General features: G+C 67.2%; 55 protein-coding genes, 2 tRNA genes and 1 riboswitch (1 of these 58 running past the window's edge). Of the genes, 41 read left to right on the forward strand and 16 right to left on the reverse strand.

The features are described from left to right. A protein-coding gene (gene secA, locus IRG63_RS13045) for a preprotein translocase subunit SecA (protein WP_193510384.1) crosses the window boundary here: on the forward strand, positions 1-1,246 show its end. 1,577 nt of this gene lie to the left of the window's left edge; 1,246 of the gene's 2,823 nt are visible here — the last part of the coding sequence; its start codon lies beyond the left edge, outside the window; it ends in the stop codon at positions 1,244-1,246. Positions 1,247-1,368: 122 nt separating this feature from the next. Here secA and IRG63_RS13050 read toward each other — a convergent pair whose 3' ends face one another. Continuing rightward, positions 1,369-1,821 (reverse strand): Rv3235 family protein, encoded by a 453-nt coding sequence (locus tag IRG63_RS13050; protein WP_168626491.1) that lies wholly within the window; start codon positions 1,819-1,821, stop codon positions 1,369-1,371. Between the two features lie 157 nt (positions 1,822-1,978). On the opposite strand from IRG63_RS13050, the gene IRG63_RS13055 reads away from it, so the two are divergent. Next, on the forward strand, positions 1,979-2,572 hold the full coding sequence (locus IRG63_RS13055; protein ID WP_168626492.1) for a hypothetical protein: 594 nt from the start codon (positions 1,979-1,981) through the stop codon (positions 2,570-2,572). Here the strand turns inward: IRG63_RS13055 and IRG63_RS13060 are convergent. Next, positions 2,548-2,841 (reverse strand): helix-turn-helix domain-containing protein, encoded by a 294-nt coding sequence (locus tag IRG63_RS13060; protein WP_168626493.1) that lies wholly within the window; start codon positions 2,839-2,841, stop codon positions 2,548-2,550. The two genes, IRG63_RS13055 and IRG63_RS13060, sit on opposite strands and share 25 nt — an antisense overlap. A 120-nt stretch (positions 2,842-2,961) precedes the next feature. On the opposite strand from IRG63_RS13060, the gene IRG63_RS13065 reads away from it, so the two are divergent. The 4 genes from IRG63_RS13065 to IRG63_RS13080 all read left to right on the forward strand — a co-directional run bounded on the left by IRG63_RS13065 (position 2,962) and on the right by IRG63_RS13080 (position 6,970). After that, positions 2,962-3,600 (forward strand): SAF domain-containing protein, encoded by a 639-nt coding sequence (locus IRG63_RS13065; protein WP_168626494.1) that lies wholly within the window; start codon positions 2,962-2,964, stop codon positions 3,598-3,600. A gap of 1 nt (position 3,601) precedes the next feature. Beyond that, positions 3,602-4,819 carry a regulator gene (locus tag IRG63_RS13070; RefSeq protein ID WP_193510385.1) on the forward strand — a complete coding sequence of 406 codons (1,218 nt, stop codon included), beginning with the start codon at positions 3,602-3,604 and terminating at the stop codon, positions 4,817-4,819. 195 nt (positions 4,820-5,014) lie between these two features. After that, positions 5,015-5,416: a class I SAM-dependent methyltransferase gene (locus IRG63_RS13075; protein WP_370566273.1), complete on the forward strand. Its 402-nt coding sequence runs from the start codon at positions 5,015-5,017 to the stop codon at positions 5,414-5,416. A gap of 57 nt (positions 5,417-5,473) precedes the next feature. Further along, on the forward strand, positions 5,474-6,970 hold the full coding sequence (locus tag IRG63_RS13080) for a PAS domain-containing sensor histidine kinase (RefSeq protein ID WP_168626497.1): 1,497 nt from the start codon (positions 5,474-5,476) through the stop codon (positions 6,968-6,970). 186 nt (positions 6,971-7,156) lie between these two features. Here IRG63_RS13080 and IRG63_RS13085 read toward each other — a convergent pair whose 3' ends face one another. Then, positions 7,157-7,405: a WhiB family transcriptional regulator gene (locus IRG63_RS13085; protein WP_168626498.1), complete on the reverse strand. Its 249-nt coding sequence runs from the start codon at positions 7,403-7,405 to the stop codon at positions 7,157-7,159. 168 nt (positions 7,406-7,573) lie between these two features. Here IRG63_RS13085 and IRG63_RS13090 point away from each other — a divergent pair, with 168 nt between their 5' ends. After that, positions 7,574-8,002 (forward strand): hypothetical protein, encoded by a 429-nt coding sequence (locus IRG63_RS13090; RefSeq protein WP_168626499.1) that lies wholly within the window; start codon positions 7,574-7,576, stop codon positions 8,000-8,002. A gap of 3 nt (positions 8,003-8,005) precedes the next feature. On the opposite strand, the gene bcp is transcribed toward IRG63_RS13090, so the two are convergent. After that, the gene (bcp, locus tag IRG63_RS13095; protein ID WP_193510387.1) at positions 8,006-8,485 is read right to left on the reverse strand and encodes a thioredoxin-dependent thiol peroxidase; all 480 of its coding nucleotides are present in this window, start codon (positions 8,483-8,485) and stop codon (positions 8,006-8,008) included. Positions 8,486-8,572: 87 nt separating this feature from the next. Here bcp and IRG63_RS13100 point away from each other — a divergent pair. Continuing rightward, positions 8,573-8,648 (forward strand) — tRNA-Lys (locus IRG63_RS13100). A 99-nt stretch (positions 8,649-8,747) separates the two neighbouring features. After that, positions 8,748-9,755: an isopenicillin N synthase family dioxygenase gene (locus IRG63_RS13105; protein ID WP_370566269.1), complete on the forward strand. Its 1,008-nt coding sequence runs from the start codon at positions 8,748-8,750 to the stop codon at positions 9,753-9,755. Between the two features lie 8 nt (positions 9,756-9,763). Here the strand turns inward: IRG63_RS13105 and IRG63_RS13110 are convergent, their stop codons facing one another. Both IRG63_RS13110 and IRG63_RS13115 read right to left on the reverse strand, forming a co-directional pair. Beyond that, entirely contained in the window at positions 9,764-10,912 is a 1,149-nt protein-coding gene (locus IRG63_RS13110) for an AI-2E family transporter (protein WP_193510388.1), read from the reverse strand. 43 nt (positions 10,913-10,955) lie between these two features. Beyond that, entirely contained in the window at positions 10,956-11,804 is an 849-nt protein-coding gene (locus IRG63_RS13115; protein WP_210422617.1) for an EI24 domain-containing protein, read from the reverse strand. A 77-nt stretch (positions 11,805-11,881) separates the two neighbouring features. On the opposite strand from IRG63_RS13115, the gene IRG63_RS13120 reads away from it, so the two are divergent. Both IRG63_RS13120 and IRG63_RS13125 read left to right on the forward strand, forming a co-directional pair. After that, entirely contained in the window at positions 11,882-12,787 is a 906-nt protein-coding gene (locus IRG63_RS13120) for an LLM class flavin-dependent oxidoreductase (RefSeq protein ID WP_193510389.1), read from the forward strand. Positions 12,788-12,824: 37 nt separating this feature from the next. Then, the gene (locus IRG63_RS13125; RefSeq protein ID WP_193510390.1) at positions 12,825-13,457 is read left to right on the forward strand and encodes a LysE family translocator; all 633 of its coding nucleotides are present in this window, start codon (positions 12,825-12,827) and stop codon (positions 13,455-13,457) included. Positions 13,458-13,498: 41 nt separating this feature from the next. Here the strand turns inward: IRG63_RS13125 and IRG63_RS13130 are convergent, their stop codons facing one another. The 3 genes from IRG63_RS13130 to IRG63_RS13140 are packed head-to-tail and all read right to left on the reverse strand — an operon-like array spanning position 13,499 to position 14,242. Next, positions 13,499-13,678 carry a hypothetical protein gene (locus tag IRG63_RS13130; RefSeq protein ID WP_168626504.1) on the reverse strand — a complete coding sequence of 60 codons (180 nt, stop codon included), beginning with the start codon at positions 13,676-13,678 and terminating at the stop codon, positions 13,499-13,501. A 10-nt stretch (positions 13,679-13,688) separates the two neighbouring features. Then, positions 13,689-14,054, reverse strand: coding sequence for a hypothetical protein (locus IRG63_RS13135; protein ID WP_168626505.1), 366 nt, complete (start codon positions 14,052-14,054; stop codon positions 13,689-13,691). After that, complete coding sequence (locus IRG63_RS13140) at positions 14,054-14,242, reverse strand: hypothetical protein (protein WP_168626506.1); 189 nt, start codon at positions 14,240-14,242, stop codon at positions 14,054-14,056. Before IRG63_RS13140 ends, IRG63_RS13135 begins: the two co-directional genes overlap by 1 nt. Positions 14,243-14,370: 128 nt before the next feature. Here IRG63_RS13140 and IRG63_RS13145 point away from each other — a divergent pair, with 128 nt between their 5' ends. Continuing rightward, positions 14,371-15,024: a phosphoribosyltransferase gene (locus tag IRG63_RS13145; RefSeq protein WP_168626507.1), complete on the forward strand. Its 654-nt coding sequence runs from the start codon at positions 14,371-14,373 to the stop codon at positions 15,022-15,024. Between the two features lie 72 nt (positions 15,025-15,096). Here IRG63_RS13145 and IRG63_RS13150 read toward each other — a convergent pair whose 3' ends face one another. Beyond that, positions 15,097-15,993, reverse strand: a complete 897-nt coding sequence (locus IRG63_RS13150; RefSeq protein ID WP_193510391.1) for a sugar phosphate isomerase/epimerase — start codon at positions 15,991-15,993, stop codon at positions 15,097-15,099. A 190-nt stretch (positions 15,994-16,183) separates the two neighbouring features. Between IRG63_RS13150 and IRG63_RS13155 the strand changes: the two genes are divergently transcribed. The 16 genes from IRG63_RS13155 to IRG63_RS13230 all read left to right on the forward strand — a co-directional run bounded on the left by IRG63_RS13155 (position 16,184) and on the right by IRG63_RS13230 (position 33,099). Next, positions 16,184-17,665 (forward strand): trehalose-6-phosphate synthase, encoded by a 1,482-nt coding sequence (locus tag IRG63_RS13155; protein ID WP_370566270.1) that lies wholly within the window; start codon positions 16,184-16,186, stop codon positions 17,663-17,665. Continuing rightward, positions 17,658-18,434 carry a trehalose-phosphatase gene (gene otsB, locus IRG63_RS13160; protein ID WP_193510392.1) on the forward strand — a complete coding sequence of 259 codons (777 nt, stop codon included), beginning with the start codon at positions 17,658-17,660 and terminating at the stop codon, positions 18,432-18,434. The genes IRG63_RS13155 and otsB overlap by 8 nt, the downstream gene beginning before the upstream one ends. Before the next feature lie 99 nt (positions 18,435-18,533). Beyond that, positions 18,534-21,440: a Na+/H+ antiporter subunit A gene (locus IRG63_RS13165; protein WP_193510393.1), complete on the forward strand. Its 2,907-nt coding sequence runs from the start codon at positions 18,534-18,536 to the stop codon at positions 21,438-21,440. After that, complete coding sequence (locus IRG63_RS13170; RefSeq protein WP_168626511.1) at positions 21,437-22,006, forward strand: Na(+)/H(+) antiporter subunit C; 570 nt, start codon at positions 21,437-21,439, stop codon at positions 22,004-22,006. The genes IRG63_RS13165 and IRG63_RS13170 overlap by 4 nt, the downstream gene beginning before the upstream one ends. Beyond that, positions 22,003-23,565, forward strand: a complete 1,563-nt coding sequence (locus tag IRG63_RS13175; protein WP_168626512.1) for a Na+/H+ antiporter subunit D — start codon at positions 22,003-22,005, stop codon at positions 23,563-23,565. The genes IRG63_RS13170 and IRG63_RS13175 overlap by 4 nt, the downstream gene beginning before the upstream one ends. Continuing rightward, a complete protein-coding gene (locus tag IRG63_RS13180) occupies positions 23,562-24,125 on the forward strand; it encodes a Na+/H+ antiporter subunit E (protein WP_168626513.1) in 564 nt (187 codons plus the stop codon). The genes IRG63_RS13175 and IRG63_RS13180 overlap by 4 nt, the downstream gene beginning before the upstream one ends. Further along, positions 24,122-24,385, forward strand: coding sequence for a monovalent cation/H+ antiporter complex subunit F (locus tag IRG63_RS13185; RefSeq protein ID WP_168626514.1), 264 nt, complete (start codon positions 24,122-24,124; stop codon positions 24,383-24,385). The genes IRG63_RS13180 and IRG63_RS13185 overlap by 4 nt, the downstream gene beginning before the upstream one ends. Position 24,386: 1 nt before the next feature. Next, a complete protein-coding gene (mnhG, locus tag IRG63_RS13190; RefSeq protein ID WP_168626515.1) occupies positions 24,387-24,761 on the forward strand; it encodes a monovalent cation/H(+) antiporter subunit G in 375 nt (124 codons plus the stop codon). Positions 24,762-24,771: 10 nt separating this feature from the next. Next, positions 24,772-26,466 (forward strand): dihydroxy-acid dehydratase, encoded by a 1,695-nt coding sequence (gene ilvD / locus IRG63_RS13195; protein ID WP_193510394.1) that lies wholly within the window; start codon positions 24,772-24,774, stop codon positions 26,464-26,466. 37 nt (positions 26,467-26,503) lie between these two features. After that, positions 26,504-28,309 (forward strand): acetolactate synthase large subunit, encoded by a 1,806-nt coding sequence (locus IRG63_RS13200; protein WP_193510395.1) that lies wholly within the window; start codon positions 26,504-26,506, stop codon positions 28,307-28,309. Beyond that, a complete protein-coding gene (ilvN, locus tag IRG63_RS13205) occupies positions 28,309-28,815 on the forward strand; it encodes an acetolactate synthase small subunit (RefSeq protein ID WP_193510396.1) in 507 nt (168 codons plus the stop codon). The genes IRG63_RS13200 and ilvN overlap by 1 nt, the downstream gene beginning before the upstream one ends. A 30-nt stretch (positions 28,816-28,845) precedes the next feature. Further along, positions 28,846-29,898, forward strand: coding sequence for a ketol-acid reductoisomerase (gene ilvC / locus IRG63_RS13210; protein WP_370566274.1), 1,053 nt, complete (start codon positions 28,846-28,848; stop codon positions 29,896-29,898). Positions 29,899-30,048: 150 nt separating this feature from the next. After that, positions 30,049-30,429, forward strand: a complete 381-nt coding sequence (locus IRG63_RS13215) for a hypothetical protein (protein WP_193510398.1) — start codon at positions 30,049-30,051, stop codon at positions 30,427-30,429. Further along, complete coding sequence (locus IRG63_RS13220) at positions 30,426-30,794, forward strand: hypothetical protein (protein ID WP_193510399.1); 369 nt, start codon at positions 30,426-30,428, stop codon at positions 30,792-30,794. The genes IRG63_RS13215 and IRG63_RS13220 overlap by 4 nt, the downstream gene beginning before the upstream one ends. Before the next feature lie 105 nt (positions 30,795-30,899). Then, the gene (gene serA / locus IRG63_RS13225) at positions 30,900-32,489 is read left to right on the forward strand and encodes a phosphoglycerate dehydrogenase (protein ID WP_168626522.1); all 1,590 of its coding nucleotides are present in this window, start codon (positions 30,900-30,902) and stop codon (positions 32,487-32,489) included. A 34-nt stretch (positions 32,490-32,523) separates the two neighbouring features. Next, entirely contained in the window at positions 32,524-33,099 is a 576-nt protein-coding gene (locus IRG63_RS13230) for a hypothetical protein (RefSeq protein ID WP_193510400.1), read from the forward strand. Positions 33,100-33,169: 70 nt separating this feature from the next. Here IRG63_RS13230 and IRG63_RS13235 read toward each other — a convergent pair whose 3' ends face one another. Beyond that, positions 33,170-33,424 carry a DUF6458 family protein gene (locus IRG63_RS13235; RefSeq protein WP_168626524.1) on the reverse strand — a complete coding sequence of 85 codons (255 nt, stop codon included), beginning with the start codon at positions 33,422-33,424 and terminating at the stop codon, positions 33,170-33,172. 151 nt (positions 33,425-33,575) lie between these two features. Here IRG63_RS13235 and IRG63_RS13240 point away from each other — a divergent pair, with 151 nt between their 5' ends. The 3 genes from IRG63_RS13240 to IRG63_RS13250 are packed head-to-tail and all read left to right on the forward strand — an operon-like array spanning position 33,576 to position 36,598. Next, positions 33,576-34,637, forward strand: coding sequence for a 3-isopropylmalate dehydrogenase (locus IRG63_RS13240; protein WP_193510401.1), 1,062 nt, complete (start codon positions 33,576-33,578; stop codon positions 34,635-34,637). Positions 34,638-34,677: 40 nt separating this feature from the next. Beyond that, positions 34,678-35,784 (forward strand): branched-chain amino acid aminotransferase, encoded by a 1,107-nt coding sequence (locus IRG63_RS13245; protein ID WP_168626526.1) that lies wholly within the window; start codon positions 34,678-34,680, stop codon positions 35,782-35,784. Between the two features lie 43 nt (positions 35,785-35,827). Next, a complete protein-coding gene (locus IRG63_RS13250; RefSeq protein ID WP_168626527.1) occupies positions 35,828-36,598 on the forward strand; it encodes a fumarylacetoacetate hydrolase family protein in 771 nt (256 codons plus the stop codon). A 38-nt stretch (positions 36,599-36,636) separates the two neighbouring features. Here the strand turns inward: IRG63_RS13250 and IRG63_RS13255 are convergent, their stop codons facing one another. Together IRG63_RS13255 and IRG63_RS14140 are read right to left on the reverse strand one after the other, a co-directional pair. Further along, positions 36,637-37,260 carry a response regulator transcription factor gene (locus IRG63_RS13255; protein WP_193510402.1) on the reverse strand — a complete coding sequence of 208 codons (624 nt, stop codon included), beginning with the start codon at positions 37,258-37,260 and terminating at the stop codon, positions 36,637-36,639. Further along, complete coding sequence (locus IRG63_RS14140; protein ID WP_168626529.1) at positions 37,257-38,411, reverse strand: sensor histidine kinase; 1,155 nt, start codon at positions 38,409-38,411, stop codon at positions 37,257-37,259. The genes IRG63_RS13255 and IRG63_RS14140 overlap by 4 nt, the downstream gene beginning before the upstream one ends. Before the next feature lie 154 nt (positions 38,412-38,565). Between IRG63_RS14140 and IRG63_RS13265 the strand changes: the two genes are divergently transcribed. After that, positions 38,566-39,258, forward strand: a complete 693-nt coding sequence (locus IRG63_RS13265) for a hypothetical protein (protein ID WP_168626530.1) — start codon at positions 38,566-38,568, stop codon at positions 39,256-39,258. 209 nt (positions 39,259-39,467) lie between these two features. On the opposite strand, the gene IRG63_RS13270 is transcribed toward IRG63_RS13265, so the two are convergent. Next, complete coding sequence (locus tag IRG63_RS13270; RefSeq protein ID WP_193510403.1) at positions 39,468-39,800, reverse strand: multidrug efflux SMR transporter; 333 nt, start codon at positions 39,798-39,800, stop codon at positions 39,468-39,470. Positions 39,801-39,808: 8 nt separating this feature from the next. After that, positions 39,809-39,872, reverse strand: a riboswitch (guanidine-III (ykkC-III) riboswitch). 90 nt (positions 39,873-39,962) lie between these two features. On the opposite strand from IRG63_RS13270, the gene gltX reads away from it, so the two are divergent. The 5 genes from gltX (at position 39,963) to IRG63_RS13295 (ending at position 44,437) form a co-directional block, all read left to right on the forward strand. Beyond that, positions 39,963-41,444: a glutamate--tRNA ligase gene (gene gltX, locus IRG63_RS13275; protein ID WP_193510404.1), complete on the forward strand. Its 1,482-nt coding sequence runs from the start codon at positions 39,963-39,965 to the stop codon at positions 41,442-41,444. Next, positions 41,441-42,346: an NAD(P)/FAD-dependent oxidoreductase gene (locus tag IRG63_RS13280; protein WP_193510405.1), complete on the forward strand. Its 906-nt coding sequence runs from the start codon at positions 41,441-41,443 to the stop codon at positions 42,344-42,346. The genes gltX and IRG63_RS13280 overlap by 4 nt, the downstream gene beginning before the upstream one ends. A 54-nt stretch (positions 42,347-42,400) precedes the next feature. Beyond that, positions 42,401-42,472: transfer RNA gene (locus tag IRG63_RS13285), tRNA-Gln, on the forward strand. A gap of 210 nt (positions 42,473-42,682) precedes the next feature. Continuing rightward, the gene (locus IRG63_RS13290; protein ID WP_193510406.1) at positions 42,683-43,597 is read left to right on the forward strand and encodes a YhjD/YihY/BrkB family envelope integrity protein; all 915 of its coding nucleotides are present in this window, start codon (positions 42,683-42,685) and stop codon (positions 43,595-43,597) included. 63 nt (positions 43,598-43,660) lie between these two features. Continuing rightward, complete coding sequence (locus IRG63_RS13295) at positions 43,661-44,437, forward strand: isocitrate lyase/phosphoenolpyruvate mutase family protein (RefSeq protein ID WP_193510407.1); 777 nt, start codon at positions 43,661-43,663, stop codon at positions 44,435-44,437. Between the two features lie 162 nt (positions 44,438-44,599). Here the strand turns inward: IRG63_RS13295 and IRG63_RS13300 are convergent, their stop codons facing one another. Beyond that, a complete protein-coding gene (locus tag IRG63_RS13300; protein ID WP_193510408.1) occupies positions 44,600-45,583 on the reverse strand; it encodes a hypothetical protein in 984 nt (327 codons plus the stop codon). 231 nt (positions 45,584-45,814) lie between these two features. On the opposite strand from IRG63_RS13300, the gene IRG63_RS13305 reads away from it, so the two are divergent. The 3 genes from IRG63_RS13305 (at position 45,815) to IRG63_RS13315 (ending at position 50,483) form a co-directional block, all read left to right on the forward strand. Next, positions 45,815-48,715 (forward strand): aminotransferase, encoded by a 2,901-nt coding sequence (locus IRG63_RS13305; RefSeq protein WP_193510409.1) that lies wholly within the window; start codon positions 45,815-45,817, stop codon positions 48,713-48,715. Between the two features lie 101 nt (positions 48,716-48,816). After that, positions 48,817-49,251, forward strand: coding sequence for a YciI family protein (locus IRG63_RS13310; protein WP_193510410.1), 435 nt, complete (start codon positions 48,817-48,819; stop codon positions 49,249-49,251). Between the two features lie 5 nt (positions 49,252-49,256). Next, the gene (locus IRG63_RS13315; RefSeq protein ID WP_193510411.1) at positions 49,257-50,483 is read left to right on the forward strand and encodes an RNA polymerase sigma factor; all 1,227 of its coding nucleotides are present in this window, start codon (positions 49,257-49,259) and stop codon (positions 50,481-50,483) included. An 18-nt stretch (positions 50,484-50,501) separates the two neighbouring features. Here the strand turns inward: IRG63_RS13315 and IRG63_RS13320 are convergent, their stop codons facing one another. Further along, positions 50,502-50,942, reverse strand: a complete 441-nt coding sequence (locus IRG63_RS13320) for a nitroreductase family deazaflavin-dependent oxidoreductase (RefSeq protein WP_193510412.1) — start codon at positions 50,940-50,942, stop codon at positions 50,502-50,504. A 215-nt stretch (positions 50,943-51,157) separates the two neighbouring features. Between IRG63_RS13320 and IRG63_RS13325 the strand changes: the two genes are divergently transcribed. Continuing rightward, positions 51,158-52,140 (forward strand): DUF222 domain-containing protein (locus IRG63_RS13325; protein WP_193510413.1); only part of this gene is annotated, 983 nt, incomplete at its 3' end.

The following is a 52,140-nucleotide window of genomic DNA, read 5'->3' on the forward strand; positions in this document are numbered from 1 at the left end:
CTGGGACGGTGTGTTCGAGCGCATCAAGGGACAGGTCGAGATCGAGGCGCAGAAGGTGCGCGACGTCGGCGGTCTCTACGTGCTCGGCACCGAGCGCCACGAGTCCCGCCGCATCGACAACCAGCTGCGCGGTCGCTCCGGCCGTCAGGGTGACCCGGGGGAGAGCCGCTTCTACCTGTCGCTCACCGACGACCTAATGCGCCTGTTCAACTCCGGCGCGGCGGAGGCGCTCATGGGGCGCAGCAACGTCCCGGATGACCTGGCGATCGAGTCGAAGGTCGTCAGCCGCGCGATCAAGAGCGCACAGTCGCAGGTCGAGGCGCGCAACGCGGAGATCCGCAAGAACGTGCTGAAGTACGACGACGTGCTCAACCGGCAGCGTGAGGCGATCTACGCCGACCGCCGGCACATCCTCGAGGGCGACGACCTGCACGACCGGGTCCAGAGCTTCCTTGACGATGTGATCAACGAGGTGCTCGACGAGCACACCGCCGAGGGTCACGCGGACGACTGGGACCTCGACGCCCTGTGGACCGAGCTGAAGACCCTCTACCCGATCTCCATCACGATCGACGAGCTGTTCACCGAGGCCGGTTCGCGCGGCAAGGTCACGCGCGCGCTGCTCGGCGAGGAGATCCTGTCGGATGCGAAGCTCGCCTACCAGCGTCGCGAGGAGGAGCTCGGCAGCCAGGCTATGCGCGAACTCGAGCGCCGCGTGGTGCTGAGTGTCATCGACCGTCGCTGGCGCGACCACCTCTACGAGATGGACTACCTCAAGGACGGCATCGGCCTGCGTGCGATGGCGCAGCGCGACCCGCTGGTCGAGTACCAGCGTGAGGGCTTCGCGCTGTTCCAGAACATGATGGGGCAGATCCGCGAAGAGACCGTCGGCTTCCTGTTCAACCTCGAGGTCGAGGTGTCCGGCGCCGGAGGCACCGCGGTGGCGGCGAAGGGTCTCGGCGGCACGGCCGCGGCGACCGAGCGCCTCAGCTACTCGGCGCCGAGCGCCGACGGTGGTGTCGAGGTGCGCAACCAGCGGGGACAGCTCGAGCACGCCGCGACCGCAAAGGCGCAGGCCGCCCAGCAGTCGCAGGTGAGCCCGACGTTCTCCGGTGCGCAGCAGGCCCAGCAGGGTCAGCAGGGGGAGCGCGGGGCCTTCGGTCAGCGCCCGGCGGGATCACCGCAGGCACAGCCGCCGGTGAACCGCGCGCAGCGTCGGGCACAGGACAAGAAGAAGGGCCGCTAGCCCGGTTCCGTTCCGTTCCGGACATCCGTGCTGGTGCGCCGCTCCGCGCCCGTTGCGGACATCCGCTACCGGCGCACCGGGCGCGGCTGTCCGGAACCGTCGCGGAACGTGCGCGGATGCCGTCAGAGCACGTTGATCGCGGTTGCCCGCCAGCGGCTGTCTAGACCCTCCAGCCGGAGTGCGACCGCGCGCACGCGCGCCTTGCCCCGCACCACCACGACCGCCTCGACGACGCCGTCGCGGGGTTCGCAGACCAGAGTTGAGCCGATCGCGAAACTGGGGCGGACCACCGGGCGACCCTTCACCTGGCGCGCCCGCGCCGACAGCACGACACGCTTCAGCAGGTGGCGGTAGACATCGTCGCTCACCCAGCGGGCGATCTGGTCGAGGTCACGCGCGCCAGCCAGGATCTCGATGACACAGCGGGTGAGATTCTCGATGAGCGGTTCGGGGCTCGGCAGATTCTCTCGCGGTGTGGGCTGAAGCCCGAAGTACTCGTCGTTCTGGCGGGACCGCGGCGTTGACGCGATCGGTACGGCATGCGCTGCCGGTCCTGCTCCAACTGCTTCAGTCATGCTCGGCTCCGTCTTCTCACGGGAACTCGCCGTTCTGCCCCCGAATGGGGGATGTATCGGACACTAAAACAGACAGATGCCCACCTTGTCGATGCCCCCGAAACGGGGCTGTGGATAACCTGCTTCGGATGTCGGTGCCGCGCTCTACCGTCGCCTCATGCGCTGGGACAACCTCTTCGACGACCTTGAGAGCCAACTCGAGCACGAGCTCGCGGCCGAAGAGGTCGACCTGAAAGGCGAAGAGGAACGCCTCCGCATCGGGCGACTCGCCCTCCGCGATCGGCTGCTCGCCATCCACGACGCCTCCGGTGGCGACCCGTATCTGCTGCGGCTCGTGCTGACCGACGGCAGGACCATCGCGGTCCGACCGCGTAGCTTCGGCAAGGACTGGCTGACCGCCGAGCTCGTCGATGATGCGCGGCAGCAAACGCAGTGCGTGATCCCGTTGTGGGCCGTCGCCAGCATCGTCGTCGATCGCGCGCAGGTCGATCAGAGTCTGATCGAGCCGGTCGGCGGCACGCCCGTGCTCTCCGGCCGGCTCAGCCTGACCTTCGTGCTGCGCGACCTCGCCCGCCGTCGCTGCTCGCTCGAATTGCAGGTGGGGGCCGCCGTCATCCACGGCACCATCGACCGGGTCGGCCGGGACCACTTCGATGTCGCCGTTCACGAACCGGGTAGCGCCCGACGCGAGCGCGATGTGCTGCAGTATCGGCTGGTGCCGCTGCATCAGCTCCTGCTGGTGCGGCTGTAGGCGTCGCCGAACGCCAGCTCGGTGACATTGGAGAACTCCGCCTGGTTCCACAGTCCGCTGCGCCTGGCCTCTTCGTATCGCGTCTCGATGTAGGCCTCGAGCACGGCCCGCTCAATGCGCCATTGGCCGCGGCCGCCGACCTTGATGGCGGGAAGTTCACCCGACCGCACCAATGCGTAGGCCTGATTGACCGAGACGTTCAGGATCTCGGCGGTGTCGGCGATGGTCAGGAACCGCGCGAGCGCGTCGCCAGCATCGGTGTCGGTCATGCCTCGATTATGGGCCGGGGCGCACGGTCGGAACCGGGCTGTGGATAACTTCACGCACGCGTCTGGCGCAGGTAACACGATGGACTCTCACAGGGACGTGCGGCCGGATGCGGAGGGGCGATGCGAGAACGCACTGTGAAGGACGAGAGGCGCAAGTCGTTCTGGTTCGACGCCCGCTTTGCCATAGGGATCGGCCTTGTCGTCGTCTCGGTGGTCGCCGTCTTCGGGATCGTGACGGCTGCCGACCAGAGCGTGCAGGTCTATGCGGCCGGCGGCCCGTTGACTCCCGGTGACCGGATCACCGAGGCGGATCTCGTCGTCGAGAGCGTGCGGCTCGGCGGTGCCGCCGGCGACTACCTGGCTGCGGAGGAACTGCCGGATGGCGGCCTGGTGGTCGTGCGCAGTGTTGACAAGGGTGAACTGGTGCCGATGTCGGCGATCGGGGACCCGGGCGGCCTACGCGTGGCATCCGTCGTCGTCACCGTGAGCGGCCAGCTGTCGCGAGCGGTCGGCCCCGCCGCGGTGGTAGACATCTGGGCAGCCGATGAGGTGGAGAACGGCCTGTTCGGCCCACCCGCGGTGCTGGTCGGCTCGGCAACGGTCGTGCGGATCCTCGAGGAGAGCGGCATCATCGCGGACGGTCGTGGCACCGCCGTTGAGGTGCTCGTGCCGCGTGAACGCATCGCGCGCGTGCTCGAGGCCGTCGCGAACGGGGATGCGATCGCGCTCGTGCCGGTGAGCCTTCCGGTCGGGGACTGACGTGAAGAAGGTCGCCGTGGCCCTGCCGGCGGAGCTCCAGAACTGGTTCGTCGGCGAACTCGCCCGACACGGGTACGAACTCGTCGCGCGCGTCGATGACGCGGACGCCCTCTCGGCGGTGCTCGCATCCTCCGCCCCGGACTTCGCGATCGTCGCCGCGGCGTTGCTGGACGCGAGTTTGGTCGCCGCGAGTGATGACGCCGGAGTCCGGATGATTGTGCTCACCAGCACGGAAGCGGAGCGTACCGTCGTGGCGGGGCTGGGCATCCGCGAGGTCGTTCCGGCGACCGCCGCCTGGCCGGAGATCGAGGCGCTGCTGGTCGGAGCCGAGCAGGCTCCGGCACCATCGCATCCGGTGCGGGGCCAGGTGATCGCGGTGTGGGGACCGGCAGGCGCACCCGGCCGAACCTCGCTCGCGATCGGCATCGCCGCCGAGCTGGCCGCGGCCGGGCACTCTGTGGCGCTCGCCGACGCCGACACGCACAGCGGGTCCGTTGCGCCCGCGCTCGGGCTGCTCGACGAAGCGCCGGGGTTCGCGGCAGCCTGCCGCCTGGCGGGCACCGGCGCCCTCGACCGCAACGAGCTCGAACGCGTCGGCCAGCGCTACCGCTCCGGGCACGGCAGCTTCTGGGTGCTCACCGGCATCGGCCGCGCCAGCCGGTGGCCTGAGCTCTCCGCCCAGCGGGTGGTGTCGGTCATCGCCCACTGCCGCGACTGGGTCGACTACACGGTGCTCGACACGGGCTTCAGCCTCGAGAACGACGAGGAGATCTCCAGCGACCTGTTCGCCCCGCGCCGCAACGCCGCGACCATCAGCGCGCTGCGCGAGGCCGACCGGGTCATCGCGGTCGGAGCGGCAGATCCGGTCGGGCTGTCACGCTTTCTCCGCGCCCACGTCGACCTGGTGGAGATGGTCGATGCCGAGCGGATCACCGTCGTGATGAACAAGCTGCGCTCGAGCGTCATCGGCCTGAACCCGGCAGGCCAGGTCGAACAGACGCTGCAGCGCTTCGGTGGCATCAGCGGGGCGGTCATGATCCCTTTCGATCAGGCGGCGTTCGACGCGGCAATGCTCTCCGGACGGTCGCTCCCGGATGCCGTGGCCAAGTCGCCGGCGCGAACGGCGATCGCGAAGCTGGTGGCGGCGCGCATCCTGCCGCCGGAGCGCGATGGCTTGCGGCGGCGTCGGGCACGCCAGCGTCTGGAACGGGTGCCCTAGCTCGCGCACTGCCCGTACGCTGGAGGCAATGGACAGGACCAGCTGGCAGGACTTCGACCAGCTGCGGGGCGCGGCGATCGGCGCCCTGCGCGGCACGGTGCTGGAACTCGGGGCGGGCAGCGGCGCCAACTTCGAGGAACTCGCGCCGGGCGTTCGCTGGATCGGCCTCGAGCCGTCCGTCTCCGCTCGCCGGGAATTGCGACGCAACGCCACCGGGCACGGTCACACCGAGCGGCTGGCGGCGAGAACATCCCGCTCGAGGACGGGAGCGTTGACGCGGTCTTCTCCACCTACGTGCTGTGCTCGGTCGATGACGTCGACCGGGTGCTGCGCGAGGTGCGGCGCGTCCTGAAACCCGGCGGCACCGCACTCTTCATCGACCACGTCGCTGCCCCGCCGCAGACCTGGCGTCGGCGCCTGCAGGACCTGGCCAGTCCGATCACCCGACGGGTCTCCGGATGCCGGTGGAACCGCGACGTGACCGCGGCGGTTGAAGCATCCGGGCTCGAGACGGTCAGACTCGACCGGCGCGATGTGGCGAGCGGCAGGCTGACACTCGCGGTGCCGTGCACGATTCACGAAGTGGTGAACCCGTGAGGGGGTCGGCGGCCCACCTGACATAGGCGCCCGGCGCGAGCCGTTAGCCTTGAACGCGTGTCAACGCTCTCCGAACTGGTGCAGTCCCACACGCGTTCCAGCGAAGCGGACATCGAATGGCTCCATCTGCTCGTCAGCGACCTGCAGCTTCTGGCCGACCTCGCGTTCGCTGATCTGGTGCTGTGGGTGCCCACGACGACGGACGACAGCTTCGTGGCGGTGGCGCACTCGCGACCCTCAAGCTCGGCGACGTTGTTCTACCGCGACTTCGTCGGCCTGCCGATCAAGCTCGAGTGGCGCGATCAGGTGACCGAGGCGTTCGCGACCGCGAAGATCATCGACCTGTCCACACCGGACTGGTACGAGGAGACGCCGACGCGCGTGCGTGCGGTTCCGGTGATGCGCCGACTGAATCCGAGCGGCGCTGCGACCACGGATCAGCCGATCGCTGTGCTGACCCGGCACACCAACCTGAGCGAGGCGCGGACGCCGAGCCGCCAGGAACTGACGTTCAACGAGTGCGGTAACGAACTGTTCGGGATGATTGCGGCCGGCGACTTCCCGGATCTCGGCGCGCCGACCGGGCCGCGCCGTGGCGCACCGCGCGCATCCGACGGCCTGCTGCGGCTCGATGTCGACGGCAACGTCACCTTCGCGAGCCCGAACGGACTGTCCGCGTTCAACCGGATGGGGTTCGACGGCGAGCTGGAGGGCGAGTCGCTGGCCGAGGTGACCGCAGGGCTGATCGGCAACGGCGACACCGTCGATGAGTCGCTGCCGTTGGTGGTCACCGGCCGCGCGCCGTGGCGCACCGACATCGAAGCGCGCGGCGTCACGGTGTCGCTGCGGACGATCCCGATCCGCAAGCTGGGGGAGCGCGTCGGCGCGATCGTGCTGTGCCGCGACGTCACCGAACTGCGTCACCACGAGCAGGAACTGCTGACCAAGGATGCCACCATCCGGGAGATCCACCACCGGGTGAAGAACAACCTGCAGACGGTGGCTTCGCTGCTGCGCATCCAGGCCCGACGGTCGCACTCGGACGAGGCGCGTGAATCGCTGACGCACGCGATGCGGCGGGTCGCGGCGATCGCGGTGGTGCACGACACCCTCAGCGAAGGGCTGTCGCAGAATGTGAACTTCGACGCGGTGTTCGACCGGGTACTGCTGCTGATCGCCGAGATCGCCTCGAGCCACAACACGAAGGTGCACCCGAGGTTCACCGGCAGCTTCGGCGAGCTGCCGAGCGCGTACGCCACGCCGCTCGCGCTGGCCCTCACTGAGTTGGTCACCAACGCGGTCGAGCACGGACTTGCCGGGCGCGAGGGCGAGGTCGAGATCGTCGCGACCCGGACGGATGAGCTGCTGAGCGTTAAGGTGCGCGACGACGGCAGCGGCCTGCCGGAGGGCAAGGTTGGCTCTGGGCTCGGCACGCAGATCGTCCGGACCCTGATCCAGGGCGAGCTCGGCGGCACCATCGATTGGCACACGGTGCTCGGAAGCGGCACCGAAGTGACCATCGACGTGCCGCTCAGCTGGCTGAACAAGCACTAGGTGCTCGGTCGGGCCGAGCCGGTGCAGCTGGGCATCCGGCGTCCTGTTATGGAGGACATCCCTTGTTATGCAGGACATCCCACGGCAAACGGCCCCGGATGCCCATGCTCAGGCGGCAAACCCGCCGAAAGTCCTGCACAACAGTGAGGGCCGGGTCAGAGCCGGATGCGACGCGTCAGGAGGAGATCAGGATGCGCGGCGGGCGCGTGCGGCGCGGCGCTTGAGCGCGCGGCGCTCGTCTTCGCTCAGGCCGCCCCAGACACCGGAGTCCTGGTTGGTGTCCATCGCGTACTGGAGGCACTGTTCGCTGACGGTGCAGCGGGCGCAAACCGACTTCGCCTTTTCGATCTGGTCGACCGCCGGTCCGGTGTTCCCCACGGGGAAGAAGAGTTCGGGGTCTGCGGTGAGGCAAGCGGCTTTGTCGCGCCAGTCCATGCTGTAGTGCTCCTTAGGTGCGGGTGAATACAAAGATCAAGGGCCTTGATGAGGCGGGTGATTGGATTCGTATTGGGAAAGCCCACCGCACTGTGAGCGACAAAACGACCTCAAATAGACTCTCATAAGCCCCCCGCCAAATCAATAGTTTTGTATTGGATTATCACTGTGAGCGAACACGTCGAGAGCCGGCCTTCTGGTGAGGGTTCGCCACGAAAGTCGGTTGCGTTGCGGTTTCTGGTCGGGTTGCTCTTCCTCGAGTGTGTGATGCTCGCGGCCGCAGCGGTGTTCCTGCTCTTCGAGTTGCTGACCGAACGGCCGGCCTCGTATGCGAGTGCCGTCGCGATTTTGGTGCTCACCCTCATCGCGGCGATCTGGTTGGCTTTCACCGCCGTCAGCACGCTGCGCGGGCACGCGTGGGTGCGTGGTGCGATCGTCGTCTGGCAGGTGCTCCAGCTCGGTCTGGCGATCGGCAGCTTCCAGGGTCTGTTCGCCCGTCCCGACATCGGATGGCTGCTGGCGATCCCGGCGGTGCTCGTGCTGGTGCTGCTGTTCACCAAGTCCGTGATGGCGGCGACTGCACGCCGCGACGCCTGACTCTCAGGCGGCGACACCCAGCTTCTTGCGCAACATCGCAACGTGGCCGGTGGCCTTCACGTTGTAGAGCGCCTGCTCGATGCGGCCGTCCTCGCCGATGACGAAGGTCGAGCGGATGGTGCCGGTCACCGGCTTGCCGTAGAGCTGCTTCTCGCCCCACGCGCCGTAGGCCGTGTGCACGTCCAGCCCGGGGTCGGAGAGCAGCGGGAAGGTCAGGTGCTCCTCGTCGCGGAACTTCTGCAGCGCCGGCAGCTCGTCCTTGGAGACGCCGAGCACGCGGTAACCTGCGGCAACCAGAGAGTTCAGATTGTCGCGGAAGTCGCACGCCTGGGTGGTGCATCCGGGGGTGGATGCGGCGGGGTAGAAGTAGACGATCACCTTGGAACCCGCGTGGTCGGCAAGGGACACCTGGTTGCCGTCCTGGTCGGTCAGCGTGAACTGCGGCGCGCTGTCTCCGGGCTCCAAGCGGGTGGCATCCGTCATCGTGGCGATCTCCTTGGGTGGTGCGAACTGGGTCCGCTTCTCATGCTAATCTTGATCTCCGGCTCCGGGTTTCGCGCCCAGTGTCGAGCACCTCTAGCTCAATTGGCAGAGCAACTGACTCTTAATCAGTGGGTTCCGGGTTCAAGTCCCGGGGGGTGTACCAATCAGGAACCGCAACGGGTCGTTCACCTGCCGTAACGCCTGCCCAGCTTCGCGCCGTCACACGCGACGGGCGGCCCGGCGGCCGTGGAAGGATGGGAAGGTGTTGACGTCCCTTCCAATCCTTGACCTTTCCCGCCTTGATGCGGGTGCCGATGAAGCGGCCGCGTTCCTAGCGGACCTCCGTGATGTCACACACGAGGTCGGGTTCTTCTACCTCGTCGGCCACGGCGTCGAACAGGGTCTGATCGACGAGCTCTTGACCGTCTCGCGCCGCTTCTTCGAGCTTCCAATCGAGGAGAAGCTTGAGATCGAGAACGTTCACAGCCCTCAGTTCCGGGGTTACACCCGGGTGGGTGGGGAGCGAACGCATGGGGATGTGGACTGGCGGGAACAGATCGACATCGGGGTCGAGCGGGCCGCAGTCGAGCCGGGTCCGGGCGTCCCGGAATATTGGCGGCTTGAGGGCCCAAACCTGTGGCCGAAATCGCTGCCGGAGCTTCAGGACATTGCCGCCCGCTGGAATGAGCAACTCGGCGAACTGGCCATGCGCCTCCTGCGGGCTTGGGCGGCATCCCTTGGGTCGCCCGAGCATGTCTTCGATCATGCGTTCGCCAGCAGGCCGTTTTCCGCGATGAAGATCGTCCGCTACCCGGGAGAATCGGATCCGACACTCACACAGGGAGTTGGAGCACACCGCGACGGCGGCGTACTGACGCTTCTGCTCGTAGAACCGAACAAGGGCGGCTTGCAAGTCGAGCACGACGGCGATTGGATTGATGCACCGCCCGTTCCTGGCGCGTTCATTGTGAACATCGGCGAGATGCTCGAACTGGCAACCGGCGGCTATCTCAAGGCCACTCTGCACCGGGTGGTGTCACCGCCTGCTGGCTCCGACCGGATATCGATTCCATTCTTCTTCAATCCCGCCCTCGACACGGTCATGCCCCGGCTGGAGCTCAGTTCGGAGATAGCGGCACAAGCTCGGGGCTTGTCCCTCGATCCGACGAACAGCCGGATATTGGAGACCTACGGAGACAACGCGCTCCGGTACCGGCTACGCGCCCATCCCAACGTCGCCGAAGTCCATCATCGGGATCTCGCCTCGTAGAGTGCTCGTCACACCTCGGCGTCCGGCGAGGTGATCGGCTCGACCTGTCTTGCCTTCCGGCGGCGCCGAAAGGCGGGTCGCTTGAACACCATGGGCTGCTCGGGCGCGTTCCAGACCTTGATGATGTTCCAGCCGACCGCCGCGATGGGAACCGAGATCAGCGCTCCGATCACACCACCCAGGATGGTTCCGGCCGCCAGCGCCAGCAGGATGACCAGCGGGTGCAGCTTCAACGACTGCGCCATGACCACCGGCTGCAGAAGGTCGCCCTCGAGCTGGTTCACCGCGATCACGATGATGACAACGATCAGCGCGACGACCGGGCCGTTCGCGACCAGCGCGACGAGCGCAGCCAGGATGCCGGCCACGGTTGCACCGATCAGCGGGATGAACGCGAGCGCGAACACGATCGCCGCCAACGGCAGCGCGAGCGGCACGCCGAGGATCGCCAGACCGATCCCGATTGCGACCGCGTCGACGAGCGCGACGATGGAGGTGCCGCGCATGTACCCGCCGAGCGTGCGCACGGTGGTGCGCCCGACTCGGTGGCCTCGCTCGCGGTGTTCCGGCGAGAACGGGGTGAGCAGGAAGTTCCACATCCGGTCGCCGTCCTTCAGGAAGAAGAACAGGATCACGATCGTCAGCACGATTCCGGCGATGACCTCGCCGACGGCCGACACCCCGGCCAATGCTCCCGCACCGAACTCGCTGCTGGTGACGAAGTCGACTCCGGCCTCGTAGACCGAGTCGAGCTGCTCCTGCTCGATCGGGAGCGGACCGTTGCGGAGCCAATCCTGCAGCTGCTCGATGCCCTCCCTCGCCGACGTCACCAGGTCGTCCCACTGGTTGCGCACCGCGATCACGATCAGGTAGATCGCACCCCCGAGCACGGCGAGGCTGGCGATGAGGGTGATCCAGGTGGCGAGCATCCGGGGCACGTTTCTGCGCCGCAGCCACCCGATCAGCGGGTTGAAGGCCGACGCGAGGATGAGCGCGATGAGCACCGGCAGCACCACGAGCTTCAACTCGATGAGTGCGAAGACCACAACAGCCGCGAGGGTCAGGATCACGATCACCTGCAGACATCGCAGGGCCACCCGTCCCAGGTTGTCGGTCAGCAGTTCGGTCAGGGTCGCGCGCCGGCGGGGCTCAGCCATGGGTTAACTCTGTCACCCCGCAGCGATTTCGTGAGGAAAAACACTACCTAGACGGCGGATCCGCGGATACGATCTGCCCCGCTGCCGCTCGCTCCAGCGCCGCGCGACTCAGCAGCGTCGCCCCGGCGACCGCCGCAGGCATCACGAAGACCGCCGCGAACGGGATCAGGAACAGCAGATAGACGGCCACACCGAAACCTACGGTGGTCGAGCGACGCAGGGCGAGCATCCGTCGTCGCTCGCGCAACCGGTGGCGGCGCCCGTCGAACGCGAACCCGCACAACTCCACCGCGAGGAACCACCCGCCGATCAGCGCGCTGAGCGCCGGAGCGAGAATCGTGCCGACGACGGGGATGAACCCGACCGCGAACACGCCGAGCCCCACCGCCGCGGTGGCCAGCAGCAGTCCCAGCGCGTTGCCGATGCCTCTGCGGATCGACGTCCACACCGACTCGCCGGTGTCATCCGGGACCCCGCCGAGGCGTTGCTCGACATTGCGCCAGATCCGCTCGTAGAACGGGTCGCCAACCGCGAGCGTGATGGCGGTGAAGGTGTACACCGCGATCAGCAACGCCGCGAGCACGAGCCCGGCCGCCCCAGCGAACCGAAGGATCCCGGCCCAGAACGGGTCCCAGCCGTCGGCGAACGGCGTCAACCAGGTCACCACCGGCTCAAGGTTGATGAAGAAGATCACCAGCAGCACGCCGTAGACGACCGTCACGATAAGCGCCGGGATCGCCCCGAGCAGCATCAGCCGAGGCGACGTGGCCCACATGCCGAGGCCGCGCCCGAGCAGGCCGACACCGTCGAAGAAGCCGCGCACCGGCCCGGCCGTGGCCGCGCGACGCACCGCATCGCGCATCCCGGTGCTCTGCCGCTCGTGTGCGTCCACGAGGTCAATGCAAGCCTCTCGCCCGTCGCCGCGCAAATGACTGCCCAATCGGGGCTACCCTGGCGTTTACTTGAGGCATGACCGACTACGGGCACGACCTGCAGTTCGGGGTGTTCATCACCCCTCTGCATAACCCGCCGATGCACGCGGTGGAGCTCGCGGTTGTGGCCGACCGTGCCGGTCTTGACCTCGCGACGTTCCAGGATCATCCGTACCAGCCGCGGTTCCACGACACGTGGACCCTGCTGGCGTTCGTCGCAGCGCGCACCGAGCGCATCCATGTGAGTGGCAACGTGCACAACCTGCCGTTACGGAACCCTGCAGTGCTCGCGCGAAGCGCCGCCAGCCTTGACCTGCTGAGCGGCGGACGTTTCGAACTCGGCATCGGGGCCGGCGGATTCTGGGACGCAATCGAGTCGATGGGCGGGCGCCGCCTGACACCGGGCCAGTCGATCCAAGCGCTCGAGGAGGCGATCACCGTCATCCGGGAAGTCTGGAACCCGGATGAGAGGGAGCCGGTGCGCGTCGATGGCGAGTTCTACCGCGTGGTCGGGGCGAAGCGTGGACCCAGGCCGGCGCATGACATCGGAATCTGGGTCGGCGCGTACAAGCCGCGGATCCTGCGGATGACCGGACGGGTCGCCGATGGAGCGCTGCCGTCGCTCGCTCGGCTCGAGGGCGGCCCCGCGGCGCTCGCCGAGCTCAACCGGCACCTCGACGACGGCGCCGAAGCGGCGGGGCGCGACCCGCGCGCTGTCCGTCGCCTCCTGAATATCGGCGGGCGCTTCGAGACAGTAGGCGGCGGACTCCTGGTCGGGCCTCCGGCCAAGTGGGCGGACGAACTCGCCGCAATCGCCCTCGAGTACGGCACGTCAACCTTCATTCTGGCTGCGGATGACGCGGTGACGATCGACCGGTTCGCGGCGGAGGTGGCGCCGGCTGTGCGCGAACTCGTCGCATCCGAGCGGGGCAAAGCGGCCTGACCGGCCTGCACGCCGTGCGCGGCGCTATGCTCGGCGGATGATGCCGCTGGAGAACCTCGTCGCGTTCACGATCGCAGCCGCCGTGCTGGTCGCGATTCCGGGCCCGAGCGTGCTGTTCGTGGTCGGTCGCGCACTCGTCCTCGGGCGGCGCGGCGCACTGCTCAGTGTCGTCGGCAACGCCATGGGTGTGCTGATCCAAGTGGTCGCCGTGGCCGCCGGCCTCGGGGTGCTGATCGAGCGCTCGGTGGTGTTGTTCACCGTCATCAAACTCGTGGGGGCCGCGTACCTCATCTACCTCGGCGTCCAGGCCATCCGGCATCGCCGCCGGGCGACCACGGCGGATGCCGCGCCGGCGCCGCGCCGCTCACGCGTGCTCCGGGAGAGCTTCGTCGTCGGCATCTCCAACCCGAAGACCGTGGTGTTCTTCATCGCGGTGCTGCCGCAGTTCGCTGCGCCCAGCGCAGGATGGGTGCCGGCGCAGCTGCTGCTGCTGGGCGCCATCTTCATCGCGCTCGCCCTCGTGCTGGACAGCGTGTGGGCACTTGCCGCCGGCTCGGCCCGCGACTGGTTCGGCCGATCGCCGAAGCGGATCGGTGCGATGAGCGCGACCGGGGGAGCGGCGATGATCGCCCTCGGTGGCACGCTGGCGATCACCAGCGCGAAGGCCTAGCGGGAACGAGCAGCGCAGCGCGACCCCGCGGCGGTCGCCGCCTACAGGTCGTCGACGCGCTTGAGCACGTGCACAGGGATCATGACCGCAATGGTCACAGCGATCAGCCCGCCCGCGAAGGCGGCCAACTGCCAAGCCTCGGCGACGTCGAAGGCGATGCCGAAGAGGTAGAGGCCCCCGAGGAACAGCACGAACGAGATCACGAATGCGATGGCGGTCATGCCAACCATTCTAAGGGGCAGGCGGCGACTTCGGATTCGCCTTGCGGGCCGGCTTTGTCGGCTCGGTGGCCACTGCGTCCGGGTCTACACGCGTGGCGCCGGTCGACTCCGTCGACGTCGCAGGCATCGGCCTGGTCACGTCCGCGGTTCCGGGCACCGCGGCATCCGGATGCCTGGGCGCGTTCTTCTCGATATACAGCTGCGCTGCACGCGTGCCGACCAGCAGGAACCGGATGAGCAGGAACAGCGTCGCCACCAAGACCGCGAGCAGCAGCAGCCAGATGAATGCGTTCAGAAGGCTCAGGAAGACGTGGGAGAGGTTCTCGAAGCCCCAGCCCCAGCCCCAGCCGGGTCCGTCGTTGAAGAGTGCCAGCATCAGTGCTCGAGCTCCTGTTCGTCGTGTTCCTTCTTCACAGTGCCGATCGCGATGGCAAGGGTGAGCGCCCACGCGATCCAGGCGAGCACCAGCCGCCAGTCGCGGGGGCCCTTGCGGGTGTGGTTGAGCGCTCCGATGCCGCCGAAGACCGAACTGATGATCGCTCCGTTGAGAAGGTACCTTCGCACAGTCCCGCCCTTTCTCTGTGTGACTTCTTGTCACCCTAGGTGTGACGTCTTGTCAACGCTACAGCGTGCCATAGCCGGCTGGGACGGGTGTTCAGTGACCTCACGGGCGGGGTCTCTAGCGTGTGCGCATGCCGCGCTTCACGGATCGTGAGCACGCGGGGCGCGCGTTGGCGGAGGAGCTCGACGAGTATCGCGGTGCCCCGGATGTGGTGGTTCTCGGGCTTCCCCGCGGCGGTGTGCCGGTCGCGGCTGTTGTCGCGTCCGCGTTGCGGGCGCCGCTTGACGTGATCGTGGTGCGCAAGGTGGGGGTGCCGACGCAGCGGGAGGTCGCGATGGGTGCGCTCGCCTCGATCGCCGGTCGCACCATCACGGTGCGGAACGAGGATGTGATCCGTCGCCTGGGGCGGGACCGCGAGGTGGTGTTCGAGGAGGGCGCCGCGCGAGAGCGGCCGGAGCTTCTGCGGCGTGAGCGTGACTACCGCGCCGGACTTCCGCCGTTGGACGTCGAGGGGAAGACCGTCATCATCGTCGATGACGGTCTGGCTACCGGCGCAACCATGCGCGCGGCCGTCGCCGCGCTCGAGCAATCAAAACCCGGGCAGGTCGTGGTTGCGGTGCCGATCGGTTCAACGGATGTCGTCGACGAGTTCTCCCGGTTGGTGGATGAGGTGGTGTGCGTCGACACTCCCGAACCGTTCTGGGCGGTCGGCCAGGGCTACATCGACTTCGCGCAGACATCCGATGAGGAAGTCCGCGACCTGCTGCTCAGCAAGCCCCATTGAGCGGGAGCTTTGCCCCTTATTCGAGACTCAGAGCGTGCAAACGTCCCGACCGATGGTGGGAGCGGATGCCGGTCAGCGCGACGACGGGCGGAGCGCCGTGATGGCGCGGCGCGAGGCACGCCGGAACATCCCAAGGTGCTCGTAGTGCGGCCCGTGCCAGCCGAACGGCTTTCGGGGTGCCACCTTGAGGCAGTCCTGTGCGAAGACGAGCGTCTCCTTGAGCAGTTCGAAGCGCTCCTGCATGGTCTTGGCCCTACGCGTGTTGACCTCGGCAACCACCGAGCCGTGCCAGCCCTGCCCAACCAGGTACTCGAGCACCTCGGCGACCGGCTCACTTCCGTGACCTGGAAGCAGGTGCTCGTCGAACACCTTGCCTTCGTCCATCGAACCGGAACCGTCGCACAGGTGCACGTGCCGCAGCCTGTCGCCCATCGCCATCGCCAGCTCGAGCGAGTCTCTTCCGGACAGTGACGCGTGCGAGAAGTCCAGCGTCATGGCGTCGCAGTCCATGATCGATGGGTCGGGGCCGGGCGAGTACGCCTTCAGGTTCTTGCCGCCGACCTTCCACGGGAACATGTTCTCGATCGCGATCTGCACGTCGTACTCGGTTGAAATCTCCCGCACGATCCGCAGGAAATCCCGCGCATACTCCGCCTGCCAGCGAAAGGGCGGGTGCACGACAACGGTGTCCGCGCCGACGGCCTTCGCGAGTTCAGCCGACTTGCGCAGCTTGACGCGCGGGTCGCGTCCCCAGACGAACGCGGTGAGCAGCAGCACCGGCGCGTGGATGGAGAGGATCGGCAACTCGTAGCGCTCGGACAACGCCAGCAGCGCATCCGCATCCTGGGTGATCTCGTCCTTGGTCACCATCACTTCGACGCCGTCGAAACCAGCTAGTCGAGCCAGTCGAAAGGCCTGCTCCGTAGGGAGGGGGTACACAGCCGACGTGCTCATTCCGATGCGGATCATTTGCTCCAGTGTAAGCACGCAATCTGCGGGAACTCAGGTAGTCCCCGGCACCGGCCGTGTGAACAGGTCGTGAAATTCGACCCACCGCATTCACCTGCCACTCGGGCAACTCTCAGGCTCGTTGATACCCTTGAGGTTGCCCACGCCGGTGTAGTCGGCGGGGAAACGGGTGGGCAGGATCGGGACACTGGTGAGCGAGACGAGCGCGACGAACGAACAGTTCGACCTTGTCGTTGTCTCCAACCGGCTCCCCGTTGACCGCATCGTCGACGCCGACGGGTCTGCAGCCTGGACCAGGTCACCGGGCGGCCTGGTGACAGCACTCGAGCCGGTGATGCACGCGCACGGGGGAGCCTGGGTCGGCTGGCCGGGCATGCCGGATGTCGAGGTCGAGCCGTTCGACGAGGGTGGCATCCGCCTCGTCCCCGTACCGCTCAGCGCAGACGACATCGAGCAGTACTACGAGGGGTTCTCGAACGACACGCTATGGCCGCTGTACCACGACGTCATCGCCTCCCCGCGCTATCACCGCGAGTGGTGGGATGCCTACAAGTCGGTGAACCAGCGGTTCACGGATGCCGTGGCCGAGGTCGCCAGCGAGGGTGCCGTCGTCTGGGTGCACGACTACCAGTTGCAGCTCGTCCCGAAGCTGCTGCGGGAAGCGCGACCGGACCTGACGATCGGGTTCTTCAACCACATTCCCTTTCCGCCCTACGGCATCTTCTCTCAGCTGCCGTGGCGCACGCGCATCGTCGAGGGGCTGCTCGGCGCTGACGTCATCGGGTTCCAGCGACAAGCCGACGCTGTAAATTTCCAGCAGGCGGTGCGCAGGCTCAAGGGCTACCCGACCCGCAGGGGTCACATCGAGGTTCCGGTCGTCGATGAGACGCCGGGCGTTCGCGTGTACGGGCCGATCAAGCCCACCGGACCGATTCGCACGGTGGTCGCCCGGGAGTTCCCGATCTCCATCGACGCCAGCATCTATGACGAGCTCGCCCGGCGCCCCGACATCCAGGAGCGAGCTCGCCAGCTCCGCGCCGACCTCGGGGACCCGCGAGTGATCATCTTCGGTGTCGACCGGCTCGACTACACGAAGGGCATCGGCCACCGCATCAAGGCGTTCGGCGAACTGGTCGCCGACGGTGAGGTGACCGTCGGTGACGTCGTCCTCGTGCAGGTCGCGAGCCCCAGCCGCGAACGAGTCGTGCCATACATGGAACTGCGCGACGAGGTCGAACTGATGGTCGGCCGGCTCAACGGTGATTACTCGACCATCGGCCATTCGCCGATCGCCTACTATCACCAGAGCTTCCCGCGCGAGGAGATGACGGCGTTCTACCTGGCCGCCGACGTCATGCTCGTGACGGCGCTGCGCGACGGCATGAACCTCGTCGCGAAGGAGTACGTTGCGAGCCGCTTCGACGACGACGGAGTGCTCATCCTGTCGGAGTTCGCCGGCGCATCCGACGAGCTGACGCGTGCCATCCTGGTGAACCCGCACGACATCGAGGAGCTGAAGCGCGCGATCCTGCGGGCGATGGAGCTTCCCAAGCGCGAGCGGAAGTCGCGGATGCGGCAGTTGCGCAAACGGGTCTTCGACAATGACGTCGCCAAGTGGTCGAATGAGTTCCTGGAAGAACTAGCGAAAGCGCGGGCCGCCGCCAATGACTGACCAGGCCGACCTCTCCGGCGACCTCGTCGCCGCCCTGCGCTCGATCGCGGCAACCGAGCTGCTGCTGGTCGCTCTCGACTTCGATGGGACGCTGTCGCCGACAGTCGACAACCCGCGCGATGCGCGCGCCCTGCCGGCCGCGCGCGACGCGCTGGAGCGCCTGCGCGCTGCCCCGGCGACCAAGGTCGCGCTGGTCTCCGGACGCGCGATGGACAGCCTCGAGCACGTCGCCGACGCCCCCGACGACGTGATCCTGTCCGGTTCGCACGGCGCCGAGTTCCGGGTCGACGGCGAGCTGATCGCACCCGAGTTGACCGACGACGAGCGCGCACGTCTCGAACCGTTGCGGGAGGCGCTCGAGCGGGCGGCAGCAGTGGCGCCCGGTGCGTGGGTCGAGGTCAAGGCGGTCGGCTTCGCCCTGCACACCAGGAAGTCGGATGCGCATCACGCGCTCGAAGCGAACGAGCTCGCGCGAAGCCTGACCTCGAGAATGCCGAGTCTCACCGTTCGAGTCGGCAAGAACGTGCTCGAGTTCTCCGTCGTCGACGCTACAAAGGGCGGGGCGCTGCGGCGGCTGAGGCAGTACACCGGCGCGACCGGCATCTTGTTCGCTGGCGACGACGTGACCGATGAGGACGGCTTCGCCGCTCTCGGCGCAGACGACCTCGCGCTCAAGGTGGGTGACGGCGAGTCCCTCGCCCGTTACCGTGTCGCCGACCTCGCCATGATGCCGTCGGTGCTGGAGCTTCTGGCCGACCAGCGCGGGTAACGAGCTTCCGCTCAGCCGGTAGAATCGTGGCGCGGACCACATTCATCGGGGTACATTTCATGCGCCGAGCGCCGCCGCAACTGACGCTCCGGGAGGGAAATGCTCGCTACCCTCCTTCTGTTCGCAGTCGTAGCCCTCGTCGCGAATCCGCTGGTCGCCCGCTTCGGCACCCGGATGTTCCCTGTGCTCGCCTTGGTGCCGCTGGCCGCATTCATCGTCACGATCGTGCAGTCACCCGCAGTGCTCGCCGGCGACGCCCACCTTGAATCGTTCACCTGGATACCGCAGCTCGGCTTCGAGGTCACGGTGCGCCTGGACACGCTCTCCTGGCTGCTTGCGCTGATCGTGACCGGCGTCGGCTCGCTCGTGCTGTTCTACTGCACCTTCTATTTCGGCCGGGACGAGGAAGGCGTCGGCCGATTCGCGGCGACCCTGCTCGCGTTCGCCGGATGCATGTACGGGCTGGTCATCGCGGACAACGTGTACCTGCTGTACGCGTTCTGGGAGGGCACGACCGTCTTCTCCTACCTGCTCATCGGTCACTACATCGGCCGCCGCGCCAGCCGCACGGCCGCCCTGCAGGCGCTGATCGTCACCACCGCGGGTGGGCTGGTCATGCTTGTCGGCTTGGTGATGCTGTCCGTCACCGTCGGCACCACGAGCCTGAGCGAACTCATCGCCCTCGCCCCGGTCGGGCCGCTGGTGACCACCGCCATCCTGCTGATCCTGGTCGGGGCGATCAGCAAGTCGGCGATCTTTCCCTTCCACTTCTGGCTGCCCTCCGCGATGGCCGCGCCCACCCCGGTCAGCGCCTATCTGCACGCGGCCGCCATGGTGCAGGCGGGCATCTACCTGGTCGCCCGGCTCGCACCCGGTTTCGCCGATACCCCCGGATGGCGTGAGGCGCTCGTCACCCTCGGTCTGCTCACGATGCTGCTGGGCGCGTGGAGGGCTCTCAAGCAGAACGACCTGAAGCTGCTGCTCGCCTACGGCACGGTCAGCCAACTCGGCTTCCTGATCACCGTCGCCGGGTACGGCACCCGCAACGCCGCCCTCGCGGCGGTCGCCTTGCTCCTCGCCCACGCCCTGTACAAGGCGGCGCTGTTCCTCATTGTCGGCATCATCGACCACCGCGCCGGCACGCGCGACCTGCGCAAGCTGTCCGGGCTGGGCAGGGAGGCTCCGTTCCTCGCGACCACCGCGACCGTCGCTGCCGCCTCGATGGCCGGCATCCCGTTCACGCTCGGCTTCGTCGCCAAGGAGTCGGTACTCGCGGCGCTTGTGGCGGATGCCGCAGACGGTCAGCTGCTCGGCTGGGTCGCGGTAGTCGGCATCGCACTCGGATCGGTGTTCACGGTGGCCTACAGCGCCCGGTTCCTGTGGGGCGCGTTCGCGCGGAAGACCGAGGTCGAGCAGGTGCGTCCGGTGCACGAGAGCCTCGGGTTCATGTTCTCGCCGGCGCTGCTTGCCGCAGCGGGCATCATCGCCGCGCCACTTGCGGCACCAATCGGAACCGCGCTGGAGGGCTACTCGGCGCAGTTCGCGACCACGGGGACGGACATCCACCTCGCGCTCTGGCACGGGTTCGACATCGCCTTCGCGATTTCGGCAGGCACGATCCTCGGTGGTCTGGCGTTGTACTGGGCGCGCGTGCCGGTGAGCGCGGTCCAGACTCGGCTGAGCACGAACGTCAACGCGAACGAGCTCTACCTGGAGACCATGCGCGGCATCGACCGGGTCGCCAGCCGGATCACCGCGACCACGCAGCGCGGTTCGCTGCCGTTCTACCTCGGCGTCACCCTGCTCGTCTTCGTCGGCACGGTCGGCACGACGCTCATCCTGAACACGACCTGGCCGAGCGAGTGGCGGCTGTGGGACAGCCCGGCGCAACTCGCGATCGCCGTGGTCATGGGCATCGCCGCCATCGCTCTCGCCGGCGCGAACAAGCGCTTCCAGGCCGCACTGCTGCTTGGGGCGACCGGCTACGGGATGGCAGCACAGTTCGCGTTCCACGGCGACCCGGATCTCGCCCTCACCCAGGTGCTGGTCGAGTCGGTGACTCTCATCGCATTTGTTCTCGTGCTGCGTCGACTGCCCGCCCGGCTGGGGCAGGTGCACGAGTCGCGGAACCGGCTGCTGCGCGCGGTAATCGGAATCGGTGTCGGCCTGGTCATGGCGGTCGGCTCGATCGTCGCGCTCGGCGCTCGCACCGCCGCGCCCATCTCCCTCGAACTGCCGCAACTCGCCTACGAGCAAGGTCACGGCTTCAACACCGTCAACGTGATCCTCGTCGACATCCGAGGCTGGGACACCCTGGGTGAACTGTCGGTGCTCATCGCGGCCGCCACCGGCGTCGCGAGCCTGGTGTTCCTGCGCAGCCGCACCGACAACCTGCCGCGACCGCCGAAGGAAGTGCGTCGGCGCACCCTGCGTGCTCGGCTCAAGCCGCTTCCTGAGCGGCCGCACGAGGAGTCGCGTCCCGACGACGCGAGCACTCGCAGCGCGTGGCTGCTGGCCGGGTTCAAGCTCGCGCCGGAGAACCGGTCGATCCTGCTCGAGGTCGTCGTGCGCCTGATGTTCCACGCGATCATCGTCGTCTCGCTGTTCATCCTGTTCTCCGGGCACAACGCGCCGGGTGGCGGGTTCGCCGGCGGGCTCGTCGCGGGCCTCGCCCTCGCGGCCAGGTACCTGGCCGGTGGCCGCTACGAACTCGGAGCAGCCGCGCCGCTCGACGCCGGGCGCCTCCTCGGGGTCGGGTTGCTGCTCGCCGCCGGCACGGCGGTGGTACCGCTGTTCTTCGGCATGGCGCCGCTGGAGTCCACCTTCTTCGAGGCGGAGCTGCCGATCCTCGGCCACGTCGAGTTCATCACCTCGACCATCTTCGACGTCGGCGTCTACCTCGTCGTCGTCGGCATGGTGCTTGACGTGCTGCGCAGCCTGGGCGCTGAGGTCGACCGCCAGCAGGAGGACGAATCGGATGAGATCGCGGAAGGGAGCCTGGTGTGAGCGTTTCCCTCGTGCTTGTCGCGCTGATGGCGATCTTCTACTCGGTCGGCGTCTACCTGCTGCTTGAGCGCAGCATGACCCGGGTGCTGCTGGGCTTCATGCTGGTCGGCAATGCGACCAACCTGCTGATCCTGGTAATCGCCGGACGCAGCGGCACCCCGCCGTTCTACGGCGACGCGCCAGCATCCGAGATGTCAGACCCGCTTCCGCAGGCGTTCGTGCTCACCTCGATCGTCATCACCTTCGGCGTCTCGGCATTCCTGATGGCGCTCATCTACCGCTCGTGGCGGCTGGCGAACGCGGATGTCGTGCAAGACGACGTCGAGGACGTCGAGATCGGCCGGCGGAGGGTGTCCGTCACCTCCGAGTCCTCGGCCGAGGCGGAGGACACCGAGTTCGGCACGCGCGCCGCGGCGGCGGTCTCGACCGCGCTCGACCTCGAGGAAGCCGAGCGGCTCGAAGAGGAGCAGGCGCAGCGCGAGGCACGTGACCGCGAAGCACTCGACCGCGAACTGCGAGCCGAGGACGGCCACGCCACCGAGTTGCAGGAGGAGGAGAAGCTGTGAGTTCACTCATCCCGCTCGTCGTCCTGCTGCCGCTGCTCGGCGCCGCGGCGGCGCTGACCCTCGCCCGCTACCCGCGCGCGCAGGTGACCATCGCGAGTGCTGTGCTCGGTGTCGTGCTCGTCATCGGCGGGCTTCTGCTCTGGTACGTGGATGCCTACGGCGCAATCGCGGTCGCGGTCGGCGGCTGGCCCGCGCCGTGGGGCATCACCCTCGTGGTCGACCGTCTCGCCGCGTTGCTGCTCGTCATCTCCGCCGCGGTGCTGCTCTCGGTGCTCATCTTCTCGGTCGGCCAGGGCCTGGCCGACGGAGACGACGAGACGCCGGTGTCGATCTACTACCCGACCTACCTGATTCTGGCGACCGGCGTCTTCAACGCGTTCATCGCCGGCGACCTGTTCAACCTGTACGTAAGTTTCGAGATCCTGCTCGTGGCGAGCTACGTGCTGATCACCCTCGGCGGGACCGAGCAGCGCATCCGCTCCGGAGTCACCTACATCGTGGTCAGCCTGGTGTCGTCGATCATCTTCCTGGCGGCGATCGCTTTCATCTACGCGTCAGCCGGAACGGTGAACATCGCACAACTCGCCGTGCGGCTGGCCGAACTGCCCGAGGATGTGCAGCTCATCCTGCACGTGATGCTGATCGTCGCGTTCGGCATCAAGGCAGCCATCTTCCCGCTGTCGTTCTGGCTGCCGGACTCCTACCCGACCGCCCCGGCTCCGGTCACCGCGGTCTTCGCCGGCTTGCTGACCAAGGTCGGCGTCTACGCGATCATGCGCACCGAGATGATCATCTTCCCCGGCGATGACCTTCAGGTGCCGCTCATGATCGCCGCAGGGCTGACGATGATCATCGGCATCATCGGCGCGGTCGCCCAGTCCGACATCAAGCGACTGCTGTCCTTCACGCTCGTGAGCCACATCGGCTACATGGTGTTCGGGATCGCGCTGAACACCGCTGAAGGCCTGGGAGCTTCGACCTACTACGTCGTGCACCACATCACGGTGCAGACCACACTGTTCCTCGCCGTAGGACTCGTCGAACGCGTCGCGGGCACCACCTCGATCAACCGGATCGGGGGTCTGCTGAAGGCAAGCCCGGTCATCGCGGTGCTGTTCTTCATCCCGATGCTCAGCCTCGGCGGCATCCCGCCCTTCTCCGGCTTCCTCGGCAAGCTGGCCCTGTTCGACGCCGGCGCGAAGGACGGCTCCGTGCTCGCGTGGCTGCTCATCGGCGCCGGAGCGCTGGTCTCGCTGCTCACGCTCTACGCCCTCGCGCGCGCCTGGAACATGGCGTTCTGGCGGGACGCCGAGGAGGTCGTCGACTACGAGCATCCGCTGCCCGTCTCCGACGCCGACCGCCGCAACGACTCCGGACAGGTGGCGACGGCACGTGTCGTGCCCCGCATCATGGTGGCGGCGACCGGGGGCATGGTTGCCATCAGTGTCGCCCTGACGCTGTTCGCCGGGCCGCTGTTCGACGTCAGCGAGCGCGCCGGCAAGAACATCGACGGCCCCGGCTACTACGTCACCACCGTGTTCGAGGGGGTGTCGGAGTGAACGCGCAGGTGACACGGCGTGAGCTGCGGCGCCGATTCATCCGGCAACTGCCGCTGCTGGTCGGCCTGGTCGTGCTGTGGATGGTGCTGTGGGGAAACCTGTCCTGGTTGAACCTGATCACCGGCATCCTCGTCGCGGTGGTGGTGACCCGCGTGTTCTACCTGCCGCCGGTCGACCTGTCGGGCCGCTTCAACCCGTGGCATGGGCTGGTGTTCCTGGCAACCTTTATCGGAGACGTCATCGTCGCGTCGTTCCAGGTCGCCTTCCTGGCGCTGAGACCAGGCAGGATCCCCACCTCGTCGGTCATCGGCGTGAACCTGCACACGCGGTCCGACCTGATCATGACGCTGGTGGCCATCGCGTTGTCCCTCGTACCCGGATCGCTCGTGGTCGAGGCCGACCGGGAGAGTTCCATCCTGTACTTCCACACCTTCCCGACCGCCTCCGGCCGCGATGTCGAGAAGATGCGGCGCAAGGTGCTGCTGGTGGAGTCCCGCATCGTGCGCACGCTCGGCTCCAAGGACGACCTGCGCCGCATCGCCGAGGAGGCGCGCCGATGAGCGACTGGGTGTTCTGGACCGTCGGGGTGCTGTTCTTCGCCGCCGCGTTGCTGGCTCTGTACCGGATCGCGCGCGGGCCGAAACTGCTCGACCGGATGATCGCATCCGACATGCTGCTGACCACGCTCATCTGCATCCTCGGCGCCGAAATGGTCTACAACTCGCACACCCGCACGCTGCCGCTCATGCTCGTGCTCGCCGCCACGGCGATCCTCGGTGCGGTCGTCGTCGCCCGCTACGTCTCGCGAAGGGGGCAGTGACATGCTCGACATCGTGATCGACGTGCTGACCGCGGTCTTCCTGATCGTCGGGGCGTTCCTGTCGTTCGCCGCGGGGGTCGGCCTCATCCGATTCTCGGATGCGATAGCGCGGATGCACGCGACGACCAAGCCGCAGATCCTAGGGCTGATGGTGATCCTCGCCGCGATCGGCCTGCAGAGCCCGAACTGGTCGACGATCCTGCTGCTCATCCCGATCCTCGTCTTCCAGATGCTGACCGCGCCGATCGCCGCGCACATGGTGGGCCGTGCGGGCTACCGCACCGGTGTGATGGCCGAGGACAGCCTGCTCATCGACGAGCTCGCCGGGGCCATCGAGCGGGCGCAGCAGGAAAGCGGCGGTGCGGGGACGACTTAGACTCGATCCCATGTCCGAGCCTGATCTGAAGCCCCGATCCCGTGTCGTCACCGACGGAATTGAAGCCCTCACCTCCCGCGGCATGCTCCGCGCCGTCGGCATGGGTGACGCCGACTGGGATAAGCCTCAGGTCGGCATCGCCAGCTCGTGGAACGAGATCACGCCCTGCAACCTGAGCCTCGACCGGCTCGCCCAGGGGGCGAAGGAGGGCGTGCACGGCGGCGGCGGCTACCCGCTGCAGTTCGGCACCATCTCCGTCTCCGACGGCATCTCGATGGGGCACGAGGGCATGCATTTCTCGCTCGTCAGCCGCGAGGTCATCGCCGACTCGGTTGAGACCGTCATGATGGCCGAGCGGCTCGATGGTTCCGTGCTGCTGGCCGGATGCGACAAGTCGCTGCCCGGGATGCTGATGGCGGCCGCCCGGCTGGACCTCGCATCCGTCTTCCTCTACGCAGGCTCGATCGCCCCCGGGTGGGTGAAACTCTCCGACGGCACCGAGAAGGACGTCACGATCATCGACTCGTTCGAGGCAGTCGGCGCGGTCAAGGCCGGCACCATGTCGGAACTGGACGCGCACCGCATCGAGTGCGCGATCGCGCCGGGTGAGGGCGCCTGCGGTGGCATGTACACCGCCAACACCATGGCGAGCGTGGCCGAAGCCCTTGGCATGAGCCTCCCCGGCTCTGCCGCCCCGCCGGCAGCCGACCGCCGCCGTGACTACTTCGCCCACCGCAGCGGCGAAGCCGTCGTGAACCTGCTGCGCCTCGGGATCACCGCCCGCGACATCCTGACCAGGAAGGCGTTCGAGAATGCGATCGCCGTCGCCATGGCGTTCGGCGGCTCGACCAACGTCGTGCTGCACCTGCTGGCCATCGCGAAGGAAGCCGATGTCGAGCTCACCCTCGACGACTTCAACCGGATCGGCGACAAGGTGCCGCACATCGGCGACCTGAAGCCGTTCGGCAAGTACGTGATGAACGACGTCGACCGGCACGGGGGAGTGCCCGTCGTGATGAAGGCGCTGCTGGACGCCGGCCTGCTGCACGGTGACGCGCTCACCGTGACCGGCAAGACCGTCGCCGAGAACCTCGCCGAACTGGATCCGGAGCCGCTCGACGGTGAGGTGCTGCGCACGCTCGACAACCCGATCCACGCGACCGGCGGGCTCACCATCCTGCGCGGCTCGCTCGCCCCCGACGGTGCCGTGGTCAAGACGGCCGGCTTCGACGCCGAGGTGTTCGAGGGGCCGGCGCGCGTGTTCGAGCGCGAGCGCGCGGCCATGGACGCCCTGACAGAGGGCGCCATCAACAAGGGCGACGTGATCGTCATCCGGTACGAAGGGCCGAAGGGCGGGCCAGGGATGCGCGAGATGCTGGCGATCACCGCCGCCATCAAGGGCGCGGGGCTCGGAAAAGATGTATTACTGTTGACGGACGGCAGATTCTCAGGCGGCACAACCGGCCTGTGCATCGGCCACATAGCTCCCGAAGCGGTGGACGCAGGTCCGATCGCGTTCGTGCGCGATGGTGATCTGATTCGGGTCGATATCGCAGGCCGCTCACTTGACTTACTTGTCGACGAGAGCGAGCTGGAGGCCCGCCGCCGAGGCTGGGCTCCGCTTCCCCCGCGCTATACCCGTGGCGTTCTCGCAAAATACTCGAAGCTCGTGCACTCCGCTGCGGAGGGCGCGACCACCGGGTGAGCACCCCAATCCTCGACTGAAGGAAACCCAGAAAACCATGCCCGCGGAATCTATCCCCGTGCCGACTCCCTCGACGACGCATCCACGCTCCAGTGAGCCGGAAATCCTCACCGGCTCCGGGGCCGTGCTGCGCTCGCTCGAGAAGCTCGGCATCACCGACGTCTTCGGACTGCCCGGCGGCGCCATCATGCCGTTCTACGACGAGCTCATGTCGTCGACCACCATCCGTCACATCCTCGTGCGCCACGAACAGGGCGCCGGCCACGCGGCCGAGGGCTACGCGTCGTCCACCGGCAAGGTAGGCGTCGCGATCGCGACCTCCGGCCCCGGCGCGACCAACCTGGTGACGGCGATCGCGGATGCGCACATGGACTCCGTCCCGCTGCTCGCGATCACCGGTCAGGTGTTCTCGACCGTAATGGGCACCGATGCGTTCCAGGAAGTCGACATCGTCGGCATCACCATGCCGATCACCAAGCACTCGTTCCTGGTGCGCCGGCCGGAGGACGTTCCGGCCGTGCTGCAGGCCGCGCACCACATCGCGACGACCGGCCGGCCGGGCCCTGTGCTCGTTGACATCACCAAGGACGCGCAGCAGAACTCGGCACCGTTCATCTGGCCGACCGAGGTCGAGCTGCCCGGCTACCGTCCGGTGACCAAGGCGCACGGCAAGCAGGTGCAGGCAGCCGCCCGGATGCTCGCCGAGGCGAAGCGGCCCGTCCTCTACGTCGGTGGCGGCGTCATCCGGGGCCGGGCCTCGGACGAGCTGCTCGCATTCGCCAATGCCAGCGGCGCGCCCGTCGTGACGACGCTGATGGCGCGCGGGGCGTTCCCCGACTCGCACAAGCAGCACCTGGGCATGCCCGGCATGCACGGCACCGTGCCCGCGGTGCTTGCGCTGCAGGAATCCGACCTGATCATCTCGCTCGGCGCCCGCTTCGACGACCGGGTGACCGGCAAGCCGAGCGAGTTCGCGCCGAACGCCAAGGTGGTTCACGTCGACATCGACCCGGCCGAAATCTCCAAGATCCGCGTCGCCGATGTGCCGATCGTTGGTGACGTGAAGGACGTTCTCACCGACCTCGCTGCCGCGTACAACGAGGTAATCAAGAAGGTGCAGCCGGACTTCACCGACTGGTGGGCACGCATCGAAGAGCTCCGGACGAGCTTCCCGCTCGGCTACGACGACCCGGCCGACGGCTTGCTCGCTCCGCAGTACGTGATCGAGCGGATCGGTGAGCTCACCGGACCGGAGGCGATCTACGCCGCGGGCGTCGGCCAGCACCAGATGTGGGCTGCCCAGTTCATCAAGTACGAGCGTCCCAACGCATGGCTGAACTCCGGCGGTGCCGGCACCATGGGCTACGGCGTGCCTGCAGCGATGGGCGCCAAGGTTGCCAACCCCGAGCGCACCGTGTGGGCGATCGACGGCGACGGATGCTTCCAGATGACCAACCAGGAGCTCGCGACCGCGACGATCAACAACATCCCGATCAAAGTCGCCGTGATCAACAACTCGTCGCTCGGCATGGTTCGACAGTGGCAGACGCTGTTCTACAACGGCCGCCACTCGTTCACCGACCTGAACACCGGCCACGAGACCGTCATGGTGCCCGACTTCGTGAAGCTCGCGGAGGCGTACGGCGCCCTCGGCATCCGGGTCACGAAGAAGGAGGAGGTCGATGCGGCGATCAAGCTCGCGAACGAGACCAACGACCGTCCGGTCGTCATCGACTTCATCGTGAGCGCCGACGCGATGGTGTGGCCGATGGTGCCGCAGGGAGTCGGCAACTCGAACGTGCAATACGCGCGCGACAAGGCGCCGGAATGGGAGGACGAGTAATGAGCCACGTACTGTCACTGCTCGTCGAGGACAAACCGGGTCTGCTCACGCGTGTCGCCGGGCTGTTCGCCCGACGCGGCTTCAACATCGAGAGCCTCGCGGTGGGCAAGAGCGAGATCCAGGGCCTGTCCCGGATCACCGTCGTCGTCGACGTCGAGGAACTGCCGCTCGAGCAGGTCACCAAGCAGCTGAACAAGCTGGTCAACGTGATCAAGGTCGTCGAGCTGGACCCGACGCAGACGGTCGAGCGCGAGCACATGCTCATCAAGGTGAAGGTCGACAACTCGACTCGCAGCGCGATCCTCGAGGCGACCAACCTGTTCCGCGCCCGCATCGTCGATGTGGCGACGGATGCGCTGGTGATCGAGGTCACCGGCGACACCGCCAAGGTGCAGGCGCTGCTGCGCGTGCTCGAGCCGCACGGCATCAAGGAGATCGCCCAGTCCGGGCTGCTCGCCATCGGCCGTGGGCCGAAGAGCATCACCGACCGCGTCTTCAAGAATTGACGGGCGCCGGCACGGCCGCCCGCTAGAGACATCCGAACAAGCAAGGAGAAACAACCAATGGCCGAGATCTATTACGACAAGGACGCCGACCTGTCGATCATCCAAGGCAAGAAGGTGGCCGTCATCGGCTACGGCTCGCAGGGGCACGCGCACGCGCAGAACCTGCGTGACTCGGGTGTCGAGGTCAAGATCGGCCTGAAGCCCGACTCGAAGTCGAAGCCGAAGGCCGAGGAGGCCGGTTTCGAGGTGCTCCCGAGCGCCGAGGCCGCGAAGTGGGCGGATGTCGTCGTCATCCTCGCGCCGGACCAGCACCAGCGTGCGCTGTACGCCGAGGACATCCGGGACAACCTCGAGGCGGGCAACGCGCTCGTCTTCGGGCACGGCTTCAACATCCGGTTCGGCTACATCGAGGCGCCCGAGGGTGTCGACGTGATCATGGTCGCGCCGAAGGGCCCCGGCCACACCGTGCGCCGCGAGTATGAGGCCGGCCGTGGTGTGCCGGTGATCGTCGCTGTTGAGAAGGACGCGACCGCGGGCGCCTGGCCGCTCGTGCTGAGCTACGCGAAGGCGATCGGCGGTCTTCGGGCCGGTGGTATCAAGACGACCTTCACCGAGGAGACCGAGACCGACCTGTTCGGTGAGCAGGCGGTGCTCTGCGGTGGTGTCTCCCAGCTCGTCCAGTACGGCTTCGAGACCCTCACCGAGGCCGGCTACCAACCCCAGGTCGCCTACTTCGAGGTGCTGCACGAGCTCAAGCTCATCGTCGACCTCATGTGGGAGGGCGGCATCGCCAAGCAGCGCTGGAGCGTCTCCGACACCGCAGAGTACGGCGACTACGTCTCCGGCCCGCGCGTGATCGACCCGCACGTCAAGGACAACATGAAGGCGGTGCTCGCCGACGTACAGTCCGGCGCGTTCGCCGAGCGGTTCATCGCCGACCAGGACGCCGGCGCGCCGGAGTTCAAGGAGCTGCGCGCCAAGGGTGAGGCCCACCCGATCGAGGCGACCGGCAAGGAACTGCGCGCCCTGTTCGCGTGGAAGCAGCAGGACGACGACTACGTGGACGGCTCCGCCGCCCGCTAGTCATCCCCGCTGGTTGAGGGGTCGCGAAGCGACCGTCTCGAAACCCGTCCGCACAAGAACTTCCGTGTGTGGCTGGTTTCGAGACGATCGACTTCGTCGATCCCTCAACCAGCGGTAATGCGAGCAGCGGGCGCGGCTAGAGTTGCTCGGGTGGCCGTGGATCCTGACGACGAAGCCCTCAGCTGGGGCGACGAGTCCGATCCCAGCCACGCCGCCGCACCAAGCGCGGACGCAGTCGAGGCCGATGGCACCGCATCCGGCTCGCTCGCGCTCGTCGCTTACGGCATCTTCGCCGGCCTTTACCTGCTGTACACGATCGGCTGGGTGCTGGCATCCATCCGCAACCCGATCCCCGTCGGCGGGATCCTCCCGGTGATCTTGTACCAATTCGGCGAGTTCCTGGCGATCGTCTCCCCGGCACTCTGGGCGGGATCCGTTGCCGTCTTCACACGCCACAAGCGGCCCGCAACCCGCGTGGTGTGGTTGCTGATTGGCGCGCTCGTCCTCATCCCATGGCCGTTCATCGCATGACCGAGACGATGCGAACTCCGGATGCCGCACCCGACCGGGTCGATTGGGCGCGCGTCGCGATCGCGGCGGCCTTCGGGCTGCTGTTCGCGTACGACCTGTTCGAGGCGATCTCCGACGCGATCGGCGTCGTCACGAGCATCAACCAGATCAACGAGCTCGCGGCCGAGGCTGACGTGGCACCACTCGGCATCCCGTGGGCGGCGATCGTGGTGAACCTGGTTCTGCCGGTCATGCTCTATGTCGTCGGCGTCATCGTCGGCTTCAAGCGGGGTCGACTGCCGCTGGTCCTCTCCTTGGCTACCGCCCTTGCCGTGGTCGCGGCGGTCACCCTCAGCGTCAACGTGCTCGCCGGCTATCTCACCTAGCGACGCGTAACCAGCGGCGAGCGCGGAACGGCCTGCATTACAGTTATCCTGTCGCGCCCGTGTGCGCCGCGGCGTTCCCCCTCTTATCTGGCGAAGGATGCTTTCGTGGCGAAACCGATCGTGCTGATCGCAGAAGAACTCTCACCCGCTACTGTCGACGCCCTCGGGCCCGACTTCGACGTGCGCAACGTCGACGGCACCGACCGGGCAGCGCTCCTCGAAGCGCTTCCAGATGCGAGCGCCATCCTCATCAGGTCGGCGACCAAGGTCGACGCCGAGGCGATCGCAGCGGGACGCAAGCTGAAGGTCATCGCCCGCGCGGGCGTTGGGCTCGACAACGTCGACGTCAAGACGGCGACCGAGGCGGGGGTCATGGTCGTCAACGCGCCGACCTCCAACATCGTGTCCGCGGCCGAGCTCGCGATCGGCCACCTGCTGAGCCTTGCCCGGCACATCCCGGACGCCAACGCCTCGCTCAAGGCGGGGGAGTGGAAGCGCTCCAAGTACACCGGCACTGAGCTGTACGAGAAGACCATCGGAATCGTCGGGCTCGGCCGCATCGGCACGCTCGTCGCGCAGCGCCTCGCCGCGTTCGACACGACCGTCGTCGCCTACGACCCGTACGTGACGCCGACGCGCGCGCAGCAGCTAGGCGTTCAGCTGTTGAGCCTTGACGAGCTCATGCAGCAGGCCGACTTCATCACCGTGCACATCCCGCGCACGCCCGAGACGACCGGCCTCATCGGACGCGAGCAGTTCGCCAAAGCCAAGCCGAACCTTCGCATCGTCAACGCGAGCCGTGGCGGCATCGTCGACGAGCACGCACTGTACGAGGCGCTCCGCGACGGCCGCATCGCAGGCGCCGGTCTCGACGTTTTCGTCACCGAGCCTCCCACCGACTCACCGCTGCTCGAACTGGACAACATCATCCTCACGCCGCACCTGGGCGCGTCCACCGACGAGGCCCAGGAGAAGGCGGGCGTGTCGGTGGCCCGCTCGGTGAGGCTTGCCCTCGATGGTGAGCTGGTCCCGGATGCCGTGAACGTCGCCGGCGGTGTCATCGACCCGACCGTTCGTCCGGGCATCCCGCTGATGGAGAAGCTGGGGCAGGTGTTCGCCGGACTGGCTCAGCGTCCGGTCACCAGCATCGACGTCGAGATTCGCGGCGAGATCGTAGACTTCGACGTCAGCGTGCTGAAGCTTGCCGCGCTCAAGGGCTACTTCACGAACATCGTGAGCGAGGCCGTGTCCTACGTGAACGCGCCGCTGCTCGCCGAGCAGCGGGGCATCCCGGTGCGCCTGATCACCGACGCCGAGAGCGAGGAGTACCGCAACCTGCTGACCATCCGCGGCGGCCTCGCCGACGGCACCGAGGTATCGGTGTCCGGCACCCTGATCGGCACCAAGCAGTCGCAGAAGATCGTTGCGGTGAACGGCTACGACGTCGAGGTGCCGCTCGACGAGCACCTGATCGTTATGCTCTACACCGACCGGCCGGGCATCGTCGCGATCTTCGGCAAGGAGTTCGGCGATGCCCAGATCAACATCGCGGGCCTCCAGATAAGTCGCCGGGAGGCCGGCGGCCAGGCGCTGTCGGTGCTCACCGTCGACTCACCGGTCTCGGAAGAACTCATCGAGACGGTGCGGCAGGCGATCGACGCCGACTACATTCGTCAGATTGACGTAGTCGCCTGACGAGAGGTTGCGAATGAGGCGGTCGGAGCCAGCGTTGGTTCCAGCCATTGCAGGAGTAGTCGGCGCAGTGGTGATGGCGGCGCACGCCGTGCTCCTCGCGTTGCGCCCTGAAGGGTGCGTCGGTCAGGCGTGCAGCGGCGGCGCCGCCCACCGCCCGTCCGAGGACATCTCCTGGCTGTTCCTCATTGCGGTAGCGCTGCTTGCGGTCGCGGTCGCAGGCCACCGCACGCTGCCGCGTTGGGGCAGGATCGCGACAGCGACGACCCTGGCGGTCGGGGCCCTGCTGCTTGCGGTCGGTATCGCCATAAACCGCGGATCCAGTTACGGCGACCCGTTGTGGTGGCTGGTCGACTCCGACACTCTGGGACGCTTCGTCCCGCTGCTTGCGACGGGCATCGCGGGCTTCGCGGTGCTGCGCTCCCCGGTGCTCCGCGCGTGGCTTGGTTCCCTGCTGCTCGCGGCCTTCGTGATCGGGCTGCCGTTCAACATCCAGGATTGGCGCGTGCTGTTGAACCTGCCGATGTCCGCGGCGTGGGCCGTGTTGTTCGCCATCACCCTCGCATCCGCTCGCCGTGGAGCCCACGAACTGGCACCCGCTGCCGCATCCTGAGACCGCACTTAGACAGAGAACTGCCCCGCGGTGCAACCGATGCTCCGCGGGGCAGCCTGCCTAGACGTCGTTAAAGCGTCGGATCGACGTCGCTGCGCGTCTCGCGCTGCACGGTGCGGTCACCGGTTCCCCCGACCTCACGAACGGTCTCAACGCTTGAGCGGCGTCGAAGCACCAGGACGAGCGAGATCAGGAATACGACCACTCCGGCGATCATCAGGATCCAGCCGATCAGATCCAAGTTGACGAACTGAACCTCGAAGTTCAGCGCGAAGGTGACGATGGCGCCGATCACGAACAAGACGATTCCGGTTCCAATTCCCACGATCGATCCTTTCTGTTCGCCGATGCCCGGCCCATCCAGAGCCGAACTGGCGTTGTGTGAATCAGACTCGCAATCCACCATGGGAACCGGCTGAGAGCCGCCTGCGCGCTAATGTGGCATGCACACCCCCGCAGAGCCGGAGTAGCCAACCATGCCCAGAAACATCTCTCTCGCCGTCATCGGCGGAGACGGAATCGGCCCCGAGGTCACCGCAGAAGCACTCAAGGTGCTCGAAGCCGCGGTGCCCGCGGACGTGACGATCGACGCGACGCAGTACTCCTTCAGTGCCGGCCACTATCTCGACACCGGGCGGGTGCTGGACGACGCGGACCTCGAGGCGCTGCGCCAGCACGATGCCATCCTGCTCGGAGCTGTCGGCGGCGACCCGCGCGATCCGAGGCTCGCGGGCGGGCTCATCGAGCGCGGGCTGCTGCTCAAGCTCCGGTTCGCCTTCGACCACTACGTCAACCTGCGACCCGGACGGCTCTTCCCGTCGATCGCGTCTCCGCTGGCCAACCCGGGCGACATCGACTTCGTGGTGGTCCGGGAGGGCACGGAGGGTCCGTACACCGGCAACGGCGGCAGCATCCGGGTCGGCACGCCGGCCGAGGTCGCGACCGAGGTGAGCGTCAACACCGCGTACGGGGTCGAGCGGCTTGTGCGGTTCGCGTTCCGCACTGCGGCCCAGCGGCGGAACAAGCTCACCCTCGTGCACAAGACGAACGTGCTCACCTACGCGGGTTCGCTCTGGCAGCGCACCGTCGACAGCGTTGGCGTCGAGTTCCCGGAGGTCGCGGTCGACTACCTGCACATCGATGCGGCAACGATCTTCCTGGTCACCGATCCGTCGCGCTTCGACGTGATCGTCACCGACAACCTGTTCGGCGACATCCTGACCGACCTCGCCGGGGCGGTTTGCGGCGGGATCGGCCTGGCCGCATCCGCCAACATCAACCCGGACGGCACCTTCCCGAGCATGTTCGAGCCGGTGCACGGGTCGGCGCCCGACATCGCCGGAAAGCAGATCGCCGACCCGACCGCTGCGATCCTGTCGGTCGCGCTGCTGCTGCAGCAGCAGGGACTGCCGGATGCCGCGGCGCGGGTCACCGACGCCGTAACGGCCGACCTCGGGTCGCGTGGATCGGACGCGCGCAGCACCGCGCAGGTGGGTGACGCGATCGTTGCGCTCATCAAAGAAGCGCAGAATGGATGAGTCCGGTCTCTCCCGGACAGCGAAGAGCGAAGGATTGGCGATGGCCTCAACACAAACGGATGCAGCACTCGAATTCCAGGTGACACGGAACCTGGCCGCGAAGAGCCCGCAAGAACGTGCAGAGATCCTGGCCAACCCCGGTTTCGGCAAGAACTTCACCGACCACATGGTCGACATCTGCTGGAGTGTCAACGGCGGCTGGCACCGCCCGCGGGTGCAGCCGTACGGCCCAATCACCCTCGATCCGGCGGCCGCGGTGCTGCACTACGGGCAGGAGATCTTCGAGGGCCTGAAAGCGTACCGGCATGCTGACGGCTCGATCTGGACCTTCCGTCCCGAGGCCAACGCCCAGCGCATGCAGCGCTCCGCCCGCCGGCTCGCCCTGCCGGAGCTGCCGGTCGAGTACTTCCTCGACTCGCTGCATCAGCTGATCGCCGTCGACGGCGACTGGGTGCCATCCGAGCCAGAGACGAGCCTCTACCTGCGGCCGTTCATGTTCGCCAGGGAGGCGTTCCTGGGCGTGCGCGCCGCGCACAAGGTCGCCTACTACCTGATCGCGAGCCCGGCCGGCGCCTACTTCCACGGCGGTGTCGCGCCAGTGTCGATCTGGCTGTCGACGAACTACTCGCGTGCGGGCAAGGGCGGCACCGGGGCGGCGAAGACGGGCGGCAACTACGCAGCGTCGCTGCTGCCGCAGGAGGAGGCCGCCGCGCAGGGCTGCGCCCAGGTGATGTTCCTCGACTCGGTGGAGGGCAAGTACATCGAGGAACTCGGCGGGATGAACGTCGTGCTCGTCTACAAGGACGGCCGCGTGGTCACGCCCGAGTCGGAGAGCATCCTCGAGGGCATCACCCGCGACTCCATCCTGAAGCTCGCCGAGGACCGCGGCCACACGGTGGAGCGCCGCCAGGTCACCATCGACGAGTGGCGCGAGGGCGCGGCATCCGGGGACATCGTCGAGGTGTTCGCGTGCGGCACCGCCGCGGTGGTGACGCCGATCGCGCAGCTCAAGGCCGCCGATTTCACGATCGGCGACGCGGATGCACAGCCGGGCGAGTTGACCATGTCGCTGCGGCAGGAGCTCACCGATATCCAGTACGGGCGCGTCGAAGACAAGCACGGCTGGATGCACCGCCTGGACGGCTGACCTAAGGAAAGGCGGGCCTCCCCGGACGGGTACGCTTGATCGGGTGAAGATCGCGCGTTTTAGCAGTGCCGGGGAAGACCCGAGGTTCGGAATCGTCGACGACCAGGAGCTCGTCGTTTTGGCTGGGGACCCCATGTTCAGTGGGTTCAACACCACCGGAGAGCGGGTCGCGCTGGAGGACTCCCGACTGCTCGCGCCGGTCATCCCTCGGTCGAAGGTGGTGTGCGTCGGCCTCAACTACGCCGCGCACAAGGCGGAGATCACGAGCGCCGCGCCGGACAACCCGCTGATCTTCCTCAAGCCGAACACGTCGGTCATCGGACCGGGCGAGACCATCATGATCCCGCCGGTGGATGGTCGCATCGTGCACGAGGGTGAACTGGCGATCGTGATCGGCCGGATCGCGAAGCAGGTCAGGGCCGAGAACGCGATGGACTACATCTTCGGCTATACGATCGCCAACGACATTTCCGCGCGCGACGTCATGTTCGCGGACGGGCAGTGGGCTCGTGCGAAGGGGTACGACACGTTCTGCCCGCTTGGCCCGTATATCGAGACCGAGCTCGACCCGACCAACCTCGAGATCGAGACCTTCGTCGACGGTGAGCCCCGCCGCAAGGGGAACACCGCGGACATGCTGTACAAGATCCCCGAGATCATCGAGTTCGCGTCGGATGTCTGGACGCTGCTGCCCGGGGACGTCATCCTCACCGGGACGCCGGCCGGCCTCGGCGGGTTCACCGACGGGCAGCGGGTGGACATCACCATCGAGGGCATCGGAACACTCTCGAACCCGGCCCGCAACCGCGACTAGCGAGGTGGGGTCGGGTCGCCGACCTGCACGATGCCGTTCTAATACGCGAACACCGCGACCTGCACGCGGTCGCGCAGCGCGAGCTTGGTCAGCAGGCGTGACGCGTAGGTCTTGACCGTCGCCTCGCTGAGGAACAGCTCCTGCCCGATTTCGGAGTTGGAGTGTCCGCGCGCGATGAGCCGCACGATCTCCAACTCACGGTCGGTCAGGGATGCGACCACCGGGGATGGCCCACCGAGCGGCCGTTGGGTGAATCGCTCGAGCAGTCGGGCCGTCACCGCCGGGGCGAGCATCGCCTCCCCTCGAGCGACAACGCCGACCGCGTGAACCAGGTCGGTCGGCGACACATCCTTCAACAGGAAGCCGCTGGCACCGGCCCGCACCACCTCGTACACGTACTCGTCGAGGTCGAACGTGGTCAGGGCAAGCACTCGCGGCGCCGGGTCGCACTCGGCCAGCACCCGCCGGGTTGCGCCGATGCCGTCGAGAACGGGCATCCGGATGTCCATGAGCACCACGTCGGGGGAGAGCTCACCCGCGAGCGTCACCGCCTCCTCGCCGTTGGCGGCTTCACCGACGACGTCCATGCCGGCGCGCTCGAGAATGAGCCGAAAGCCAGCGCGCACCAGCTCTTGGTCGTCCGCCAGCAGCACGCGCGTCACAGCAGCACTCCGACCGGGAGGACCGCGTGCACCACGAATCCGCCCGGCTCACTCGTTGTCTCCAGCCGGCCGCCGTACAGCGTGGCGCGCTCGCGCATGCCGATCAGTCCGTGGCCATGGCTGTTCGGCTTGCCGGATGCGCCGATGCCGTCATCAGCAACGGTCACTTCGACCTCTCCCGCTGTGAATCGCACGGTAACGATTGCGCTGCGCGCGGAGGAGTGCCGTCGGGTGTTCGTCAGGGCTTCTTGGACGATCCGGTAGACCGCGAGATCAAGTCCATCAGGGAGCTCGAGCGGTTCACCCTCGATGCGAAGTTCGGTGTCGAGCCCGGCGTCACACGCCTGGTCTATCAGCCGGGGGAGTTCTGCCAGTCCGGGCTGCGGTTCGAGGGAACGCTCGTCGTCCGGGGTGCGCAACATGGCGACCACCCGACGCATATCGGCGAGGGCGGACGTTCCGGTCGTGCGGATGTTCTGCAGCGCCTGGCGCACGATCGCCTCGTCGTCGGCCGCCTGCTCCGCGGCCCCCGCCTGCACAACCATCACGCTGACCGAGTGCGCGATGATGTCGTGCAGTTCGCGCGCGATGCGCGCGCGTTCGTCGGCGACCGCCTGCAGCGCCTGCATCCGGCTCTCCGCTTCGACCTCGGATGCTCGGGTCGCCGCGTCCGCGGCACGTTTCTCGAACAGACTCAGTCCCCGACCGGATGCCCAGACGAGGGCCGTGACGGTCCAGTGGTAGATCATCTCCTCGGGGGACTGCATCACGTCTACGCGCAAGTCGAAGAAGATCAGCATGGCGGCGGCAACGCCGGCGCCCGCGGCGCTGCGCCATCCCTTGCCGTGCCTGGCAACCGAATAGACCGCGACCAGCAGCGGGAAGAACTGGCCCCAGAACAGCACGGGCACAGGTGTGATCGAGTAAACAGCCGCCCACAACACGACAATCGCCGTCAAGGTCGCCAGGGGCGCGAAACGGCGGACGATCAGCAGCAGGCACACGGAAATCGCGAGCGCGGTGCCGAGTTCCTTTGAACCGTCCCCATACACGGATTGCAGCGGCACCCAGAGCTCGGCGATCGCGACGCCACACAGGATGATTGCGACCGCGGCATCCTGAGTCAGATGTACGAGGCTGCGGCGCGTCACATGCCCGAGGATACGCGGGCGATGCGCCCGCGGGAATCACCGGAAGTTGACCGAGGTGTCGCCCGCTGGCGATCGAAGTTGAATCCGACGACGGATGCCGGTCATCGGATGCCTCCCTAGCGTCTTGCGAGCAGGTCAAATCTTTGGAGGAATCATGACCACAACCGCGAAATACCGTCGCTTCCTGACCGCGCTCAGTTTGGTGCTGACCGGCGCGTTAGTCGTCGTCTGGGTGCTGCTCTGGCCAGCGGCAGAGCACGCGGATGGACTGCTCGGTGCCATCGCCGCTACGCCGGCGACGGCGACCATCTCTGCCCTCGCCTTCGCCTACGCGCAACTGTTCTTCATCGTCGGCCTGCTCGGCGGTGCGCAGCTCGTCAGTTCGCGCTCGCCCGTGATGTCCAACCTCGCCGCGACCTTCGGCATCATCGGCGGCTTCGGCCACACGATCTTTGCCGGTGGCTCCTTTGTCACCCTGGCGATGGCCGCCGACACCGCGAACCGTGACATCCACAACGCCATTCTCGACCGCGAGATCGGATGGGTCGATGGCATCCCGCTGCTCATGGGCATGATCGGGACGATCCTCGCGATCCTGTTCCTCGGCATCGGGCTGCTGCGCGCCAAGGTGGGGCCGGTGTGGATTCCGATTGCCCTGTTCGTGTTCCTCCCGCTCGAGTTCGCGGTGGGCAACTTCGTGCCGTGGGCGTACTATGCGTCCGGCGCGCTCTACCTCATCGCGCTCACCGCGATCGCGACTGTCGTCTGGAAGAGCCCGATCGAGCAGTGGATGACGGTTGCCGATGGTCGGGCGGCGGAGGTGGAGTCGGTGCCGGCCGCGCGCTGACCCCATCCGGCATCGCCCGAACCCCAACCGAGCGCCAGTTTGTTGACCGCGCGCCCCTTTAAAGCGGAGCGCGGTCAAAAAACGCCGGCGAGAACGCCCGAGACCCTCGACGGTGCTGCCGTTTGTTATCGATGCGCCCGCTAGAGCACCCGCATCGATAACAAACCGCCGCAACGTTGCGGAAGCGGCGGGAGCGGGAGGGGAGGCGCCTACGCCTCGGGCGCGGCGCTGCCGACGAGCTGCAGCCCGACTACACAGCCGATGAGACCAAGCATCAGCAGCACTTTCACCAGCGACACCGGCTCGGTTCCGGTCAGCATCGCGTATGCGACGGTCAGTACCGCCCCGATGCCCACCCAGACGGCATACGCGGTCCCGGTCGGGATGTCCCGCATCGCCCACGCGAGACCGGCCATGCTCAAGATCAGCGCGACGAAGAACGTGACGGTCGGCCAGAGCTTGGTGAACCACTCCGACTTGCCCAACGCCGTCGCCCAGACGGCCTCGAGCACACCGGACAGAATCAGGATTACCCACGACATGACTACTCCACGGCCAGTCTTGTCGCGTGCCGGGTACTGATCCCTCGTCCGGGAGCGCTGTCGGCGCTCGCCGTCCACGCTAGCAAGACCGGCTCAGCGACCGCTGGGCACCACCGCGCGACCACCGGATGCGCATCGTAAGCGGAACTAGGATTGAGCGCGATGGCTGCCAACTTCACTACCGCATCCGGCTCCGACGTCCGCGTCCGGTTCTGCCCCTCACCGACCGGTACCCCGCACGTCGGGCTCATCCGTACGGCGCTCTTCAACTGGGCGTACGCGCGCCACACAGGCGGCAAGCTGATCTTCCGGATCGAGGACACGGATGCCGCCCGCGACAGCGAGGAGAGTTACATGCAGCTCCTCGACGCGCTGCGCTGGCTGAAGATCGACTGGGACGAGGGCATCGACGCCGGCGGACCGCACGGCCCATACCGGCAGTCTCAGCGCCAGGACATCTACCAGGGCGTGATCGAAGCGCTCAAGGCATCCGGTCACCTGTACGAATCGTTCGTCACCCCGGAGGAGATGGACGCCCGCAACGTCGCGCACGGCCGCGACCCGAAGCAGGGCTACGACAACTTCGAACGCGACCTCACCGACGCCGAGCGGGACGCGTTCAAGGCCGATGGCCGCCAGCCCGCGCTGCGGCTGCGGGTGCCCGACAGGGACCTGAGCTTCACCGACCTGGTGCGCGGCGAGATCACCTTCCCGGCCGGCAGCTTCACCGACTTCGTCGTGGTGCGCCCGAACGGCATCCCGCTGTACACGTTCGTGAACCCGGTCGACGACGCGCTGATGGGTGTCACCCACGTGCTCCGCGGCGAGGACCTGCTCAGTTCCACCCCACGCCAGATCGCCCTGTACACCGCGCTCATCGAGATCGGCGTGGCGGATGCGATCCCGCAGTTCGGCCACCTGCCGTACGTCATGGGGGAGGGCAACAAGAAGCTCTCCAAGCGCGACCCCGAGTCGAGCGTGTTCCACCTGCGCGACATGGGCTTCATCCCGGAGGGGCTCGGCAACTACCTCGCGCTGCTCGGCTGGGGGCTGTCGGCCGACCGCGACGTGTTCACCACCGAGGAGTTCGTCGGCGCGTTCGATGTCACCGATGTGAACCCCAACCCGGCCCGCTTCGACCTGAAGAAGGCGGAGGCGATCAACGCCGACCACATCCGGATGCTGCAGGCTGACGACTTCGCGGAACGGCTCCTTCCGCACCTGACCGACATCGTCGACAGCGGCGCCGACCGTGTGCTGCTGGCGAAGGCGGCGCCGCTGATCCAGGAGCGCATCCAGCTGCTCGGCGAGGCGCGCGGCATGCTCGGCTTCCTGTTCACCGACGACGACGCGATCCAGTACGACGCGGACGCGCTGAAGGGCCTCGGCGAGGACCCGGTCGCGGCGCTGCGGGCGGCATCGGCCGCACTGGCGCCTCTCGACGACTGGTCGACGGATGCGATCGAGCAGGCACTCCGCACCGCTCTAGTCGATGAGCTCGGGCTGAAGCCCCGGCTCGCCTTCGGGCCGGTGCGCACCGCGATCTCCGGCCGCCGGGTCAGCCCGCCGCTGTTCGAGTCGATGGAACTGCTCGGCAAGGACTCCTCGCTGAACCGCATCAACCGCCTGGCGGAGCGACTGTGACCGATACCGATGTCATCATCGTCGGCGCCGGCCCGGCGGGTCTGAGCGCTGCCCTGAATCTGGCTCGTTCCCGGCACCGGGTGCTGATCTTTGACAGCAACCGCCCGCGCAACGCGGCGACGCTCGCGAGCCACGGCTTCCTCAGCCGCGACGGAGTGTCCCCGCTGAAGCTGCGCAAGATCGGCCTGATCGAGCTCGAGCAGTACCCGGACGTGCAGCACAAGCGCGGCCTAGTCGAGCGCATCGAGCAGGTGGACGGCGGCTTCGCGGTGACCTCGAGCGGCGAAACGGTGACCGCACGGATCGTGGTGCTCGCCTCCGGGCTGAAGGAGATCCTGCCCGCGCTGCCGAGCATCCGGGCTTATTACGGCACCAGTCTGCACAGCTGTCTCGTCTGCGACGGTTACGAGAAGCGCGACCAGCCCCTGGCGCTGATCGGCGAGTCCGCCGACCTGGCCGAGCGCTCGCTGCTGGTGTCGCGCTGGAGCGACGACCTGATCGTGTTCACCAACGGAACGGATGCGATCAGCCCAGATGACGAGGCCCGCCTGGCCGAGCGCGGCATCCGGGTGGAGAGGCGCGCCATCGAGGATGTCGTGGGCGACCGGGACGGACTGACCGGGGTGCGCCTCGCGAATGGCGAAGTCATCGAGCGGCGCGCTGGCTTCATCCGCCCGGGCTATCTCACCAATCTGGACTTCATCGGTGCTCTCGACGTTGAGCGGGACAAGGATGGCTTCCTCGTCGTTGACGAGTACGGCCGCACGTCGTTGCCGTGGCTGTACGCGGCGGGCGACCTGACGCCTCCGGGCCCGAAGCAGCTGATCGTCGCGGCCGGGCAGGGCGCGATGGTCGCGGGCGGCATCAACCGCGACGAGATGCTCACGCGCTTCGGTTCGTGACCGCCCCCGTGGGTGCGGTAGAGTAGTCGTCGGCCCGGTTCCGGTCGGTGCCCTTGGGGTATGGTGTAATTGGCAACACGGCTGATTCTGGTTCAGTTGTTCTTGGTTCGAGTCCAGGTACCCCAGCAAGTAGATCCCCGAATTTCTCGGGGATTTTTGCTTTGGTGGCAGGTAGCGCCACGATTCCCCAGCCAGTGTTTTCCCGGGAACACGCGTCAAACTCACTGCGTCTCGGTCGTGAGGCGGCATCTCTTAGCACGCGACCAGTGACGCGGTAGCGCGCCTTCCTCCCGAGCACTCCCATTGGCCCCTGCGCAAGCGGAAGGAGGCCTCGCAATGACAGCGGAACAGCCCGGCAGTCCGGGTGCGACCCACGGCGGCGAGCAGACTGGGCGGACGGTACGCTCGGCCAGGTCCTGGCTGGAGACACGATTGCGCACGACCGCACTCGGTCGTTTCGTGATGCGCACCTCAAGCTCGCTTGTCGAGATCGAAGTTTTCGATCGGGCGATGACCCTCGCGGCGCAAGCATTCACCTCCATACTCCCGCTCGTCATCGTCGTGGCAGCTTTACGCCGCGGTGATGCGGAACCGATCGGCCGGGGACTGTCTAACTACTTAGGACTGAACGACTCCGCGGCCACCGCGCTCGAGAGAGTTGTTCCCGCATCCTCCGACGTCTTCAATGCGCTGGGATGGTTCGGAACTCTCCTCCTCATCGTTTCCGCTACGGCCTTCTCACGGGCACTCGAGCGGTTCTACGCACGTGTTTGGTCGAAGCGCAAGCTCGGCTTCCGCGCAGCGTGGCGGTTGTTCGCGGTTCTCGCGACCGTCCTCGTCGGACTGGTCCTGGTGCAGCTCACCCGTTCCGTCCTGCGCGGAGACGGAACCTACGTCGCGTTCAGGGGCGTCGCCGAGTTCGTACTCTGGACCGCGGTGTGGCTGCTCGCCGGGTGGATCGTCCTGAACCGGACTGTCAGCTTCAGGTCACTACTACCTGGCGCAGTCCTCTGCGGCATTGGGCTTGCGATAGTGGGCGGATTTGGTCGGATTTACCTTCCGGTCGCCCTGGCATCGTCTGCGGCGCAGTTCGGCGTGCTCGGCATCACCATCGCCTACGTCGGCTGGCTCTTCGTACTCATGTCCGTGGTCGTCATCGGCGTCACCATCGGGCGGGTGCTCACCGTGGATTACGGCGTCATGGACCGCGTGGGGCCGCGACGGCACCAGCCCACCGGTGCGGACGGCTGATTGGTGCACGCGTTACTCTGAAGGAAAGTCCACCTTTCGCCTGGCGCGGGACAGGAAATCAACGTGGTCACCTTTCGCGAACTCCACTACACGGATGCCCCGCTCCTGCTGCCGAACGCGTGGGACGTCGGGTCCGGCTTGGCATTCGCAGCCGCAGGCTTTCTCGCCGTCGGCACCACCAGCTTCGGCGTCGCCGCAAGCATCGGTTTGCCGGATGGCCGCGGCGCCACCAAGTCGGCCACCGTGGCGCTCGCGGCGCGGTTGTGCCGCTTGTCTGTTCACGTCACCGCTGACATCGAGGACGGCTACTCGGACGACCGCACCGAGGTCGCAGAGTTCGTGGCCGAGCTGGCCGCCCTGGGCGTGGCCGGCATCAATATCGAGGACAGCAGGGACGGGCACCTGGTTGACCCAGCGACCTTGGCAGCCAAGGTCGCCTCCATCAAGCGACGCACGCCCGAGATTTTCGTCAACGCACGTGTCGACAACTTCTGGTTTAACGAGCTAGCCACCGTCGAAGCAGTCCTGCTCCGCGCCAGCGCTTATAGCGACGCCGGAGCCGACGGGATTTTCGTCCCAGGAGTGACTGACCCGGAGGACATCCGGAACATCGCCGCTGGGATCGGGCTGCCGGTCAACGTGCTGGCGCACACGTCACTCACCGTCGCGCAGCTGGGGGAGTTGGGGGTCAGACGCGTGAGTTCCGGATCGCTGCCCTACCGCGCGGCTGTCGACGCCGCCGTCGACGTTGTCAGCGCGTTGCGCGACGGCAAGCACGCTCCCGCAGCGACCTCGTACTGGGAGATGCAATCGCGCCTCAACGACTTCGCCGAGGGCTGATCCCTCCGCGGACGAAGCTTAGGGGTCGCAAACGGGCCCTCCGAGGCACCAGGAAGGGCGGCATTCGACCCCTCGGAACCAGCGCTGTCGCGTGCGTGCTCGACACAGCAATCGGGGCCGCCGCGCATCGCGACGACCCCGATTACGTGAGTGTTCGGAGAGCTATTTGCCGCCCTTGGTGGTGGCGAAGAAGCTTACGCACTGTCCCTGATTCTTGAAAACCGGCTGTTGCATTGTGGTCCAGCCACCGTTCTTGCACTCTGCCATCCCCGACTCAGCGTTGATCAGCTGCACCGAGAACTCCGCCCGGTCGAAGTAGCGCGCAAGCCCGGTCGCGTCCACGAAGTAGGCGCCGTCGCGCATGGTGACGTTCAGCGGCTGCCCGCTGATGGAGGACCGGGCGGTGACCTCGGCAACCGCGAGCCCGGCAACCGGCTCGACCTGGATGCCGAGGTTGCTCGGGATGAGACGCCGAGTGCCGGGGTAGTAGGTGACACCGTCCGCAACGAGGTTCGACTCGATGCGCTCGCTGTTCGCGAGGAAGATGATCTCCGCCTTGCCTGCGACGGGGGCTCCATCCTCAGCCGACAGCACCCGCACGGATGCGCCAACGCCGGTCAGCCCGATGAGCGCCTCCGACTCTGCTCCCACCGTGACCGTGCCTTCGCCGGCGAGCATCTCCGGGCCCGACCACGCGATGCGTCGGTCGCTGCCCGGGAACAGGAACGTGCCGCCCGTGAAGGAGACCTTCCCGTGACGCATGGCGGTTGCCTCATCCCCGTCCGAAACGAAGTATGCAACGCTCTCGTACACGTTCGGGTCGGCCGCGTAGACCTTCGCCTCGCCAAGCGCGATGCCATCGAAGATGTATTCGCCGTTGTTCTCGCTGCCGGTGCCGAACCAGTTGCCAGCGGAGTCCTGCAGGTAGACGTAGCCGCCCTCCCGGATGCGGTCCGACTCCCCGGATGCCGTGGTGAGGCTGGAGTCGAAGCGGGCGTCGGGGTAGCGGTCCTCAAAGACAGTGAGGGTCAGCGTGCCCGTCTCGGGCGTTGCAGCCGCTGCGGGACTGGCGACCAGGGCGACAGGGGCGAGGCAGGCGAGCGCGACGGCGGTCGCCCCCAAACGGCGTGCGGTTGAACGGTTCACGTTACTCCTTGGTAGTCGGCGATAGTGAGGACGTTGTCCGCGGCCATCGTCTCCCGCCGCCTGGCCCCGCGCGGGCTGGTTCACGAACACTTCACCGAACCTTCGCCGCTCGGTGGCCGTTGCCGATTCCTCGCAATTTCTGACCCCTGAAACGCCGATTCGGTCGCTACCGTATGAGGATGCGGCGGATGCCGCGCATCCGTTCTCCGATCGGCACGACAGGGAGCCACGTTGAGCGTTTCCGATTTCTTCGACGGCCAGGAACCGATTCGCCCCGACGTCACAGAGGCCGAGGCGGCCGAGCTTGCCGAGCAGCTGTACGGCATCGTCGGGGCCGCCAGCGAAATCGGCAGCAACCAGGACCGCAACTTCCGCATCGACGCCACAACCGGGCTGTCGGCGATGAGCTATCTGCTCAAGGTCGACAACCACGCATTCGCCGCCCATGAGCTCGAGGCGCAGAACACCGCAATGGCGATCCTCGCTGGGCGGGGGCTGCGCGTGCCGGTCCCGATTCCGGGCCTCGACGGAAGCACCGTCCAGACCTGGGCATCCGGCGACAAGACACATTCGGTGCGCATGATGAGCTTCCTCGACGGCAAATCGCTGGTCGACCTCGGCGCCTTCGAACCGGAGACTATCGCCGCGCTCGGCCGCATCTCAGGCGAGGTCGCGCAAGCGCTGACCCACTTCGAAGCGCCCGGGCTGGAGCGCACACTCCAGTGGGATCTCCGCAACGCCCAACGGGTCGTCGAGCAGCTTGCGCCCTCGGTCGCCGATGACACCATGCGTGGTCGGGTTCTAGGTGCCGCAGTCGAGGCATCCGCTCGCCTGTCCCGCGTACAGAACGCCCTGCGCGTTCAGCCCATCCACGGCGACGTCACCGACGACAACGTTCTCGCTTCGACCGAGCCGCACCTTCCGGACAGCGTCGTCGACTTCGGCGACCTCGCTCACGGATGGCTCGTGGCAGAGCTCGCGGTGACCGTCGCGTCGATCCTGCATCACGTCCCGGATGATCCGCTGGCCGCGGTTGTGGCGATCGAGGCTTTCGACGAGCAGGTTCCGCTCACCGACGAGGAGCTCACCGCGCTTTGGCCGCTCGTGGTGCTTCGCGGTGCCGTCCTTGTGGTCAGCGGGCAGTACCAATTGGCGGTCGAGGGCGACAACAATTACGCCGCAGACCGCACCGAGCACGAGTGGCAGGCGTTCGAGGCGGCAGAGGGCATCTCCTACGACGAGGCCGAGTCGGCGATCCGCGCCGCGCTCGGCCGGCCGAAGCGAGCCGCGCTTCTCGACGCGATCTCCCGTGGCGACGTCACAATGCTGGACTTCTCGGTGACCAGCCCGGGCCTCGACGGGGGGCTCTGGCAGCATCCGGATGCCGAGTGGGAGCTGGCGATCAAGGCGCTCGGCACCTCGCCGGTGGCAGTCGCGCCATTCGGCGAGTATCGCCTCACCAAGGCGGTGCCTAATAGCCGCGACGAGACCGCAGTGTTCGCCACCGGCTGGGAACTGTTCCTGGCCAAAGGCGAGACTCTCCGCTCACCGATCGACGCCGAAGTGGCGTCCGTCGATGGCACCACCGTCATACTGTCCGGCGAGGGTGTCGCGGTCTTAATCGACGGGCTCAAGCCGTCGGTCTCCGCGGGAAGCACTGTCGCGGCCGGTGACAAGCTCGGTCGTGTCGCGCCGGTCCGGGACGGCTATGGCCGGGTCGCGGTGCAGCAGCTGGCGAATCCGGATGCCACGTTCCCACTCTTCGTGACCCCATCGGAAGCGAAGGAGCTGGCGCCGCAGGATCCGGCAGCTCTGATCGGCCTCGCTCCGGTGAATCCCAAGTTCGACCCAGAAGGCGAGCAGCTTCGGCGGTCACGCATCTTTGCCAGCGCGCAGGAGCGTTACTACCTCAAGCCGCCGCAGATCGAGCGAGGGTGGAAAGAGTTCCTGGTCGGCGGCGACGGCCGGGTCTACCTCGACATGGTCAACAACGTCGCGAGCATCGGGCACGCCCACCCCCGCCAGGTGAAGGCCGTCGCGCGCCAGCTGGCGATGCTCAACACCAACTCCCGCTTCCTCTACCGCGCGCTCGCCGACCTCAGCGAGCGGCTGGTCGAGCTGGCGCCGGATCCATCGCTCGACACCGTGCTGCTGGTCAACAGCGGCACCGAGGCCGTCGACCTCGCGCTGCGTCTCGCTCAGGTGCACACCGGCCGTCGGCACGTCGTTGCATTGCGGGAGGGGTACCACGGATGGTCCATGGGCGCCGATGCGATCACGACCTCCGCCTACGACAACCCGTCCGCGCTGTCGAACCGCCCCGACTGGGTGGAGATCGCCGACGTGCCCAACCCGTACCGCGGGCGCTACCGCGGCGCGGACAGCGCACCGCAATATCTGGCCGACCTTGCCGGAGGGTTGGAGAGGATGGTAGCGGATGACCGGCATCCGGCCGCCTTCATCAGCGAGCCGGTACTCGGGAACGCAGGGGGAGTGGTCCCGCCCGACGGATACCTGGCCGGCGCCTACGACCTAGTGCGGGAGCGCGGCGGGCTGTGCATTGCGGACGAGGTCCAGGTGGGCTACGGCAGGCTCGGCCATCACTTCTGGGGCGTGCAGCAGCAGGGCGTCGTCCCGGACATCATCTCGGTCGCCAAAGCCATGGGCAACGGCTACCCGCTCGGGGCGGTCATCACGCGGAGGGAGATCGCGGAATCGCTCTCGCGCGAGGGCAACTTCTTCTCGTCGGCAGGCGGAAGCCCGGTGAGCTCGGTCGCGGGGCTCGCCGTGCTTGACGTCATCCGGGACGAAAAGCTGCAGGAGAACGCCGCGCAGGTCGGCGACCACCTGGTGGCGCGCCTTGCTGAACTGGCTGAACGGCATCCGATCATCGGCGCGGTGCATGGCATGGGGCTCTACTTGGGCATCGAACTGGTGCGGGACCGCGAGACGCTCGAGCCGGCCACTCTGGAGACCGCTGCACTGTGCGAGCGGCTGCTCCAGCTCGGCGTGATCATGCAGCCGACCTCCGAGAGACAGAACGTGCTCAAGGTGAAGCCGCCGCTCTGCCTTTCGCTCGACAGCGCGGACTTCTTCGTGGACGCCTTAGACGTCGCGCTGGGGTCGAACTGACGGCCTGAGAAAAAAGTTTCCGATGGGTCGATTTCCTGCTCGCCCGTTCGACGCAATAGTAGAGGGACGCATCCGGCGGCTCCGAAATGAAGGAGAACACCATGAAGTACATGCTGATCATGCGCGCCACCGACGAGGCCAAGGCGGCCTTCGAGGAAATGGACTTCGAAGAGGTCATCAACGCCATGGGCGCATACAACGAGTCGATGATCAAGGCGGGCGTGCTGCTCGCAGGTGAGGGGCTGTCCGACGCCAAGGAGGGCTTCATCGTCGACTTCTCCGCCGAGAAGCCGATCGTCACCGACGGCCCGTACGGAGAGACTCACGAGCTGTTCAACGGCTTCTGGATCATCGAGGTCTCCAGCAAGGAAGAGGCGGCCGAGTGGGCCAGCCGCGCACCGCTTGGACCGGGCAGCAAGCTCGAGGTGCGTCGCGTGAACGACGAGAGCGACTTCGCGGACTACGCGGACAACGAGTACATCCAGAAAGAGGTCGGCTGGCGCGAGCAGGAAGCCGCGAAGTCGCAGGATCGCTGATCCGGATGCCCGACATCCGGCGAACGGTCGATGCCGTCTGGCGCATCGAGGGCGCGCGCATCGTCGCCACTCTCGCCAAGATGACCGGCGACGTCGGTCTCGCCGAGGATCTCGCACAGGAGGCCCTGGTCGACGCCTTGAAGCAATGGCCGGAGTCGGGCGTCCCGCAGAATCCGGGCGCCTGGCTCACGGCCGTCGCAAAGCGCAGGGCCATCGACGGCTGGCGGCGCCGCGAGCGGCTCGACGAGCGGTACCGAGCTATTTCCCACGACCTCGAGGAGGCGGGCGAAGACGAGTGGCAGCCGATCGACGACGACCTGCTTCGCCTCGTGTTCACCGCCTGCCACCCGGTGCTGTCGCGGGAAGCGCAGGTCGCGCTGACACTGCGGGTGCTCGCTGGTCTCACGACGGAAGAGATCGCGCGGATGCTGCTGGTTCCTGTTGCCACGGTGCAACAGCGGATCGTACGGGCGAAGAAGACGCTATCGGCCGCGCGAGTGCCCTTTGAGACGCCCGAACCGGCGGAATGGCTCGCGCGTCTCAGTGCCGTGCTCGGAGTGATCTACCTGATCTTCACGGAAGGTTATGCCGCAACATCCGGTGATAGGTGGATTCGCTCCGAGCTTGCGCACGAGGCGTTGCGGCTCGGTCGAGTGCTGGCGGGGCTGCTGCCGCGGGAGCCCGAAGTGCACGGCCTCGTCGCACTGATGGAGTTTCAGTCCTCGCGGTTCGCTGCCCGACTGGACCGCACCGGCGCGCCGATCCTGCTCGCGGATCAGGACCGATCGCGGTGGGATCACGCGCAGATTCAGCGCGGTAGGGCAGCGCTCGGGCGGGCGGATGCCTTGGGTCGCGGTCGCGGCAGCTACAGCCTGCAGGCGGGCATCGCCGAATGCCACGCGATCGCACCGAGCATCGACGAGACCGACTGGGACCGCATTGTGGTGCTCTACGAGGCGCTCGGCCAGTTCGCCCCGAGCCCTGTGGTCGAGCTCAACCGCGCGGTCGCGGTGTCCATGGCGGTCGGGCCGGCGAGCGGTCTGGCCATCGTTGACCGACTGGAGTCGGAGGGAGCCTTGCGCGGCTCGCACCTTCTGCCAAGCGTGCGCGGGGAGCTGCTCGCACGGCTCGGCAGAACCGAGGAGGCTCGCTCGGAACTTGTCACCGCCGCGAATCTCGCCACCAATGAGCGTGAGAGTGCGGTGTTGCGCGCGAAGGCGGAGGCGCTGTGAGGCTGCGCGCCGTCGGCGTCAGTCCTCGAGCGGTTCGAGCACGAACACCGGGATGAGCCGCTCGGTCTTCTTCTGGTAGTTGGCGTAGGGCGGGTACGCCTCGACCGCGCGCGCCCACCACTCGTCGCGCTCGGCACCGGATGCTTCACGCACCGAGTAGTCGCGCTTGGTGGGGCCGTCCTGCAGTTCGACGTGCGGGTTGGCGCGCAGGTTGAATACCCACGCCGGATGCTTGGGAGAGCCACCGCGAGACCCGATCACCGCGTAGTCGCCCTCATGCTCGACGCGCATGAGCGCCGTCTTGCGCAGCTTGCCGGATGTCGCTCCGATCGAGGTGAGGATGATGACCGGGCGCCCGTTGAGCATCGTGCCCTTGGTGCCGCCGGACGACTCGTAGAGTTCGGCCTGATCCCGCGCCCACTTGGACGTGCTCGGTTCGTATTCCCCCTGAAGTGGCATGGGGCGATTGTCCCACTTCCGGTGGTCGAGTTCCCGGTGGTCGAGCCTCCGGTGGTCGAGCTTGTCGAGACCGGGATCTCGACAAGCTCGATCACCCGCACGCTCGACCGCCGGCCTCCACTTCTCTCTTCCTCCACAGGTGGGCTTGAAAGTAGTTTCTAACAGATTCTCAAATCAGCTTGTGTAGCTGTGTTCGAGGCTGGGACAATTGATGCATGACCAGTTCCGCAGCTACGTTCAGCACCTCGCTCGAGGTGCTGCTGGCCGCGGCGGCCCGGATCGGCGTCGACGCGCCCGGTGCTCGGGGGCTGGGTGACAAGCGGCTTCTGGCGGCGCAGCGGTCGTTGGCGGAGGCGAAGCGCAGTCTTGATGCTTGCGCGTCGGTGCTGGCCGGTGAGGTGGTGCGCCGCTCATCGGTTGAGGCGGGGTTCGGTGGGTTGGCCCGGAAGGAGGGGTTCCGCACCCCGGAGGCTTTGATTCGCGGGGTGACCGGGTCGACGGCGCGGGAGGCGACCACGCTGGTGCGGGTCGGCACCATGATGAATGACGCCGACCTGCTGCAGAACGCCGAAGCCAACGGGATCGACGACCCGGTCGGCCTTGCCAGCATGATGACCGAACCCTGGCTGGCCGCGGTGGGGAGGGCCGTCGCGGCCGGCACCGTCTCGGTGGCCGGTGCCGAGGCGATCCGCACCGGGCTGGGCCGGCCCGGACCCGGCGTCACGACCGAAGACTTGACCGCCGCGGCAACCAAGCTTGTTGCCGCCGCAACTGAGCGTGCGGCCGGCACCACGCCCGGTGGCGCGCTCGATGCCGAGCAGCTGCTGCGCCTGGCCCGGACCGCCCGGGACGACCTGGATGCGGCCGGGATCGTGGAGCGGGAGCGGCAGCGCCGTGCCTTGCGGTCGTTCCGGCGGTGGAAGCGGGACGACGGGATGACCCGGTACACCTGGGATCTCGACCCCGAGGGCGCCGCCCTGGTCGACGACGTCTACGACAAACTCACCTCACCACGACGCGGCGGACCCCGCTTCACCACCGGTCCGGAGCAGGCCCGGGCGGAGCAGATTATGGCCGACACCCGCACCACCGAGCAGCTGGCCTCGGACGGGATGCTGGAGCTGATCCAACTGGCCCTCGACACCGACCCGCAGGGTGTGGTCGGGGTGAACCGGCCCGCGGTGCGGGTGCTGGTGGC

Origin of the sequence: Cryobacterium sp. BB736 (assembly GCF_014980265.1) — a bacterium.
Taxonomy (GTDB): domain Bacteria; phylum Actinomycetota; class Actinomycetes; order Actinomycetales; family Microbacteriaceae; genus Terrimesophilobacter.

Coding starts and splice junctions, on each gene's coding strand:
- IRG63_RS13050 (WP_168626491.1), bottom strand. CDS start 1,821: ATGACTGAAGCAGTTGGAGCAGGACCGGCAGCGCATGCCGTACCGATC.
- IRG63_RS13055 (WP_168626492.1), top strand. CDS start 1,979: ATGCGCTGGGACAACCTCTTCGACGACCTTGAGAGCCAACTCGAGCAC.
- IRG63_RS13060 (WP_168626493.1), bottom strand. CDS start 2,841: ATGACCGACACCGATGCTGGCGACGCGCTCGCGCGGTTCCTGACCATC.
- IRG63_RS13065 (WP_168626494.1), top strand. CDS start 2,962: ATGCGAGAACGCACTGTGAAGGACGAGAGGCGCAAGTCGTTCTGGTTC.
- IRG63_RS13085 (WP_168626498.1), bottom strand. CDS start 7,405: ATGGACTGGCGCGACAAAGCCGCTTGCCTCACCGCAGACCCCGAACTC.
- bcp (WP_193510387.1), bottom strand. CDS start 8,485: ATGACGGATGCCACCCGCTTGGAGCCCGGAGACAGCGCGCCGCAGTTC.
- IRG63_RS13110 (WP_193510388.1), bottom strand. CDS start 10,912: ATGGCTGAGCCCCGCCGGCGCGCGACCCTGACCGAACTGCTGACCGAC.
- IRG63_RS13120 (WP_193510389.1), top strand. CDS start 11,882: ATGACCGACTACGGGCACGACCTGCAGTTCGGGGTGTTCATCACCCCT.
- IRG63_RS13125 (WP_193510390.1), top strand. CDS start 12,825: ATGATGCCGCTGGAGAACCTCGTCGCGTTCACGATCGCAGCCGCCGTG.
- IRG63_RS13130 (WP_168626504.1), bottom strand. CDS start 13,678: ATGACCGCCATCGCATTCGTGATCTCGTTCGTGCTGTTCCTCGGGGGC.
- IRG63_RS13135 (WP_168626505.1), bottom strand. CDS start 14,054: ATGCTGGCACTCTTCAACGACGGACCCGGCTGGGGCTGGGGCTGGGGC.
- IRG63_RS13145 (WP_168626507.1), top strand. CDS start 14,371: ATGCCGCGCTTCACGGATCGTGAGCACGCGGGGCGCGCGTTGGCGGAG.
- IRG63_RS13150 (WP_193510391.1), bottom strand. CDS start 15,993: ATGATCCGCATCGGAATGAGCACGTCGGCTGTGTACCCCCTCCCTACG.
- otsB (WP_193510392.1), top strand. CDS start 17,658: ATGACTGACCAGGCCGACCTCTCCGGCGACCTCGTCGCCGCCCTGCGC.
- IRG63_RS13165 (WP_193510393.1), top strand. CDS start 18,534: ATGCTCGCTACCCTCCTTCTGTTCGCAGTCGTAGCCCTCGTCGCGAAT.
- IRG63_RS13185 (WP_168626514.1), top strand. CDS start 24,122: ATGAGCGACTGGGTGTTCTGGACCGTCGGGGTGCTGTTCTTCGCCGCC.
- mnhG (WP_168626515.1), top strand. CDS start 24,387: ATGCTCGACATCGTGATCGACGTGCTGACCGCGGTCTTCCTGATCGTC.
- ilvD (WP_193510394.1), top strand. CDS start 24,772: ATGTCCGAGCCTGATCTGAAGCCCCGATCCCGTGTCGTCACCGACGGA.
- IRG63_RS13200 (WP_193510395.1), top strand. CDS start 26,504: ATGCCCGCGGAATCTATCCCCGTGCCGACTCCCTCGACGACGCATCCA.
- ilvN (WP_193510396.1), top strand. CDS start 28,309: ATGAGCCACGTACTGTCACTGCTCGTCGAGGACAAACCGGGTCTGCTC.
- IRG63_RS13220 (WP_193510399.1), top strand. CDS start 30,426: ATGACCGAGACGATGCGAACTCCGGATGCCGCACCCGACCGGGTCGAT.
- IRG63_RS13240 (WP_193510401.1), top strand. CDS start 33,576: ATGCCCAGAAACATCTCTCTCGCCGTCATCGGCGGAGACGGAATCGGC.
- IRG63_RS13245 (WP_168626526.1), top strand. CDS start 34,678: ATGGCCTCAACACAAACGGATGCAGCACTCGAATTCCAGGTGACACGG.
- IRG63_RS13265 (WP_168626530.1), top strand. CDS start 38,566: ATGACCACAACCGCGAAATACCGTCGCTTCCTGACCGCGCTCAGTTTG.
- IRG63_RS13270 (WP_193510403.1), bottom strand. CDS start 39,800: ATGTCGTGGGTAATCCTGATTCTGTCCGGTGTGCTCGAGGCCGTCTGG.
- gltX (WP_193510404.1), top strand. CDS start 39,963: ATGGCTGCCAACTTCACTACCGCATCCGGCTCCGACGTCCGCGTCCGG.
- IRG63_RS13290 (WP_193510406.1), top strand. CDS start 42,683: ATGACAGCGGAACAGCCCGGCAGTCCGGGTGCGACCCACGGCGGCGAG.
- IRG63_RS13310 (WP_193510410.1), top strand. CDS start 48,817: ATGAAGTACATGCTGATCATGCGCGCCACCGACGAGGCCAAGGCGGCC.
- IRG63_RS13315 (WP_193510411.1), top strand. CDS start 49,257: ATGCCCGACATCCGGCGAACGGTCGATGCCGTCTGGCGCATCGAGGGC.
- IRG63_RS13320 (WP_193510412.1), bottom strand. CDS start 50,942: ATGCCACTTCAGGGGGAATACGAACCGAGCACGTCCAAGTGGGCGCGG.